Annotated in this window: 49 protein-coding genes (2 of these 49 running past the window's edge); 19 read left to right on the top strand and 30 right to left on the bottom strand. The window is 68.1% G+C overall.

Annotated elements, in window-relative coordinates; genetic code table 11:
• Window positions 1-499 carry the 5' portion of an ABC transporter permease gene (locus ACWDV4_RS12845; protein WP_449977612.1) on the bottom strand. 296 nt of this gene lie to the left of the window's left edge, so the window shows 499 of its 795 coding nt (coding positions 1-499); it begins with the start codon at window positions 497-499; the stop codon falls past the left edge of the window.
• Window positions 496-1434, bottom strand: a complete 939-nt coding sequence (locus ACWDV4_RS12850; RefSeq protein ID WP_449977614.1) for an ABC transporter ATP-binding protein — start codon at window positions 1432-1434, stop codon at window positions 496-498. Before ACWDV4_RS12850 ends, ACWDV4_RS12845 begins: the two co-directional genes overlap by 4 nt.
• A gap of 165 nt (window positions 1435-1599) precedes the next feature.
• Between ACWDV4_RS12850 and ACWDV4_RS12855 the strand changes: the two genes are divergently transcribed.
• Window positions 1600-2727 carry a sensor histidine kinase gene (locus ACWDV4_RS12855; RefSeq protein WP_449977617.1) on the top strand — a complete coding sequence of 376 codons (1128 nt, stop codon included), beginning with the start codon at window positions 1600-1602 and terminating at the stop codon, window positions 2725-2727.
• Complete coding sequence (locus ACWDV4_RS12860) at window positions 2724-3521, top strand: response regulator (protein WP_449977620.1); 798 nt, start codon at window positions 2724-2726, stop codon at window positions 3519-3521. The genes ACWDV4_RS12855 and ACWDV4_RS12860 overlap by 4 nt, the downstream gene beginning before the upstream one ends.
• A gap of 55 nt (window positions 3522-3576) precedes the next feature.
• Here ACWDV4_RS12860 and ACWDV4_RS12865 read toward each other — a convergent pair whose 3' ends face one another.
• The 10 genes from ACWDV4_RS12865 to ACWDV4_RS12910 all read right to left on the bottom strand — a co-directional run bounded on the left by ACWDV4_RS12865 (window position 3577) and on the right by ACWDV4_RS12910 (window position 14634).
• Window positions 3577-5775 carry an MMPL family transporter gene (locus ACWDV4_RS12865; RefSeq protein ID WP_449977623.1) on the bottom strand — a complete coding sequence of 733 codons (2199 nt, stop codon included), beginning with the start codon at window positions 5773-5775 and terminating at the stop codon, window positions 3577-3579.
• Window positions 5775-6497, bottom strand: a complete 723-nt coding sequence (locus ACWDV4_RS12870; RefSeq protein WP_449977626.1) for a TetR/AcrR family transcriptional regulator — start codon at window positions 6495-6497, stop codon at window positions 5775-5777. Before ACWDV4_RS12870 ends, ACWDV4_RS12865 begins: the two co-directional genes overlap by 1 nt.
• A 59-nt stretch (window positions 6498-6556) precedes the next feature.
• The gene (locus ACWDV4_RS12875) at window positions 6557-7273 is read right to left on the bottom strand and encodes an ABC transporter ATP-binding protein (protein ID WP_449977628.1); all 717 of its coding nucleotides are present in this window, start codon (window positions 7271-7273) and stop codon (window positions 6557-6559) included.
• A 1-nt stretch (window position 7274) separates the two neighbouring features.
• The gene (locus ACWDV4_RS12880) at window positions 7275-8279 is read right to left on the bottom strand and encodes an ABC transporter ATP-binding protein (protein WP_449977630.1); all 1005 of its coding nucleotides are present in this window, start codon (window positions 8277-8279) and stop codon (window positions 7275-7277) included.
• Entirely contained in the window at window positions 8276-9160 is an 885-nt protein-coding gene (locus ACWDV4_RS12885; RefSeq protein WP_449977632.1) for an ABC transporter permease, read from the bottom strand. Before ACWDV4_RS12885 ends, ACWDV4_RS12880 begins: the two co-directional genes overlap by 4 nt.
• Window positions 9157-10137 (bottom strand): ABC transporter permease, encoded by a 981-nt coding sequence (locus tag ACWDV4_RS12890; protein WP_449977635.1) that lies wholly within the window; start codon window positions 10135-10137, stop codon window positions 9157-9159. The genes ACWDV4_RS12885 and ACWDV4_RS12890 overlap by 4 nt, the downstream gene beginning before the upstream one ends.
• Window positions 10134-11714, bottom strand: coding sequence for an ABC transporter substrate-binding protein (locus ACWDV4_RS12895; RefSeq protein WP_449977637.1), 1581 nt, complete (start codon window positions 11712-11714; stop codon window positions 10134-10136). Before ACWDV4_RS12895 ends, ACWDV4_RS12890 begins: the two co-directional genes overlap by 4 nt.
• 99 nt (window positions 11715-11813) lie before the next feature.
• Window positions 11814-12590, bottom strand: coding sequence for a DedA family protein (locus ACWDV4_RS12900; RefSeq protein ID WP_449977640.1), 777 nt, complete (start codon window positions 12588-12590; stop codon window positions 11814-11816).
• Between the two features lie 191 nt (window positions 12591-12781).
• Complete coding sequence (locus ACWDV4_RS12905; protein ID WP_449977642.1) at window positions 12782-13348, bottom strand: YdeI/OmpD-associated family protein; 567 nt, start codon at window positions 13346-13348, stop codon at window positions 12782-12784.
• 185 nt (window positions 13349-13533) lie between these two features.
• Window positions 13534-14634: an epoxide hydrolase family protein gene (locus ACWDV4_RS12910; protein WP_449977645.1), complete on the bottom strand. Its 1101-nt coding sequence runs from the start codon at window positions 14632-14634 to the stop codon at window positions 13534-13536.
• A 63-nt stretch (window positions 14635-14697) separates the two neighbouring features.
• Between ACWDV4_RS12910 and ACWDV4_RS12915 the strand changes: the two genes are divergently transcribed.
• The 5 genes from ACWDV4_RS12915 (at window position 14698) to ACWDV4_RS12935 (ending at window position 20096) form a co-directional block, all read left to right on the top strand.
• Window positions 14698-15642: a helix-turn-helix transcriptional regulator gene (locus ACWDV4_RS12915; RefSeq protein WP_449977766.1), complete on the top strand. Its 945-nt coding sequence runs from the start codon at window positions 14698-14700 to the stop codon at window positions 15640-15642.
• A 139-nt stretch (window positions 15643-15781) separates the two neighbouring features.
• Window positions 15782-16150, top strand: a complete 369-nt coding sequence (locus tag ACWDV4_RS12920) for a VOC family protein (RefSeq protein WP_449977648.1) — start codon at window positions 15782-15784, stop codon at window positions 16148-16150.
• Between the two features lie 101 nt (window positions 16151-16251).
• Window positions 16252-16800: a YciI family protein gene (locus tag ACWDV4_RS12925; RefSeq protein WP_449977651.1), complete on the top strand. Its 549-nt coding sequence runs from the start codon at window positions 16252-16254 to the stop codon at window positions 16798-16800.
• A gap of 132 nt (window positions 16801-16932) precedes the next feature.
• On the top strand, window positions 16933-18225 hold the full coding sequence (locus tag ACWDV4_RS12930; RefSeq protein WP_449977654.1) for an MFS transporter: 1293 nt from the start codon (window positions 16933-16935) through the stop codon (window positions 18223-18225).
• The gene (locus ACWDV4_RS12935) at window positions 18222-20096 is read left to right on the top strand and encodes a glycoside hydrolase family 2 protein (protein ID WP_449977657.1); all 1875 of its coding nucleotides are present in this window, start codon (window positions 18222-18224) and stop codon (window positions 20094-20096) included. Before ACWDV4_RS12930 ends, ACWDV4_RS12935 begins: the two co-directional genes overlap by 4 nt.
• A gap of 80 nt (window positions 20097-20176) precedes the next feature.
• Here the strand turns inward: ACWDV4_RS12935 and ACWDV4_RS12940 are convergent, their stop codons facing one another.
• The 6 genes from ACWDV4_RS12940 to ACWDV4_RS12965 all read right to left on the bottom strand — a co-directional run bounded on the left by ACWDV4_RS12940 (window position 20177) and on the right by ACWDV4_RS12965 (window position 25447).
• Window positions 20177-21163, bottom strand: a complete 987-nt coding sequence (locus ACWDV4_RS12940; protein WP_449977660.1) for a DUF2804 domain-containing protein — start codon at window positions 21161-21163, stop codon at window positions 20177-20179.
• A gap of 80 nt (window positions 21164-21243) precedes the next feature.
• The gene (locus ACWDV4_RS12945; RefSeq protein ID WP_449977662.1) at window positions 21244-21882 is read right to left on the bottom strand and encodes a SanA/YdcF family protein; all 639 of its coding nucleotides are present in this window, start codon (window positions 21880-21882) and stop codon (window positions 21244-21246) included.
• Window positions 21883-22010: 128 nt separating this feature from the next.
• Window positions 22011-22544 (bottom strand): hypothetical protein, encoded by a 534-nt coding sequence (locus ACWDV4_RS12950; RefSeq protein WP_449977665.1) that lies wholly within the window; start codon window positions 22542-22544, stop codon window positions 22011-22013.
• 120 nt (window positions 22545-22664) lie between these two features.
• Window positions 22665-23396 (bottom strand): dienelactone hydrolase family protein, encoded by a 732-nt coding sequence (locus ACWDV4_RS12955; RefSeq protein WP_449977668.1) that lies wholly within the window; start codon window positions 23394-23396, stop codon window positions 22665-22667.
• A 184-nt stretch (window positions 23397-23580) separates the two neighbouring features.
• On the bottom strand, window positions 23581-24294 hold the full coding sequence (locus ACWDV4_RS12960; RefSeq protein ID WP_449977671.1) for a carbon-nitrogen hydrolase family protein: 714 nt from the start codon (window positions 24292-24294) through the stop codon (window positions 23581-23583).
• A 46-nt stretch (window positions 24295-24340) separates the two neighbouring features.
• Window positions 24341-25447 carry a serine hydrolase domain-containing protein gene (locus tag ACWDV4_RS12965; RefSeq protein ID WP_449977674.1) on the bottom strand — a complete coding sequence of 369 codons (1107 nt, stop codon included), beginning with the start codon at window positions 25445-25447 and terminating at the stop codon, window positions 24341-24343.
• 115 nt (window positions 25448-25562) lie between these two features.
• Between ACWDV4_RS12965 and ACWDV4_RS12970 the strand changes: the two genes are divergently transcribed.
• Window positions 25563-26207, top strand: a complete 645-nt coding sequence (locus ACWDV4_RS12970) for a TetR/AcrR family transcriptional regulator C-terminal domain-containing protein (RefSeq protein ID WP_449977677.1) — start codon at window positions 25563-25565, stop codon at window positions 26205-26207.
• A gap of 28 nt (window positions 26208-26235) precedes the next feature.
• On the opposite strand, the gene ACWDV4_RS12975 is transcribed toward ACWDV4_RS12970, so the two are convergent.
• From ACWDV4_RS12975 to ACWDV4_RS13005, 7 genes are all read right to left on the bottom strand, one after another.
• Window positions 26236-27726 (bottom strand): hypothetical protein, encoded by a 1491-nt coding sequence (locus ACWDV4_RS12975; RefSeq protein WP_449977680.1) that lies wholly within the window; start codon window positions 27724-27726, stop codon window positions 26236-26238.
• A 65-nt stretch (window positions 27727-27791) separates the two neighbouring features.
• Entirely contained in the window at window positions 27792-28349 is a 558-nt protein-coding gene (locus tag ACWDV4_RS12980; protein ID WP_449977683.1) for a hypothetical protein, read from the bottom strand.
• Window positions 28350-28387: 38 nt separating this feature from the next.
• Window positions 28388-28984, bottom strand: a complete 597-nt coding sequence (locus ACWDV4_RS12985) for a hypothetical protein (RefSeq protein ID WP_449977686.1) — start codon at window positions 28982-28984, stop codon at window positions 28388-28390.
• Window positions 28941-29255 (bottom strand): hypothetical protein, encoded by a 315-nt coding sequence (locus ACWDV4_RS12990; RefSeq protein ID WP_449977689.1) that lies wholly within the window; start codon window positions 29253-29255, stop codon window positions 28941-28943. The genes ACWDV4_RS12985 and ACWDV4_RS12990 overlap by 44 nt, the downstream gene beginning before the upstream one ends.
• A gap of 46 nt (window positions 29256-29301) precedes the next feature.
• The gene (locus ACWDV4_RS12995; protein WP_449977692.1) at window positions 29302-32049 is read right to left on the bottom strand and encodes an ATP-binding protein; all 2748 of its coding nucleotides are present in this window, start codon (window positions 32047-32049) and stop codon (window positions 29302-29304) included.
• 86 nt (window positions 32050-32135) lie between these two features.
• Window positions 32136-32792 (bottom strand): hypothetical protein, encoded by a 657-nt coding sequence (locus tag ACWDV4_RS13000; RefSeq protein WP_449977694.1) that lies wholly within the window; start codon window positions 32790-32792, stop codon window positions 32136-32138.
• 128 nt (window positions 32793-32920) lie between these two features.
• A complete protein-coding gene (locus ACWDV4_RS13005; protein ID WP_449977697.1) occupies window positions 32921-33112 on the bottom strand; it encodes a hypothetical protein in 192 nt (63 codons plus the stop codon).
• A 500-nt stretch (window positions 33113-33612) separates the two neighbouring features.
• Between ACWDV4_RS13005 and ACWDV4_RS13010 the strand changes: the two genes are divergently transcribed.
• Both ACWDV4_RS13010 and ACWDV4_RS13015 read left to right on the top strand, forming a co-directional pair.
• Complete coding sequence (locus tag ACWDV4_RS13010) at window positions 33613-35673, top strand: DNA gyrase/topoisomerase IV subunit B (protein WP_449977700.1); 2061 nt, start codon at window positions 33613-33615, stop codon at window positions 35671-35673.
• 49 nt (window positions 35674-35722) lie between these two features.
• Window positions 35723-38248, top strand: coding sequence for a DNA gyrase/topoisomerase IV subunit A (locus tag ACWDV4_RS13015; protein WP_449977769.1), 2526 nt, complete (start codon window positions 35723-35725; stop codon window positions 38246-38248).
• A gap of 138 nt (window positions 38249-38386) precedes the next feature.
• Here the strand turns inward: ACWDV4_RS13015 and ACWDV4_RS13020 are convergent, their stop codons facing one another.
• Entirely contained in the window at window positions 38387-40081 is a 1695-nt protein-coding gene (locus ACWDV4_RS13020) for a glycoside hydrolase domain-containing protein (RefSeq protein ID WP_449977703.1), read from the bottom strand.
• A gap of 183 nt (window positions 40082-40264) precedes the next feature.
• On the opposite strand from ACWDV4_RS13020, the gene ACWDV4_RS13025 reads away from it, so the two are divergent.
• Window positions 40265-41461, top strand: a complete 1197-nt coding sequence (locus tag ACWDV4_RS13025; protein ID WP_449977706.1) for an endonuclease — start codon at window positions 40265-40267, stop codon at window positions 41459-41461.
• Window positions 41462-41537: 76 nt separating this feature from the next.
• Here ACWDV4_RS13025 and ACWDV4_RS13030 read toward each other — a convergent pair whose 3' ends face one another.
• Both ACWDV4_RS13030 and ACWDV4_RS13035 read right to left on the bottom strand, forming a co-directional pair.
• Window positions 41538-41798 (bottom strand): hypothetical protein, encoded by a 261-nt coding sequence (locus ACWDV4_RS13030; protein ID WP_449977709.1) that lies wholly within the window; start codon window positions 41796-41798, stop codon window positions 41538-41540.
• A gap of 151 nt (window positions 41799-41949) precedes the next feature.
• Complete coding sequence (locus tag ACWDV4_RS13035) at window positions 41950-42546, bottom strand: TetR/AcrR family transcriptional regulator (RefSeq protein WP_449977712.1); 597 nt, start codon at window positions 42544-42546, stop codon at window positions 41950-41952.
• 94 nt (window positions 42547-42640) lie between these two features.
• On the opposite strand from ACWDV4_RS13035, the gene ACWDV4_RS13040 reads away from it, so the two are divergent.
• Together ACWDV4_RS13040 and ACWDV4_RS13045 are read left to right on the top strand one after the other, a co-directional pair.
• Window positions 42641-43609 carry an NADP-dependent oxidoreductase gene (locus tag ACWDV4_RS13040; protein ID WP_449977715.1) on the top strand — a complete coding sequence of 323 codons (969 nt, stop codon included), beginning with the start codon at window positions 42641-42643 and terminating at the stop codon, window positions 43607-43609.
• A gap of 69 nt (window positions 43610-43678) precedes the next feature.
• The gene (locus ACWDV4_RS13045) at window positions 43679-44233 is read left to right on the top strand and encodes a nuclear transport factor 2 family protein (RefSeq protein ID WP_449977718.1); all 555 of its coding nucleotides are present in this window, start codon (window positions 43679-43681) and stop codon (window positions 44231-44233) included.
• Here ACWDV4_RS13045 and ACWDV4_RS13050 read toward each other — a convergent pair.
• A complete protein-coding gene (locus tag ACWDV4_RS13050; RefSeq protein WP_449977721.1) occupies window positions 44161-44634 on the bottom strand; it encodes a winged helix-turn-helix transcriptional regulator in 474 nt (157 codons plus the stop codon). The genes ACWDV4_RS13045 and ACWDV4_RS13050 overlap by 73 nt on opposite strands.
• A gap of 47 nt (window positions 44635-44681) precedes the next feature.
• Here ACWDV4_RS13050 and ACWDV4_RS13055 point away from each other — a divergent pair, with 47 nt between their 5' ends.
• Window positions 44682-45581, top strand: coding sequence for an SDR family NAD(P)-dependent oxidoreductase (locus ACWDV4_RS13055; RefSeq protein WP_449977724.1), 900 nt, complete (start codon window positions 44682-44684; stop codon window positions 45579-45581).
• A 73-nt stretch (window positions 45582-45654) separates the two neighbouring features.
• On the opposite strand, the gene ACWDV4_RS13060 is transcribed toward ACWDV4_RS13055, so the two are convergent.
• Window positions 45655-45846: a hypothetical protein gene (locus tag ACWDV4_RS13060; protein WP_449977727.1), complete on the bottom strand. Its 192-nt coding sequence runs from the start codon at window positions 45844-45846 to the stop codon at window positions 45655-45657.
• Between the two features lie 613 nt (window positions 45847-46459).
• Here ACWDV4_RS13060 and ACWDV4_RS13065 point away from each other — a divergent pair.
• From ACWDV4_RS13065 to ACWDV4_RS13085, 5 genes are all read left to right on the top strand, one after another.
• The gene (locus ACWDV4_RS13065) at window positions 46460-47605 is read left to right on the top strand and encodes a hypothetical protein (RefSeq protein WP_449977729.1); all 1146 of its coding nucleotides are present in this window, start codon (window positions 46460-46462) and stop codon (window positions 47603-47605) included.
• A gap of 2 nt (window positions 47606-47607) precedes the next feature.
• Window positions 47608-48153, top strand: coding sequence for a flavoprotein (locus ACWDV4_RS13070; protein WP_449977732.1), 546 nt, complete (start codon window positions 47608-47610; stop codon window positions 48151-48153).
• Window positions 48154-48659: 506 nt separating this feature from the next.
• On the top strand, window positions 48660-51818 hold the full coding sequence (locus tag ACWDV4_RS13075; protein ID WP_449977735.1) for a non-ribosomal peptide synthetase: 3159 nt from the start codon (window positions 48660-48662) through the stop codon (window positions 51816-51818).
• A 6-nt stretch (window positions 51819-51824) separates the two neighbouring features.
• Window positions 51825-57479 carry an amino acid adenylation domain-containing protein gene (locus tag ACWDV4_RS13080; protein ID WP_449977737.1) on the top strand — a complete coding sequence of 1885 codons (5655 nt, stop codon included), beginning with the start codon at window positions 51825-51827 and terminating at the stop codon, window positions 57477-57479.
• Window positions 57476-57671: the 5' end (the start) of a phosphotransferase family protein gene (locus ACWDV4_RS13085; protein WP_449977740.1), read on the top strand. The gene runs 1094 nt beyond the window's last position; 196 of the gene's 1290 nt are visible here — the first part of the coding sequence; its start codon is at window positions 57476-57478; its stop codon lies off the right edge, out of view. The genes ACWDV4_RS13080 and ACWDV4_RS13085 overlap by 4 nt, the downstream gene beginning before the upstream one ends.

Here is a 57671-nt window from a genome sequence, read left to right on the forward strand (position 1 = left end):
CGGCGGTGGTAAGGGCGAGCGTGCCGAGCGCGCCGGCAAGGTTGCGGGGCGGCACGATGTCGAACATGAGCCGGGCCACCACCAGGGCGAAGATGATGCCCGCCACGGCCTGGGCGAGGCTGACCACCAACTGGGCGGCGAGGACCATCCACGGTCGAGCAGGGGTCACCGCGAGCCGTCGCAACACCCCGTAGGTCCGGTACGCCGCCAGGAACGACGGCATGTTGACCATGCCCAGCATCGCCACGACCATCACCAACACCATTGGTACGACGTAGGCGTCCAGTGCCGGCAGCCCGCCGAACTGGGGCACCCCGGCACCGTCCGAGCCAAGACCGTTCATCACCATGAGCAGGACGGGCAGCCCGAACGGCACGACCAGGCCGGCCGTGTCCCGCCAGGTGAGCCGGGCCTCGGTGAGCACCATCTGCGCCCAGGCGTGTCGCCCGAGTCGACGCGGTACGGCCCGCGCCGAGACGGCCGCGGAGATCTCACTCATCGCTTGTCCTCCAGAGTGGAGTCGTCAGTCGGGCCCAGCGCCCGGCCGGTCAGGGCAAGGAAGGCATCGTCGAGCTGTGCCTGTCGCAGGCGGGTCTCGGTAACAACCACGCCGACATTGATCAACGCGGAGGTCACCGCGTACAGCAGGTTTCCGGTGCCGGTGACCATGACTTCCGCACCATCGGCGACCACCCGCGTCACCTCGGGCAATGCGGCCAGTACGGCGTGGTCGAACGGCTGGGCCGCTCGGAACGTGAGCTGCTGGTCGACCGGCGCGTGGGCGATCAGGCCAGCCGGGGTGTCCAGGGCGACGAGCCGACCCCGATCGATGACCGCGATCCGGTCGCAGAGCCGTTCCGCCTCCTCCATCAGGTGCGTGACGAGCAGTACGGTCACCCCGGACTCGCGGATCTCCTCGATGAGCTGCCAGGTGTCGCGTCGCGCCCTCGGGTCCAAGCCGGTGGTGAGTTCGTCCAGGACCGCGATCAGGGGCTTACCGACCAGGGCCAGGGCGATCGCCAGCCGCTGCTGTTGGCCACCGGAAAGGTCGCCGAACGCGGTCCGCCGCTTGCCGTCGAGGCCCAGGTCGGTCAGCAGCCGGTTCGGGTCGGTCCCCTCGCTGTAGAACGAGCGGTAGAGCTTCACCGCCTCGCCCACCCGAAGCTTCTCGGGCAGCATCCCCTGCTGCAACTGCACCCCCACGAGCTGCCGTAGGCGGTTGCGGTCCCGGCGCGGATCCAGACCGAGCACGCTGATCCGCCCGGCATCCGGGGTACGGAGTCCGATCAGGCATTCGACCGTGGTGGTCTTACCCGCGCCGTTGGGACCGAGGATGCCGAAAATCTCGCCCCGCTCGACGGTGAAGCTGACATCATCGACAGCCACTGTCGTCCCGTATCGCTTACGCAGCCCTTCGACCTCGATGACGGCCACGACGTACCCCCTGCCTCAACTACCGCTGACGCGTTGTCACCGGCACAGTGGACGTTAGGGAGATCTGCGCCGCTGGTCGCGTGCCATCGGTCATCGCCGGCAACCATGACTTCCGGCACGGGCCGGCCGGCTGGCTCGGAACGTAGAGTCGTCTTGGGGATCTTGATGAGCGATCAGAGTCTGGAACGGTGGACGGGCGTCGGCGTCGTAGCCGCATGCCTGATGATCGGGCTGCCCGTGCTGATCGACCAGATCTTCGGAGCCGGGGATGCCATCGCCGGCCCGGTCTGGCTCTGGTGGTGCTGCTACCTCGGTTTCCTTGCCGCGTTCTTCGGTAGCTGGTTCATCCCGCCGAGCGCCAAGTGGCTGACCAGTCAGCGGGTCCTGGTCGGGCAGGCCATACTTGGGAGCGCCACCGTCCTGGTCTCGGGGTCCGCCGGATGGACCCCCATCCTGCTGGTCTTCAACGCCGCCGCAGCCACCTACCTTCTCTCCGGGCGCGGCATCGCAATCCTGATCGGAGTGCAGAGCACCGTCGTGGCGACCACCGGCTGGCTCGATGGCAACGACCTGTTCGGGGTCCTCCTGCTCTTCATCATCTACTCGGTGTTGCAGACCTGCGGGGCGCTGTCCGTCATGGGCCTGCGCCGGGAGACTGCCGCCCGCACCGAACTGGCCGCGGCGAACGTCCAGCTCCGCGCCGCCACCGCCCTGCTCGCCGAGTCGAGCCGGTCCGGGGAGCGGCTACGAATCGCCCGAGAGCTGCATGACCTCGTCGGCCACCAGCTCACCGCCCTGGTGCTGGAGTTGGAGGTCGCCACCCATCGCGAGGGCACCCAGGCCCGCGAGCACGTGGTCCGGGCCCGTGGGCTGGCCAAGGACCTGCTGGCCGACGTCCGGGTCGCGGTCGGCGAACTGCGTAACCGCCCCCCGGAACTGCACGCCGCGATCACCGCGATCACCGCCGACCTGCCCCGCCCCCAGGTGCACCTCCAAGTCGACGAGAGCATCGAAGTGGACGAGGACCGCACCCGTACGCTGATCCGCTGCGTACAGGAGATCGTCACCAACACCATCCGGCACGCCGACGCCACGAACCTGTGGATCGAGATCGTCCGTACCGACGAGGGGCGGATCGTCCTGTGCACTCGGGACGATGGGCAGGGCGCGCCGGTGCTGCGACTCGGCCACGGGCTGACCGGGCTGCGGGAACGGGTCCAGCAGCTGGGTGGCTCGGTCTCCTTCACCTCGCAGCACGGATTCCACGTCGTCGCCGAAATGCCGACGCCATGACCGCCGACAGCATGGACGAGAACGCGGCCCTCGTCGCCGACAGCAGGAACGGAAACGCGGCCCTCGTCGCGGACAGCGGGAACGGAAACACGGCCCCGGTCGCCGATGCGGCGATCCGGGTCTGCATCGTCGATGACCAGACCCTGGTCCGGCAGGGCATCCGGCACCTGCTGGAGTTGTCGCCGGACGTGGTGGTGGTCGGCGAGGCGGCCGACGGTGACGACGCTCTTGAAATCATCCCCCAGGTACGCCCCGACGTCGTCCTGCTCGACCTGCGGATGCCCCGACGCGACGGCATCGCCACCCTGACCGCCCTACGCGAACGGCACATCGAGGTCCCGACCCTGGTGCTGACCACGTTCGACGACGACGAACTGGTGTTGCGGGCGCTGCGCGCGGGCGCCCGGGGCTACCTACTCAAGGACGTCACCCTCGAACAACTCGTCGGGGCGGTACGCACTCTGGCCGCCGGTGGCAGCCTGGTGCAGCCGGCGTTGACCGATCGGCTGCTTCGGGCCGTACCGGAGCTACCCGCGCCGAACCTCATCGACGACCTACCGCCACCGCAGTCGATCACCGCCCGGGAGCGGGAGATCCTGCGGCTGCTGGCGGGCGGCTACAGCAACCGGGAGATCGCCGCCGCGCTGCACCTGGCCGAGGGCACTGTGAAGAACCACGTCTCCCACCTGCTGATGAAACTCGGGGTACGGGACCGCACGCGCGCCGTACTGCGCGCGCTGCATCTCGGCCTGCTCGATCCATCGCGACGCGGAACGGACAGCCCCCCGCGCTGAGGTGTTAGGAAGGGCCCCTTCCTATACAGAAAACGATAGGAAGGGGCCCTTCCTTTCACTTGAGGCGGGCGCCTTCGATGTCCAGGTCGGGCAGAAGCCGGTCCAGCCAGCGGGGCAGCCACCAGGACGACCTGCCGAGCAGGGCAAGTACGGCCGGCACCAGGGTCATCCGTACGACGAACGCGTCGAGCAGCACGCCGGTGGCGAGGCCGAAGGCGATCGCCTTGACGATTACGTCGTCGACGGTGACGAAGCTGGCGAAGACCGAGAACATGATCAGTGCGGCGGCTACGACCACCCGGGAGGCGTGCTGGGCTCCGACCACCACGGATTCGCGGGGGCGGCCGGTGTGCACGTACTCCTCCCGCATCCGGGAGACCAGGAAGACCTCGTAGTCCATGGCCAGTCCGAAGAGCACCGCCATCAGGATGATCGGCATGAAGCTGATCACCGGCCCGGTGACCGAGACGCCGAACAGGTCCTTGAGCCAGCCCCACTGGAAGACCGCGACGACGGCACCGAACGAGGCGGCCACCGACAACAGGAACCCGACCGCAGCCTTGATCGGCACCAGGATCGACCGGAAGACCAGCAGGAGCAGCAGCAACGCAAGACCGACGACGATCAGCGCGAACGGCAGCAGTGCCCCGGCCAGCCGATCGGAGACGTCGATCGCCACGGCGGTGTGCCCGGTGACCGAGATCTGGCTACCGCTCTGCTGCCCCAACTCGTCGGCCCGGTCACGGAGGTCGGTGACGAGTTCGCTGGTCTGCTCGTCCTCGGGTCCGGTTTCCGGCACCACCTGGATGACCGCGGCGGTGCCCCCGGGCAGCGGCTTCGGTACGGCGTACGCGACGTTGTCGACCCCGCCGGTGAACTGACCTGGCGTGGCGGTCGGGGTGCCGCCGATGGCGACGGCCAACTGTTCGGCGGTCTGCTCGACGGTGGCCGGCTCCAAGCCGGTGGCCAGGACCAGCAGCGGGCCGTTGAACCCAGGCCCGAAGTGCTCGCTGACCAGGTCGTACGCCTGGCGCTGGGTGGTTTCCGGCGCGGCGGTGCCGTTGTCGGGCAGGGCCAGGCGCAGTTGCAGCGCCGGCACGGCCAGGGTCAGCAGCCCGAGCACGGTCACCACGATGGTGATCAGCGGGCGTCGGGTGACGAACGCCGCCCAGCGGGCACCACCGGTGCGGGCCGGGGTGTCGGCGTGTTCGGCCAGGGCCTGTTCCCGCCGGTAGGCGCGGGAGCCGGGCTTGGGTGCCAGGCGGGCACCGACGAAGCCCATCAGGGCGGGCAGTAGGGTCAGCGCGACCAGGACCGCCACCAGCACGGTGCCGGCGGCGCCGAGTCCCATCACGGTCAGGAACGGAATCCGTACGACGGAGAGCCCGACCAGCGCGATGATCACGGTCAGGCCGGCGAAGACGACAGCGGAACCGGCGGTGCCGGCGGCCCGTCCGGCCGACTCCTCCGGGCTGGTGCCGGTGGCCAGCAGGGACCGGTGCCGGGACAGGATGAACAGCGCGTAGTCGATGCCTACGGCCAGGCCGATCATCAGCGCCAGGGTGGGCGCGGTGGAGGAGAGCGTGATGGTGCCGGAGAAGGCGAGCAGGCCACCGAGGCCGACACCGATACCGACGATCGCGGTCAGCAGGTTCATCCCGGCGGCCAGCAGCGACCCGAAGGTGATCATCAGTACGACCACCGCCACGGCGACTCCGATGAATTCGGTAGGACCGATCCGTACCCCGGTGGTGGTGAACGCGTCACCGCCCACCTGCACTTCGAGGCCGGCGGCCCGGGCCGGGGCGACGGTGTCCTCGAGCGCGTCGAGGGTGCCCTCCGCCAGGTCGGCGGTGGGTACGTCGTACTGCACGGCGGCGAGCGCGGCCCGACCGTCCGGGCTGATCACCTTCCCGGCGAACGGGTCGACGACCAGCCCGACCTGGGGCGCCTGCTGCGCCTCGGTCAGCGTCTGATTGATCGCGGCGACGTACCGGGGGTCGGTGATCGTCGTCCCTTCCGGCGCGACGAAGACCAGTTGCGCGTTCGCGCCAGCGGCCGCCGGGGAGATCTCCCGGAGTTCGTCGAGCGCCTGCTGGGACTCGGAACCCGGGATGGTGAACTGGTCGTCGAACTCGCCGCCGAAGGTGACAAAGAGTCCGATCACGGCGGCCAGGATCAACGTCCAGGCGCCGACCACGATGCCGCGTCGGCGGAAGCAGGCGCGACCGAGTCGGTAGAGCAGGGAAGCCATCAAGAAAGCCCTTCGGCGTTGTGCGGTGGTGCTGGTGGTGCCAGTGCAGCTGGCGGTGCAGGTGGTGCCAGTGGTGCTGGCGGTGCAGGTGGCGCGGAGGTGACGGCCCGAAGCATGAGCAGCAGTGCGGGACGGTGCAGTCCGGCGACCTCTCCGTTGCCTTCGGTGGAGATCTCCTGCAACGCGAGGCCGTCCATCATCGCGATCACGGTCCGGGCGAGCTGGGCGGCCGGGATGGTCAAACTGACCCCGGTCCGCTGCACGACGTTCTCGATCAAACTGGTGAGGCGGTCGATTACCCGGCGCATGTGGCGACGTAACGCGGCTACGGCTTCCGGATGCCGGCTGGCGTGCAGGGCGTACTCCATGTAGACGACAGCCCAGGCCCGGTCCTGCCGGTAGGTCGCCAGGCCGCGTTCGACGGCCGCCGCGACCGGGTCGTCCTCCTCCTCCACCCCGGTGAGTTGCTCTTCCAGTAGCGCCATCCGGGCGGTCATCTCCCGCTCGAAGAGCGCGGCGAGAAGCTCGTCCTTGGTACGGAAGCTGGAGTAGAACGCCCCTCGGGTGAACCCGCCCCGGCTACAGATGTCCTCCACCCGGGCTGCCTGGAAGCCCAGCTCGGCGAAGGTGCTCAGGGCCGCGTCCAGCAGGCGTTCGACCGTCACCTCGCGGCGACGTTTGTACGGCTCGGGGCCGTCGACCGATGCCACGTCTCGACTCACGATGCACGAGTGTACTCAGTACATCTGCGTATCGAACCAGCTTTCTAAGGAGTGCCCGGTCACACTAGGCCCGCGCCGACCAGCCACGACGCGGCGGCGACGGCGTCCCAACTGAGGGTCTGGGTGGCCCAGCGGTCGAGCAAAACCTGATCGTGGCTGATCGCGAGCACACCCGCACCGCTCTCCCGGCGATACTCCTCGACCGTGTGTACGAGGTGCGCCTGGGTGCTCGCGTCGAGCATGGTGGTCATCTCGTCGCAGATGAGATAGCTCGGCCGTAGGGCCAGTGCCCGGGCCAGGCAGGCCCGCTGGAGCTGCCCATCGGAGACCTCGTGCGGGCGGCGGCCGAGCAACTCCGGGGTAAGCCCGACCGGATCGGCCAGGGCCGACAACGCGCCGTCGGCGTCCCGGCCCCGACCGGTGGCCCGCAGCGGTTCGAGGATGATGTCCCGCAGCCGGAGCCGAGGGTCAACGGCCAACCGGGGCTGCTGGAAGACGATGGCGACCCGGGTACGCATCGCCCGGGGGGCCCGGTGTCGCCAGCCAGGCACCGAATCGCCGTCGATGGTGAGCGTCCCGGTGGCAGGACGGCGCAGCATGGCCAGGACCAGGCCGAGGGTGGACTTGCCGCAACCACTGGGCCCGGCCAGACCGGTGGTAACGCCCGCCGGCAGGGTGAAGTCGACCCGGTCGAGGACGGTGTTCCGGCCGTACCGGACGGTGACCTGACGCGCGGTCAACCCCCGGCCACCAGGCACAGGTGCGGACTCGGTCATCTCAGGCTCCTCGCGGGTGGTGGCAGGCGACCTCGCCGCCGTCAACGGTCACCAGCGGCGGCTGGTCCGCACAGTACTGGTCGGGCCGGGGGCAGCGGGCAGCGAAGGCGCAGCCGGTCGGCAGCCGGGTCAGCTCGGGCGGAAACCCGGGCAACGGCCGGAACGCCCGCTCGGGCAGGGCGTCCAGCAACGCGGCGGTGTACGGGTGCCGGGGCTGATCGAACAACTCAGCGGTAGGTGCGGTCTCCACGATCCGGCTGGCGTACATCACCGCCACCCGGTCGGCGACCTGCCGTGCGGCGGTCAGATCATGGGTGATCAGCAGAATGGCGTGACCGGCGTCGCGCAGCCGGGCCAACTCGTCCATGGTCGCCTCGACCAGCGGGCGGTCCAGTCCGGTGGTGGGCTCGTCGGCCAGCAGCAGCCACGGATCGCCGGCCAGCGCCAACGCGGTGGCCGCCCGCTGGGCCAACCCACCGGAGAGCTGGTGCGGATAGCGGTCGAGGTGCTGCTCACCAAGCCGGGCCCGACCGGCGTAGCGGCGGGCGGCGGCCCGGGCATCCCGGCCGGCGGTGCCCAGCACCGAGGTCGCCTCCCGCAGTTGCGATCCGACGGTACGCACCGGCGTGAGGTGCGCGGCCGGACTCTGCGGCACCAGTCCGATCCGGTGACCCCGGATCCGGCTGGCGAGCACCCGCTCGCCACAGCTGAGCAGGTCAAGATCGTCGAGCAGGGCCCGGCCCCGGATCTCCGCGTTGCCGGGCAGCAGGCCGAGCAACGCCGAGGCGAGTACGGACTTGCCGCAGCCGCTCTCTCCGACCAGCGCCAGACACTCCCCCGCGCCCAGGGTGAACGTGGCGTCGGTGACCGCGCTGACGGTGGCGTCGGGCAGCCGGAACCGCACCGACAGCCGATCGACCCGCAGGCTGTGGTCGGCCCGGTCGCTGTGGTCGGCCCGGTCGGGCGACTTCGGCGCACGGGTGCGGTTCTCGGCAGCGGCGCTCACAGTTGCAACTCCGTACGGCGGCGGGGGTTGAGCCGGTCCCGCCACCAGCCGGAGAAGACGGCGATGGCCAGGGTCGGCACGATGATGAACAGGCCGGGCACCAGGCTGGGCCACCACGCTCCCGCGAACAGTTCCCCCCGCCCGTCATTGATCATGTTGCCCAGCGAGGCGAGGTGCGGCGGCAACCCGAGGCCGAGGAAACTCAACGAGGATTCGTGCCACACCGCATGCGGCACCATCAGCACGGCGGCCAGCCCCAACTGCGGGACCACCGCCGGCAGCAGGTGCCGTACCAGGATCCGCCACCGGGTCGCCCCACCGGAGATGGCCGCGTCGATGAAGGTCCGCGAGCGCAGGGACAGCACCTCCGCGCGCACGATCCGGGCGGTGGTCAGCCAGTGGGTCACCCCGATGGAGACGATCACCGCGCCGACCCCGGGGGCGAACATGGCGACGATGAAAATGCCGAGCAGCAGGTGCGGCAGCGACCCGAAGCCGTCCACCAGCCGCATCAGCAGCCAGTCGACCCAACCGCCGGCCACCCCGGCGATCAGCCCGACCAGCCCACCGATGACGGTGGCGACCGCCGCCGCGACCACTCCGACGGTGAGCGAGACGCGCAGCCCGTACAGCGACCGGACGAGCAGGTCCCGACCCAGCTTGTCGGTGCCCAACGGGTGCTCGCCGGAGGGTGCCTGACTGGCCGCGTCCAGGTCGACCAAGCGCTGGTCGCCCGGAAAGAGCAGCGGGGCGAGCAGCGCCACGCCGACCAGCAGGGCCAGCACCGCCAACGCGGTCCAGACCCCGATCCGGCGGCGTCGGCCGGTGGTGGGGCTGCCGATCCGGGTACGCCCCGCCGGGCGCCAGACGAGTTCGCTCATCGCAGCCGTACCCGGGGGTCGGCCAGCGTGTAGCCCACGTCGGCGGCGAGGTTGCCGAGCAGCACGGTGATCGTGGCCAGCAGGGTGAGCGCGGCCAGCAGCGGAAAGTCCACAGCCAGCGCGGCCTGTACGGTGGCTCCGGCCACGCCCGGCCAGGAGAAGACGGCTTCCACCAGGGTCACTCCAGTGATGAGTTCCGGGATGCGCGCCCCGGCGAGGGTGATCAACGGCAGCAGGCCGGAGCGCAGCGCATGCCGGACCAGCACCATCCGTTCCGGCAGTCCCCGGGCGCGGGCCCCGGTCACGAAGTCCTCGGCCAAGGTGTGCGTGACGGTTTCCCGGACGTAGAGGATGAACCACGGCGACTGGGAGATTGCCAGCACCGAGGCAGGCAGCACCAGATGCCGGGCCACGTCCCCGGCCTGAACCGTGCTGGCGCCGGCGTCGGTCAACCCGCCGCTGGGCAGCGCCCCCAGGGTCAGGGCGAAGACCGCGATCGCGGCCAACGCCAGCCAGAAGGTGGGGATCGCCTCCAGGACGTACCCGGTCCAGGTGACCGCCCGGTCGACCAGGCCACCCGGACGGCGGGCGGCCAGCGTACCGAGCGGGATGCTGATCAGCATCGCGCCGACCAGGCCAACGGTGGTGAGCAGCACGGTCCAGCCGAGCCGCTCGCCGATGAGTTCGCCGACCGGGCGGCCACCCATGCTGCGGGCGTTGCCGAGGTCTCCGGAGAGCAGGTTGGTCACCCACTCCCAGTACTGCACCAGCAGCGGCCGGTCCAGGCCCCAGTTGGCCCGCATCCGGTCAAGATCCTCGGTGGTGACCCGGGCGGCACCGGCGTCCCCCACGTACTGCAACACCGGGTCGAACGGGGACGCCTTACCGATCAGGAAGAGGCCGAACGACACCAGCACGAGCAGCGGTACGGCGGCGGCCAGGCGCAACCCGACGGTACGGGCGATCGCTGTGGTCACCGTGGCGTCCAGTCCTCAAGGTTCCACCAGATGCCGTTGAAACCGTGGTCGTGCGGCTCGGTCCGCTGGAGTTGCCCGGTCCAGGCGTCCCGCACGATGAAGGTGTGGCGCAGGAAGACCAGCCCGACGTTGGGTACGTCGGCGGCGACCTTGCGCTGGACCTCGTGGTAGAGGCTTACCCGCTCGTTCGTGTCCGCAGTGGCCCGGGCCCGGTCGAGCAGCTCGTCCACGGCCGGGTTGTCGTACCGGCCGGGGTTGGCGTAGCCCTTACCGCCGAGCTCGGAGTACAGCGAGTCGTACAGGTCGAAGTCCGGGTCGTACGGCGTTCCGCCGCCGAAGAGTACGGCGTCCTTGCCGAGTCGGGGGTCGATGGCGGTCCAGTCCAACCCGACCAGTTCCACGTCGATGCCGACCTTGCGGGCATCGGAGGCGGCTGCGGTGGCCAGGTCCTTACGCAGGCTGTCGCTGGCTGGGTACATCAGGGTGAAGGCGGCGCGCTGCCCGTCCTTGGTGCGGATGCCGTCCCCGCCGACTGTCCAGCCGGCCCCGTCCAGGACCCGGGTGGCCGCCGCTACATCCGCCGTACCGGGTCGGGTCTGGGATGACTCGAACCACTGCCCGGCGTCGGGGGAGATCAGGCCGAACGCCGGCTTGCCCTGCCCGTTGAGCAGCGTCCGCACCATGGCGTCCCGGTCGACGGCCAGGTCGACGGCCTTACGGATGGCCACGTCGCCGGTGACCGGATGGTTCATCGGCATCGAGATCATCCGGTAGTCGGAGGTGGGGTTGTCCCATCGGCGGTGGCCGGCCAACTGGCCCAGCCCGTCGGCGATCTTCGCCGGCAGCACCGCACCGTCCAGTTCACCGTTGCGCAACCGGGCGGCCCGTACGTTGTCGTCGGCAACGAAGGCCATGGTCACCCGCTTGATCGCCGGTGCGCCACCCCAGTACGACTCGTTGGCGACCAACACCAACTTCTCCCCCGCCGTCCAGGACTCGACCTTGTACGGCCCGGTGCCGATCGGCCGCTGGTTGAAGGCGGCGGTGTTGACGTCCTGTCCGGTCAGCGCCTTCGCCGGCACGATGCCCAGCGTGGTCCGCTTCACGAACGGCGCGTACGGGTACTTCAGGTTGAACACCACGGTCTGTTGGTCGGGCGCGGTGACCTCGTTGATCGCGGCATAGGCCGGACGCAGCGTCGAGTCGGTCTTCTCGTCAAGCACCGCCTGGTAGGTGAAGACCACGTCGTCGGCGGTGAGCGGCGTGCCGTCGTGGAAGGTCACTCCGGAGCGGAGCGTGAACGTGACGGTGAGGCCATTCGGGCTGACCTGCGGCAGCTTCTCGGCCAGCGCGGGCACCAGCTCCAGCTTGTCGTCGTACGCGACCAGCCCGTCGTAGATCTTGCTGGCCCCATCGACGGCGTAGCCAAGGACGGGGTTGAGCGTGTCCGGCTCGGACTGCACCCCGAGGACGATCGAGTCCGTCGATCTCGTGCCGCTCTCGGGGTTGCTGCCACACCCAGCCAGCAACACACCCACCAGGGCCGCCGCACCGATCCTCACCAACGCCCGCCGCATACCGCAGCTCCTCTGCTATTGCGAATAACTAGCAACAAGCTACGTGGCCACGATGCGCCGGTAAAGCCCGTAGTAGCCCGGATCACCTGTACCCACGGATCAACGCAACGGCTTCGCGCTGCGATAGACCGTCCCGCGGTGGGCCCCGCCCGAGGACAGGTCGCGCGGATCGACCACTTGCGGTGGGGTGATCCCGGCCTCGACCACAGCGCCTCCCCCGGTTCGGCTCCGTCGAGCCCGGAGCAGACGCACGGTCACGAACCAGCCGGCGGCCACGCCACACACCACGATGACCACCTTCTGGAGCACCCCGGCGTAGCCCTCGACCAGGTGCCAGCTCTCGCCGAGCAGATAGCCGGAGAGCACGAACACCGTGTTCCAGATCAGGCTGCCCAGCGTCGTGTAGAGCAGAAACGTCGTCACCCGCATCCGCTCGACACCGGCCGGGATCGAGATGAGGCTCCGGAAGATCGGAATCATCCGCCCGAAGAACACCGCCTTCACCCCGTGCCGGACGAACCACGCCTCGGTCCGGTCGATGTCCGACACCTTGATCAGGGGAAGCTTCGCGGCGATGGCCCGTACCCGCTCCCGGCCCAGTAGCGCACCGACGTAGTACAACGCCAACGCACCCAGCACCGAACCCAGCGTCGTCCACCCGATCGCCCCGACCAGGCTCATCTCACCCTGACTGGCGGTGAACCCGGCCAGCGGCAGAATCACCTCGCTGGGGATCGGCGGAAAGAGGTTCTCCAGCGCGACGGCCAACCCGGCACCGGGTCCGCCGAGGCGTTCCATCAGCTCCGTGACCCAGCCGGCCACTCCCCCCGAGGGCTCCGAAAGCTCCGACGCGGCGATCACCCTCGCAAATTCCATGGCTACGACGCTAAAACCTGGCACTCTGCGTCACCATGTGGCGCAGCACCCAGTTGACGTGCCCCGACCACAGCGAACAACTGTGGAAAACCGCAACGTGCCGGAATCAGCCCGGCAGGATGTGGTCTCGCCCCCCGCCAACCGCCACGCCGACTCGACACACCGTTACCTTCCTGTGTGTTCTAGACGATCTATTCCAAGGACACGGCTTTGCCGTAGAACTGGTGGCCATCTCGTAACTGCTGTAGCAACTTGGCCCGGGTCCCGGGCCGCTTGGCCTGACTGAAGCGGTGTATGTAGGCGTACCGGTTTCGGCTGTCCATCGCCTGTAGCTGTTTGGCGGCCACCTCGTCCGCAGTGATCTCATCGGGGATCGCGGCGGAGGCTGGCCCGTGATAAGCCGCAGCCCAGCGTCCATCAGCCTTTGCGCGTTCCACCTCGACCAGGCCGGCAGGGCGCATCCTTTTTGCTGCAATTAGCGCCTCGGCCTTGTCCGTGTTTATCTTTGACCACATACTGCGTCTGCGTCGGGGCGTAAACCGTTGCAAATAGTAGGTGTCGTCGAGGCGGTCGGCCCGGCCATCGATCCAGCCGAAACAGAGTGCCACCTCGAGCGCTTCGGAATAGTTGATGCTGGGCACGGCTGTGCCTTTCTTGGCGAACTTCAGCAGGATGCCATCGGTACGCTGGTGGTGCTCCTCCATCCAACGCTCAAAATCCGCCTGTGTTTCGAAGCTCAGAATGGGCAGCTCGCTCATGCCACGCTACCTCGCCACAATCCATATCACCGCGATCAACGAATGGTACACACACTTCGAGACACTGCCTGGTGCTCGCTCGCCGGGTTCGGGCCACACGGTCCCGGGCAACTTTCCCCAACGCCACCTAGCAACGCGGCGGCGCACTCACGACGTGGAGTGCGCCGCCCCGGGTGCTGCGATTATTACAGGGACCTGACGAAGGTGCGAATGTCACCGACGAGCAGTTCGGGCTGTTCCAAGGCGGCAAAATGGCCGCCGCGGTCGAATTCGGTCCAGTGCACGATCTTGTTGCCGTATTCGGCAAGTTTGCGGATCGGCAGGACGAGGTCCTTGGGGAAGACCGCGACGCCCATCGGCGTGGTCGACTCCTGCGGCTGCGACCACGAGTGCGAGAATTCGTAGTAGATCTGAGCCGAGGAACTGGCCGTGTTGGTCAGCCAGTAGATCATCGCGGTGGTGAGCAGATAGTCGCGGTCGACCGGCTCGTCGCTCCATTCCTTGAACTTCTCGGCGATCCAGGCGAGCTGGCCTACGGGAGAATCGGCCAGGCCATAGGCGAGAGTCTGTGGCCGCGACGACTGGATAGCCATATAGCCACCCAGATCTCCTTGAAAGGCCTCGAGCCGGTCCAACCGCGCCTTGTCCTGCTCGTCGAAGTCGTGCTCGCCGAACGGGAAGGTCATCAGGTAGTTCACATGCACCCCGAGGACATGCTCGGCATCAACGACACCGAGTTCACGTGAAATTCCTGAGCCCCAGTCGGTTCCCTGCGCGACGTAACGCTGGTAACCCAGTTGCGCCATCAGCGCCGCCCACGCCCGGGCGATGCGGTTGAGGTCCCAGCCTGGCTGCAGATCCGGCCCGGAGAACGCGAACCCGGGCAGCGACGGGATAACCAGGTGGACCGCGTCAGCTGGATCACCGCCGTGGGCGCGCGGGTCAGACAGTGGGCCGGCTATCTCCAGGAACTCGACCACCGAGCTCGGCCAGCCATGGGTGAGGATCATCGGGGTGGCATCCGGCTCTGGGGAGCGCACATGCAGGAAGTGAATCTGGTGGCCGTCGATCTCGGTGACAAATTGCGGGTACGCATTGAGCCGCGCTTCATATTCGCGCCAGTCGTAGGTGCTGACCCAATAGTCGGCCAACTCCCTGAGGTAGGCGACCGGCACGCCGCGTGACCACTCGGCCCCGGGAACCTCGGACGGGTATCGGGTGCGGGTGATGCGTTCGTGCAGGTCGTCGATCTGCGACTGGGCGATGTCAATCTTGAAGGGCTTCATGAAAGCCACGCTAGAGAGCATTGCGGCAAACTTCTTGCCGCAATGCCAACTAATCTCAAAAACATGCTGGAGACCTCTGCCAGGTTGCTGCGCCTACTGACGTTATTGCAGGCCAAACCGGACTGGACCGGTGCCGAACTGGCCGCCCGCCTCGACGTCAGCCCTCGCACAATCAGGTACGACGTGGACAAGTTACGCAACTTGGGCTATCCCGTGCACGCGGCTCCCGGGATCGCCGGCGGATATCGTCTCGGCGCAGGTGCAAAGCTTCCGCCCCTGCTGCTCGACGACGACGAAGCGGTCGCCGTGGCGGTGGGCTTGCGCACGGCCGCCATCGGGTCTGTCACCGGGATCGAAGAAAGCGCCGTGAACGCACTGGCGAAGTTGGAGCAGGTCCTCCCCCCTCGCCTGCGCCAGCGGGTAACCGACCTGCACACCTACACCACCCCGCTCATCAAACACGGTGATGCTGTTGCTGCCGAAACCTTGACCCGGCTGGCCGCAGCCTGCCGGGATCACCATCGCGTGCGCTTCACCTACACCACACACGAGGGCTCGACCGATGAACGTGACACCGAGCCACACCGCCTCGTGCACACCGGACGACGCTGGTATCTGATCGCCTGGGACACCGCCCGGCACGACTGGCGCACATACCGCGTCGACCGGATCACGCCCCTGCAACCCACCGGCATGCGCTTTGTCCCCCGGCCGCATCCCCCGGACCCCGCTGGTGTGATCCGAGGCGTCGACACCGCCCTGTCGACGCACCGCGCCAAAGTCACCGTGCTCGCACCAGCCTCAGCCATCATCGGCTATCTGCCCGACTCCGTGGCGGTGCAACCAATCGACGACACGACCTGCATCGTGCACGCCGGAGCGGACACCCCGTACCAGCTTGCCCTGCACATCCTCATGCTGAACAAGGACTTTCACGTCTGCGGCCCACCAGAACTGCTGGACGCTCTTGCTGTCATCCGGGACCGGTTAAATGCCATCACCCACTGAAGGCAGCCACCCACACACGGCGTCAGCCGCGTCGGGAAACGAGGCGCCGCCCAGTCCGCGGCCAACCGGTCTCGCGGCGACCGGCACGCCTTAGCTCAGCCGATCCGCATTGCTCAGCTGATCCGCGTTAGCCTTGCTGATGTCTCCGAAGCTGACCATCACGGCGATAGCACTCGACTGCCCGGATCCCATGGCGCTGGCCCGCTTCTACCAGCAGGCCACCGGACTCGAAATCGCTGACAACTCCACCGCCGATTTCGCCGGATTCATCGGTAGGGGCGGGCTCTTCATCGGCTTCCAGCGGGTCGCTGACTACCAGCCGCCGAGCTGGCCTGACCAGCGGGTCCCGCAGCAGTTCCATCTCGACTTTGCGGTCGACGACCTTGACGGGGCCGAAGCCATGGTGCTGGAGCTGGGCGCCACCAAGCCCGCCTTCCAGCCGGGCGGGGACCGGTGGCGGGTCTACACCGATCCGGCCGGGCACCCGTTCTGCCTGACCAGAAGCTGACCAGAAGCTGACCAGCGGCTGACCACCGGCAAGCCACCATAGGTACGCCGCAGGTTACCCCCCGTCCGCGTCGACGGATGGCCTGGTGCGGAGACTGGGGCATGGAGTTTCTCTGCTACCACTACGACCGGCCCGGCTCACTGCCGCTGCGTCATGAACTACTGGAAGAGCACTGGTCCTACATGGATCGGTACGCGGCAGAGATGATCGCCCGTGGTCCGACCTTCGGTGACGACGGTGAGACGCCCACCGGCAGCCTGCACATCGTCGACCTGCCCGACCCTGCCGCCGCCCGGGCGTTCGCCTTCGACGAACCCAACTACCAGGCCGGCGCGTACCGGGACGTGCTGCTCCGCAGGTGGCGCAACCTGCTGGGGCACACGATGTGGGACTTTCCCGGCGGCCGGACCGGCGGCAACCGGTATCTGGTGCTCGGCCTCGGCACGGGGCAGGCCGCCGACCTCACCGTGCCGGCCGACCAGGACGAACTGATCGCGTACGGGCCGTTGCTTTCCGACGACGGCAGCGCCTGGCTGGGCACCGCACTGCTGGTCCAAGCATCGGACCCGGACGCGGCGCGGGCCATCCTGACCGCCGACCGGTACGCCGGCATCGAGGTACACCCGTGGGAGTTCGGCGGGCGCCGGTAACAACCCGTTCGCGAAGCGTTCGGACGGCCCTGGCGTAACCCGATAGGACTCGGAGCACAACGGCTGGCAGGGCGGATCCGCTGCCGGATCGGGCCAGGTCGGACGCTGGATGGATCTTGTAGTGTCGCGCGGGTGACGACGACCCGCGCGGGCAGCGGACTGAGCCCCCGACTCTGGACGGCGCTGGTCGTCCTGGGGTTCGTGGGCCAGCTGGCCTGGACCGTGGAGAACCTCTACCTCAACGTGTTCGTCTACGACACGATCAGCGACGACCCGAACGTCATCGCCACCATGGTCGCCGCCAGCGCGGTCACCGCCACCCTGACGACCCTGCTGATCGGGGCACTGTCGGACCGGATCGGCCGCCGCCGGATCTTCATCGCCGGCGGCTATCTGCTCTGGGGACTGGCCACCGCCACCTTCGGCTTCCTCACCGTGGACGCGGTCGAGAACATCGCTCCGGCGGCCAACGTCGTACTGGTCACCGCGATCGCCGTCATCGCGCTGGACTGCCTGATGTCACTGCTCGGCGCAAGCGCCAACGACGCCGCCTTCCAGGCCTGGGTCACCGACGTGACCAAGCCCCACAACCGGGGCCGGGTCGAATCGGTGCTGGCCATCATGCCGCTGGTGTCGATGCTGGCCATCTTCGCCGGCTTCGACGGGATGACCCGCGCCGGACACTGGCAGCAGTTCTTCGTCATCATCGGGCTGATCATCGCGGCGGTCGGGGTAGCCGCCTGGTTCCTGGTGGACGACCATCCGGCCCTGACCAAGCAGGGTGGCGGCTACCTTCGAGCCGCTTTGCACGGTCTCCGCCCCCGGGCGGTACGGGAGAATCCCAGCCTCTACGTGGCCCTGGCTGCCTGGGCGATCTGGGGCAGTTCCACACAGGTATTCCTGCCGTATCTGATCATCTATGTCCAGCGGTACCTGAAGATCGAGGGGTACGCGATCGTCCTCGGTGTCGTACTCACCGGGGCCTCGATCGTCAGCGTCCTCGGTGGTCGGCTCATCGACCGGATCGGCAAGGTGCGGTTCCTGCTCCCGGCCGTCGCCATCTACGGCACCGGCCTGCTGCTGATGACCATCGCCCGGGGCATGGTCCCGGTGATCCTCGCCGGACTGGTGATGATGTCCGGCTTCATGCTCGTCGCGGCCCCGATCGGTGCCCTGGTCCGTGACCACACGCCGCCGGAACGGGCCGGCCACATCCAGGGACTGCGGATGGTCTTCGCCATCCTCATCCCGATGATCGTCGGCCCCTACCTGGGTGCCGCTGTGATCAAGGGTGCCAACGAACACTACGAGGAACTCGGCGTGGTCAAACAGGTGCCGACCCCCGCCATCTTCCTCGCCGCGACAGCCGTGCTGCTGCTGATCGTCGTACCGGCCGTGGTGCTGCGCAGGAGGGAAGCGAAGTGACCCAGGATCCGCTCACGCCATGGGGCGAGACACTGGACCCCGACAACGTCCTGCCCGAATACCCGCGACCACAACTGGTTCGGGACAGCTATCTCAACCTCAACGGCCGGTGGGCGTACGCCATCACCCCGGCCAGCAACGAGGACGAACCAGGCAGCAGGGAAAACGAACCTGGCAGCTACGAGAACGAGCCGGGCACGTACGACGGGGAGATCCTGGTGCCGTTCTCCCCCGAGTCGGTGCTCTCCGGCGTCGGGCGGCAGCTACAGCCGGACCAGACCCTCTGGTATCGCCGTACCCTCGCCCTGCCCGCCGACTTCGTACCCACCGACACACCGTCCCGGGTGCTGCTGCACTTCGGCGCGGTGGACCAGACCTGCCGGGTGTTCCTCAACGGCATCGAGGTCGGCAGGCACACCGGCGGCTACCTGCCGTTCCACTGCGACCTCACCGACGCCCTGCGCGACGGGGAGAACACCCTGGTCGTGGCGGTCCGCGACGTCAGCGACACCAGCCACCACTCCCGGGGCAAGCAGAAACTGCGCCGGGGCGGCATCTGGTACACCGCCCAGTCAGGCATCTGGCAGACCGTCTGGGTCGAGTGCGTGCCGGTCGTACACGTCGAACGACTCACCCTGACCCCGGCGCTGGCTGACGGGTACCTCGAGGTCACCGTACACGCGGCGCAGCCGGCGGCGGACGGTACGACCGACGCGGCGCACGGGACCGACGCGGCGGACGCCGGGCTGGCCGGGACCGACGCGGCACACGCGCGGGTCGAGGTCCTCGCCGACGGCGTTGTGGTCGGTGCGACCACCGCGCCCGCCGGGCAGCCGGTGCGCATCCCGATCCCGGACGTACGGCCGTGGAGCCCCGAGGACCCCTACCTGTACGACGTCACCGTCACCCTCGGCACCGACCGGGTACGCGGCTACGTCGGGATGCGGTCGTTCGGCGTCGGGCCCGACGCGGCCGGGGTGCCCCGGTTGCTGCTCAACGGTCAGCCCTACTTCCACGCCGGTATCCTGGACCAGGGCTACTGGTCCGACGGGCTGTACACCGCCCCGTCGGATGCGGCGATGGTGCACGACATCGAAACCATGAAGCGGCTCGGCTTCACCATGCTGCGCAAACACATCAAGATCGAGCCACTGCGCTGGTACTACCACTGCGACCGGCTGGGCATCCTGGTCTGGCAGGACATGGTCAACGGCGGCAGCAGCTATCACCCGCTGGTCGTCACCGCCCCGGTGCTGACCCCACTGCGGCTCGACGACCGACGACACGGCTGGTTCAGCCGGGGTGACGCCGAAGGCCGAGCCCAGTTCCGCACCGAACTGCGGGACACCATCGAGCATCTGCGCAACGCGGTCAGCCTGGCGGTCTGGGTGCCGTTCAACGAGGGCTGGGGGCAGTTCGACGCGGTACGCATCGCCGAGGAGGTCGCCGCGCTCGACCCGACCCGTACGGTGGACCACGCCAGCGGCTGGCACGACCAGGGCGGCGGTGACCTGCACAGCCTGCACGTCTACTTCCGTCCGTTCCGGGTACCCCGACGGCGGCCCGGCGACAACCGGGTCCTCGTCCTCTCCGAGTACGGCGGCTACAACCTGCGGGTGGCCGGTCACGCCTTCACCGACCGGGAGTTTGGCTACAAGCGCTTCGCCAGCGTCGGCGCGCTCGGGGCCGCCTTCAGTCGGCTGCACACCGAACAGATCGTCCCGGCCATCGCACGTGGCCTGAGCGCGACCGTCTACACCCAACTCTCCGACGTCGAGGACGAGCTGAACGGACTGCTCAGCTACGACCGGAAGGTCGTCAAGCTCCCCGAGGATCTGGTCCGCGAGGTCAACGCCACGCTCCGCATATAAGGGTGCACGCAAGAGTGTTAGGAAGGGCCCCTTCTTATGCAAAAAGCGATAAGAAGGGGCCCTTCCTAACACCAAAGCGGTTACCAGCGGTTGCGGGCCTCCTCGGCCCAGCCGACCAGCCCGTCCAAGTCGACGCGCTGACCGTCGTCGGTCTGCGCCCACCCGGAGAAGTGCCCGAAGCACTGGTGCGTCTCGCTGGCCACCACACCGAGGCTGGTCCGGGCGATCTTCTCGTGGAACGGGTGGAACTGCACGTCGGCCTGCTCGCCGCTGATCCGCCACGGCCGCAACCAGTCGCTGCGGTCGTACGTCCACCGCAACTCCTCACCGATCTTGTGCAACCGGCCGTCGACGAAGACCGCGTTCTCCGTCGTACCGGTGCCATCGGTCCACTTGCCGCCAAGCTGGATCGCCCTACCGCCGGGGCCGCTGCCCGCCGCCCAGTTCCAGGCGATCGAGTACGGCCACTTGCCCCGACCATGGTCCAGCACCGCGAACGAGTCGTCGGCGCTGATGGCGTACTCGCCGGAGGCCAGGCGTAGCCGGCCGCTGCACGGGCGGCCCACATCCTTGACCGTGTACTGGAACCGGTTCTGCCCCCACGGCACCACCACCCCGAGGGACTCGTGCCCCTCGGGCAGCGGGATCACCAGGTCCAGTTCGACGCCGGGGGCGACCGCCCGCAACGTGGAGCCGTCGGAACGCTGGTCGATGTCGATCCGCACCCCACCCCCGCGTACGACCACCGCACCAACCCCGCTGCGCTCGGGCAGTACGGCACCTCGCCCGAACGGAGCCACCACGTCCTTCTTGATCTCCGTACCGGAACTGCGGTCCAGCACGTAGACGCCGTGCAGCCCGGCGTAGTCCAGCGACGAGGCCACCAGCCCGATGATGTGGGTGGGCGTGACGATTCCCCAGTACTCCCAGCGCTTGGCTCGGCCCCAGCCGCGCAGGTTCGCCCGGTGCATCGGCTGCCGGGTCCAGCCGACCGCCTGGGGGTTGAGTCGCCCGTCGGGCAGGCAGAGGTCGACAGGCTCGGTGATCTCACGCTCATGTGTCGGCATGGCGAGAGGTTAGCCGCCCCACCAACCCCCTGGTCAGCAGGGAAGCACCGGGACGTGACTCAGCCTCGCGGGGACGTACGTCAGCCCCGCAGGGCGTCGTCGATCCCCGGCTCACGAGGGCCAAGGTGCACTGGGTCGCGACGGCTCAACACGTCGAAGGCGGCCTTGACGGCGGCCCCGTACTCCCGGAGGCTCCCCCACCGCCAGGCCCGGTCGAACCGGCTCACCGAGTCGTCGCCGACCCCGACGGCGGCCAGCCCCAGCTGCCGGCACACCGTCACCGCCCGACGGACGTGGAAACTCTGCGTCACCACGATCAGCTCCTGGACCCCGAAGATCTGCTGTGCGCGTACGCACGAGTCGTAGGTGTCGAACCCGGCATGATCCATCACCACCTTCGACTCCGGCACACCGTGCTCGACCAGCCAGCGGCGCATCGCCCCGGGCTCGTCGTACTCCCAACTGCCGTGGTCACCGGAGACCAGCAGGGCACGCACCTTGCCCTCGTCATAGAGGCGCTTGGCCAGCGCGAGCCGGGCCTCCAGGAACGACGACGGCGTACCGTCGTCGTACACCTGGGCGCCGAGCACCAACGCGACCGGGGCCGGCGGTACCGACTCGGCCGAGTAGACCCGACCCTCGGCCTCGGACCGGATCCACAGCGTGCTGGCGACGACCGCCCCGGACACCACCAGCAGGCCGGGGACGAGGACAAACACCAGACGGCGACCCCACCGCCTTAGGCCGGACGGACGTGTTGGGGTGGCCGGGCGACTGCCGGGTGCAGAATCCATCCGCTGATTCTTCCAGTACGGTCCACGTTCGGAGACCGGATGTGGAGGGCCGGTCAGGTGTCGTATTCCCCGTTCCACGGCGGATAGAACCCGAGCTGGTTCGGATAGAGCTCCACGTGCTCACCGCGCTCGCCGCCGAAGCAACACTCACCGTCGGAGCAACGCTCGCCGCCGGAGCAACGCTCGCCGTCAGAGCCACGCTCGGCGTCGGATTCGTCGACCAGGCCGAAGACGACGCCGTCGACCTCAACCGAGAAGAGCCGCACCGCGATGTCACCGAAGATCGGCTCCGGCAGTACGGCCAGCCAACCGGCCAGCACCTGCTCGGCCCGGTCGATGACGTCCTGCTCGCCCTGGGCGGTGGTGCCGGCGTACCAGATCTCCGACCCTCGGTGGTGACCGTCGTGGTCGAACCGGTGCAGCACCGCATACCAGCGCTTGTGCTCCGGCCAGTCGTCACCGATCCGCAGCCCCTCGGGGAAGGCGGCGGTGACACAGGCGAAGAACTGGCCGTCGGCGTACCGACCGATCTGGTCGGTGTGATAGCCGGGCTCGTGCATGATCGGAATCAGGTCAGGTACCGCCACGACGGTGGATCGTAGGCCCCGCCCCTGACACTCCGAACACTTCGGCGTGCCAGGGGCTCCTGGTCAGGGTCTCTGCGCGCCGTCTTCGGTCAAGACCTCACCCGAAGACGGCGGACGGTATCAGCCGAGGTGCCGGGCGAAGAACCGTACCGTGCTGTCCAGCTCGAATGCCGGGATCTCCGCATGTTTGCCGGGGTTCGCGTGCAGCGTCTTCTCCGCTGAGGCCAGAGCGTCGAAAAGCGCCAGGCCCTGGGCCCGCGGCACCCGCTCGTCGTCCCACTGCAACAGAAACTCGACCGGTACGGTGATCCGCGCGGCGGCCTCGGCAGCCCCCAGCGCCCCACCCAAGCCAAGCACCGCCGCGCGGACCCTGGGCTCGGCGGCAACGAACGGAACACCGAGCCCGCAGCCCAGCGACACTCCCCAGTAGCCCACCGGGCCAGCGCCGACGTGTTCGAGTTGCTGGACCGCGTCGAGGACCGCCTGCCATTCCGGAACGGTCTGGCGGGCTACCAGCGCCTGGAAACCAGCGATCAGTGGAGCCAACTCTGCTCCGGCTTCCACTCGCGCCTGGTTTTCAGTCGCGATCCGGTCGTACTCCGCGTTTTTCGGCCGGTCGCCATGGCCGGGTACGTCGGCCGCCACCACCGCGAAGCCACACTCGAGCACGAAGCGGCGGGCACGGAACACGACGCCAGGGGCCTTCTTGTGTTGACCACCGCCGTGTCCCATCAGGATGAGGGGACGAGTACCGACGGCACCTTCTGGCGTCCAGAGCACACCGGGGATCTCGCCAAGGGTGAAGAGCTGTTCAGAGACTCCGTCGGACGACGTCTCAGAGGTGAAACGCATAGCGCTCAAGCCTTTCGGGATGCCTTCTGCGGCACTCCCTAGGCCATGCGAGGGAGGAAGTGCCGACCTGTCATAGCGTTGATCGGTCTCACCTCCTCAGTTCGCAGCGGCGCACGGCGGCGCCGAACCTATCACACAGAACTTCACCCACGGCTGGACGATGATGTCGCCCGCTGATGCGGTGCTAGTCGCGCAGGGTGGCCCGTACGACTTTCCCGGGCTCCGGCCCGGCATGCGTGAGCATCCCACCGTCGGGGGCCCAGATCGCTGAACCGCCCGCTGCCTGGTCGAAACCGCCGCCGGTGGAGCCAGCGAAGCTCGCCACAGCGACCCACACCCCGTGATCGGCGATGACCCGCTGGGCCCGCTCGGCGGCCACGTGAGCGTCGCGGGCGTGATCGAGGACAGCGGCGACGTAGACATCCATGCCGAGCGCGGCGGTGGCCGCATCGTGCTCGGCGAATCGGGTGTCGCGGCAGATCGCCAGGCCCAGCCGCCAGCCGTCCACTTCGAGCACTGCTGGTCCGGTGCCGGCGCTGAACCGCGCCTCGGACTCGTGCACGTACACCTTCCGGTAGGCCATGCGCACGCCGGCTCCGTCGACGGCCAGCAGCGCGATGTACGCACGACCTGCCTCGTCAGCGACCGGGGCGCCCACCAGCGTCGTCGCCCCTGTCTCGGCGCACGCCTCGACGATCGGTGCCAGTCTCGGGTCGTCGACGGTGATCGCGGGCGCGTCCAGTTCGTACCCGGTCAGGGAGAGCTCGGGAAAGACCACCACCCGCGCGTGCGCCGCCCGGACCGCGTCGGCGTGCTGGGTCGCGTTCGCAATGACGTCGTACGCCACGGTCCGGGGTTGGGCAACGGCGATGACGAGCGGTTGTCGTGGCACGAGCACTCCTGCGGCTATCGAGAACCTGTCAAGCGTATTGGTCGAGTGATCTCTACGCGACGATACCCAGGGCAGATCGGACTTCGTTGGCGACCTGAGCGGCGAAATCGGCAGGTGGCGCGGCCATCCGGTTGTGCATGAAGGCAAATGCGAAGTCGTTCCTCGGATCTGCCAGGGCGATGCTGCCGCCGCTGCCCTTGCAGCCGAAAGCGGAGCGGCGACCACCCATCTCGGGAAGTCCGAGAAAGTAACCGAGCCCTTTGGGGATGGGCGCACCGAGGACGAGGTCGACCTCGGCGGTGGTGATCTCGGAGATTCGCGCGGTGCGTTGCGGTGAGATCAGGCGTACGTCCTCGACGTCACCCGTGAGGGCGGCGTACATGCGAGCGGCAGCGTGGGCGGTCATCGTGCCCGCGCAGGGAAGGTCAACGGCCAGGTAGTCGGCACGGTTACCCAGTTCGGCGCTGGGCTGGATCGAGTGCGGAGCCGCCTTGAAGAACAGCGAGTCCGCCGGCCGTCGAGCCATGGTCGTCACCCAGTTGCCGTCTTCCAGACGCGCCACCCGGTCGTGCTGCGTGGCGGGGACTCCGAAGAAGAGGTCATCGGCGATGCCGAGTGGACCGGTGACGTGCTCGTACAACACCTGGGCGATAGGTCGTCCAGTGACTCGCCGGACGACCTCGCCGAGGATGTAGCCGTACGTCAGAGCGTGATACCCGGTGGCGGTGCCGGGTTCCCACAACAGCGGCAGCTCGGCGATCCGGGCACACATGCCAGCCCAGTCGCCGAGGTCGTCGACCGTGATTTCCGCCGGTGCCTGCGGTATGCCGGCCGAGTGCGTGAGGACATGGGCGATGGTCACTCGGTGCTTGCCGCCAACGCCGAATTGCGGCCAGTACTCGGCGACCGGGGCCTTGTAGCGCAGCAGTCCTCGATCGGCCAGGACGTGCACCAGCGTGGAGGTCGTCCCCTTTCCGGTTGACCAGCTATTGAACAGAGTGTGGTGATCGACCAAGCGCCCGGTCGCGGGATCGGCCTGACCAGCATGGGCATCCACCACTGGTGCGCCCCGTAGATAGGCGGCGACTTGCACCCCGGTCTCCTGGCCGGTCTCGACCAGATGGTCGAGCAGCTTCTGCACCCTCGCCTGTGCGTCCATCGCCAAGGTTCTCCGTCCCCGTAGCAACGCACCGCAACCAGCACTGGCGCTGGCGCACGTTACGGTCGTTATCGGAAATGTTAATGGTGATAACTCGGGAGTGTACGATGCTCACGTGGCAACGCGAAAGCTTGATCCGCCGACCGTGGTCGACACCGCCCTGAAGCTACTCAACGAGGTTGGCCTCGATGGCCTGTCGCTGCGTCGACTGGCGCAGGAACTCGGCGTTCAGGGACCAGCTCTCTACCGGCACTTCGCCAGCAAGCAAGACCTGCTCCGGGCCATGGCTGATGCGATGTTCACCCCGGAAATGGCCATCCTTGAGCGGCCCCCGCCCCGGGCAGACTGGGCCGACTGGCTCATCGCTCGTTCCCGCGCGGTACGCCGGATCATGCTCTCCTACCGCGACGGCGGACGCCTCAAGGAGCATCTGCACAACCCGTCCGACCAGTGGCCAGGACTGGAACTGCTACTGCAGATGATGGAGGAGGCCGGCTTCGCCGTCGAGTCGGCGCTCTACGGCATCTACACGATCGGTAACCACATCCTCGGCTCAGTCATCGCCGAGCAGGAGATGCAGGCTCGACAGGAGCTACCGGCCGACCGTGCACAGATCGATCCCACCCGCTTCCCCCGAATCGCGTACGGGGCAGCCCTGCGCAGCCAAGGCCGGGACTTCGATCGGGAGTTCGAGTACGGCCTGCACCTCATCATTTCCGGGCTTCGCGCAGGCCTTGACCCCAGCAGCACGGAAGACTGACAGCCCAGGTCGGCGCAGCCGTACGCGATCACTTCCGGCACAGCGGTACGTCCGGTATCACCTCGTTGCGGTTGAGCACGTTGGCCGTCCCGCCAATGCCGCCCTCCGCCTCGATGGGTTTCGCGTCGAACACCCGGAGGAAGACGTTGATCACCTTGACCACGGCAGTGGGGAGTCGATAGCCCACGCCGTAGTCGGTGAAAAGGTTGAGCGTCGCCCCCCGGCATACCGTGATCGGGGCGCCCAGCGCCGAACCGATCGTCACCCCGACCGAGGCGGTCAGCCCGACGTACAAACCGGTGCTGAACCCGAATGCGCCGATCCCGACATGCATCCGCGCCTGGTACGCGAAGAGCAGGCCGTTGACGCCGACCGAGATGCCGGTGATCGAGTTGGTGAGGCTGTCCTTGACCTGGAATCCCGCTGGTTTCCAGGCGTCGAACGAACCGTTCTCGTAGCCGAAGCCAAGCTTCCCGCCGAAGGCGTACGTGGCCTTGGCCTGGATGTTGCCGTTCTTGGCGGAGAACGCTGTCTGGATGGTCAGCGACTGGTTCACCGTGGCCGAGAAGGGCACCCCGAGGAACGTGCCCAGGGGTACGGCGAAGTCGACCGGGATCGTGATCCGACGGTTGATGTTGTGGCCCGCTCCGAGCGCACTACCGCCCTCGACCTCGAGCCGCAGCCCAGTACCACCGGTTATCTCGAACTTCGCCTTCTTGATCGAGCCGTTGTCGATGACCAGGTCGAAGGTGCCGGATGGCCTCTCGAACATCAATTCGAGCGTGCCGACCAGCCGAATGCCGTCACTGTCGTAGGTGAAGTGCAGGCCGATGCCGGTCGCACAGCAGGTCGGGGTCACGTTGAACTTCCCGGCGGGGATCTGGGCCGATTTCGACTGGCCGGGCAGCCGGCCGCCACCACCACTACCACCGCTGCCATCACCACTACCGCCACCGCTGCTGCCGGGCCCCGGCTCGCTCTGCTCGGTCTCCTCGGTTTCCGCCCAAAACGGCTCACCAGCCGGGTTGGCAACCACCGGATCACCGGCCGGGTTGGCGACCATCCGATCGAACGGGATAGGCCGGTCACTGGTGAACCGGCCGTCCCGGATCACCTCGGTGATTTCCACCGGTCCGATGGTCACCGCCAGGTCGTCGCCGTCGGGTCGTACATCGATCACCCGCCCCACCCCGCGACCGGTGATGAACATGACCTTGCCCTGGGCGAGTTCTCCAGCCCGTTTGGCGCGCGGATCGATCCGCCAGGTCAGCCCGTCGGCGGTCACCGAACGGACCGACCGGCCACCGCCGCCCACGATGACCACGTCCGGTTGGTACGTCACCTCCCGATGCGCTGCCGGCGCCTGCCCATAACGCCGATCGGCCTCGGTGACCGGGGCGTCGCCACCGGCCCGGTCCTCCGACCGGTCGTCGCCGCAGGCCGTCGCGCCGAGCAGCACGGCGACCGAGGTCGCCGCTGCCAGCAGGCGTCGACGGGTCAGAAACTGGGGCTTGACCATGGCACCTCACGACCGAGTCTCGTGACACTGAAGTAGCACTTGAGTGACGTTGGGCTGGCGCTGGATCAGATTCGGCTGACGACCTTGCGGGCCAGATCCTCGAGCGGCTTACGGTTTTCCGCCGGGTCGTTCAGCCGGACCAGGCGGATCGACACCCACTGGCCGGACTTGTTGATCCACACCGCTTCAAAACTGGCGTACGCCTCGTCCCCGACCCCGGCCAGCGGACGCAGTTCGTGCCCGAGGTCCCGCTCGATGTCGAGGTACTTCTTCGCCCCGTCGCCGACGAAGACCTCCACCTGGGCGGTCGGCCCGGTCACCGGACCGGTGTAGGTGCAGGTTTCTCTGACCCGTACGGCTTCCTGAAGTGGAGTGCCGGCCAGGTGTTCCGCCTCCTGCTTGGACACCAGGGCGCACGGATCGATTTCGGACTGGGCCGCCGCCTCGGTGGGCTCGGCATCAGCCGTGGCACCCGCGTCAGCCGTGACAGCGACGGTCGGCTTGGGTGCATCACCGCCTGTCAGACCGCTCCCGTCCGGACTGCCGCAGGCGATCAGCCCGACAATCACCGGCCCGGTCAGTCCCGCCAGCATCGCAGCCGACCGGATGCGTACTCGCCTCATGGGTTGGGTCCTTTCCTGGATGGTCCCGGGCTGTGCGGTCAGATTCGGCTGCGGACCAGGCCGACCAGTCGGACAGCGGCCGGTCGGTCGGAGTTGCTGGTGACGCTGGTGACCACCTGGATCTCGCAGGCCCGGTTTCCCACCACGAACTCAGCGACATTGCCGGGGGCGAATCGGATACCGTCCGGCCCCGGCTCGGTGGTGCCGTAGGCGGAGACCTCGGGCAGTTGACCGTCGGCGGCGGTGCCGGCGGAACCGATGCTTACCGTGATCGAGTGGTAGTTCTCCGCGTTCTCCCACGTGCAGACGCTTTCACCAACGCCGTCACCCGGCCCACCCCCGTCGTTGGACCCGATGATCGCGGTGACTTCGGCTGCGGTAAGCAACGTGCAGGCATCCACCTTCTTCCCGCCACTGGGTGTCCCATCGGACACCCCGCCGGGTGCCCCGGCAGAAGCACCTGCCCCGTCGGCACCGCCGCTGCGGGTCTGAACGACCGGCTTCGTCGTACAACCTGTCGCGACGAGCGCCACGGCCAGCATCATGACAGCGATCCGGCGGCGAACGCCCGCCCGACCACGATCGTCTGGTTCACTCGTCGACATCGGATCCACCACGATCGGGGTGTTCGTCATCTCCAGCCTCCGAAGTCGTGCCACGGTCAGGGTCGTACGGAAAAAGCAAGATCGCCGGGCCGAGCCGGTCGACCCGCCAGCCTGCGGTGCTGGCCACGGCGGCAACCGCCTCCTGGTCCGCGCCCTCCACCAGGGCCAACACCACTTCGTCGGCGGGCAGCCGCACCGCGCAGACCAGCCGGGTGTGTGCTGTGGTCAGTGACGACAGCAGCGCCATCGGTGCCTCGCCAAGGCCGTCGTAACGCTCAAGGGCGAACAACCGGCCGGTCATACCTCGAAGCTAGGGGCGAATCCACCGCGACGAATCGGGGGTTTCCCTATCCGTCGACCTCGGGCAGGCTGGCCATCACCGCGCCCAGTTCGGCCCGGCTGGAGATGCCCAGCTTCCGATAGACCCGGGCCAGGTTGGCCTCCACGGTCTTCGGGCTGATGAACAACTCGTCCGCGATGACCCGGTTGGTACGCCCCAGCGCGGCCAGCCGGGCCACCCGGGCCTCGGTGGCGGTCAGTTCCAGCGGGGCGGAGGTCCGCGCACCAACCCGCGTCAACTCCGTACGGGCACGCTCCTCGAAGGCCGTCGCGCCGAGCGCGGCGAACTCGGCAGCGGCGACGGTGAACGCCTCGCGGGCCTGGCGTTTGCGGCGAGCTCGACGGTGGACCAGCCCGGCGACCAGCAGACAGCGGGCCCGGTCCAGCGGCAGCACATCCACCGGCAGCTCGGCCCGAGCCGCCGCCAACTCGTCGAGTGCTGTCGCCGGGTCGACGCCTGTGGCGCTGGCCAGCAGTGCCCGGCTGCGGGCCAACCCCAGCCTGGTCCACGGGCGGGGCAGCCGTTGGTGGCGCTCGACAAGCCGGTCCAGTACGACCGCCGCGGTGTCCAGGTCGCCTGCACCGACACAGGCCTCGATCCAGTCCGGTTCGAAGCGCAGCGCCAGCGGCTCGACCAGTCCCAGGGTGTCCGCTGTCGCGGCCAGCCGGCCGTACCCAGCTGCCGCTTCGCCGAGCCTGCCGGCGCAGAGCGCGACGAAGGCGGCCAACTGCTGGTTGATCCGCCGGCACCAGGCGTCGTCCAGTTCGTCTGCCCGCCGCAGACCGGCCTCGGCCAGCTGCCCGGCCTGCGTCAACCGACCCCGGTAGGCGTCCAGCAGCCCGGCCAGCCACGTCTCACCGACCAGGCCGGTGCCCAACTGCTCACCCAGCTCGCGGGCTGCGGCTATGTGCCCCTCGGCGGCGGCCCATCGACCGGCCAGTAGCTCGGTCTCGCCGAGATGCATGATGAACTCGTGCTGCGATGGCTCATCGCCTCGGGCGGTCGCCTGGTGCAGCATCCGGTGCAGCCGTACCCGCGACCGCTCGTGCTCGTCGATCGACCGCCACCAGATCGCCGGAATCGTCCCGGCCAGCCAGGAGGGTTCGTCACCTTCCAGCGCCAACGCCCGGTCCAGCAATTCGGTACGGGCCGGACGGCCGGTGCGTACCTCGTTGAACATGAGCAGCAGCAGCGCGTCGGCCAGCAGTGCCCGGTCGTCGTCGCTGGTGGAGAGCAGCCGGACAGCGGACTCGGCATCGCGTCGGGCCGGCTCCGGAGCATCCTGGAACAGACTCAGGTGGGCATGAAGTCGCCCGGCCAACGCCGTACCGTCGGGTGCCGCCGCCAATCCGCGGGCCGCAGCCGACACGGCCATCTCGGTATCGTCGGCGCACCAGGCCACGATCGCCCGCAGCAGCAGCGCCTCGGCGCGCAGTGCACCGGTCGTCTCGTTGGCCACGGCGTCGGCGGCTCGGCCCGCAGTGGAATAGTCGCCACTGTCGAACTGGCACCGGGCAGCGGCCAGCCGGCGACGTCTGCGCTGCTCCACCTCCGCCACCGGGGTCAGCTCGGCAGACCGTTCGTGCAGCTCAGCGGCGAATTCGGGAGCGCCCCGGGCGCGTTGCCGGTCGGCTGCCTCGGCCAACTCGCGGGCGACAACGGCGTCGGGTTCGACCGTGCAACGGGCGAGGTGCCGGACCCGCTCATCCGGTTCGGCAACCGCATCCGCCAGTTCGCGGTGCAGCCGACGGCGTACCCCGGGCGGTATGCCGGTCCGCACCGCGGCCGCGTACACCGGGTGGGTGAACTCGACCGTCGTCGGCGTCACAGCCAGCAGACCGGCTTCCTCGGCCGGGTCGAAGGCGACCGGGGAGACTCCGGCCGCAGTGAGGTCGCGCAGGGTCGGGCTGGTGCACAGGGCCGCCAGCCGGACAGCGTGCCGGCTGGCTGGCGGCAGCGCCGTCAAGGCGTCGGCCAGCAGTTGCTGCATCGACGACGCGACCGGCAGGTCCTCACCCGGCAACGGCAGCCGAGGTAGCCGCAGAATGGCCCGTCCCAACTCGATCGCCAGCAGCGGATTGCCGCGTGAGTGGTGGGCGATCCGGGCCAGCAACGGGCGGCTCAGCGTGGTACCGAGTCGGGCACGCAGAACATGGTGCAATGCTCCGACGCCCAGCGGCGCCAGGGTGATCCGGGTGAGTGGACGACCATCCGGGTGCTGGTCGAGACCGAGCGGCGCCGCCGGCAGGGCCGGTTCGGTCGTTCGGCTGGCCAGCAGAATAGTGACCTGCGACGCTACCCGTCGTAGCGCGAACCGCAGGGCCCGCTCACTGGGCGGGTCGAGCCAGGGGGCGTCGTCCACCGCGATCAGCACCGGTGGGCCATCGGCTGCGCTTTCCAGCAGCGACCGTACGGCCGCACCGATCGTCCGGTCGTCGACGACGACGTCCGGGGTGTCCGAGGCCAGCAGCACCGCCTCTGCCGCCACCTGCTGCGGCCGGGGTAGGTCGGCGGTCCGCGCTGCCAGCGGGCGCAGCAGATCGGCGAGTGCCGCGAACGGCATGACCATCTCGGATTCCGTTGGTGCGCAGGTCAACACCGTCCAGCCTCGACGGGTGGCGTCAGCCACCAGCGCCTGCCAGACCGCTGTCTTCCCGATACCGGCTGGCCCGTCGAGCAACACCGCCTGGCGGGCGAGGAGTGCCTGCCAAGCTTCATCGAGTACGGCGTCCCGGCCGGCAATCGTGCCGTCCACCCCGTCATCATGGCGAACCCCGTCGACATGGAGCTCGACGGGGCTGATTGCCGAACTTCAGAGCCGCGCGCAGGCCACGTCAGTCATCAGGTATCCGCCCCGGGTTCTGCCGCGACGCGCTGGTCCACACTGGTCCAGATCCGTGCTGAGGCTGTCGCCCGCCGACGGCTCGTATACACCAGATGGATGAACATCGCGCCCACCATGCCGGCCACCCCGGCGGCCACGACGATCCACCAGGCCACCCCGATCTGCCGTACGGCCAGCCCGACGCCGAGACCGACGAGCGCACTGTTGACCAGGCTGACCGTGCCGGAGAGGCTGGTCAGGTCACGGGTCCACCGTCCGCCCGGCGGCCGGCCCGGGAAGGCACCGGGATCATCGAGTGTCCGCAGGATCAGGTACGGCCCGACGTCGGGGGCCCGCCGCACCAGGTACGTGCGGACCGTGTCGATCGCCACCGAATAGAGCCGGGTGCGGTTGGCGAATTCCACCTGACGTACGAAGACGGTCAGTCCGAGCAGCAGCACCAGCGCGCCGAGGCCGATGACGGCGCTGGTGTTCGCCGCGCCCGCACCGCCGCTGGTGATCAGGCCACCGGAGACCGCGGTGGCCGCCGAGGCCACCACCAGAAAGAAGTTGAATCGGGCGGTGGCCTGTTCGGTGTTGGCCCGAAGCGCCTCGCGTAGGTGCTCGTACTCGGCCAGCGCCACGGTCAGTGCGACATCTGGCTCGTCGGCCACGGCCCCTCCCCGCTCTCGCCAGTCGTCGCGAGCGTAGTGAGGCCGTGCCACGTTACCCGTCGCTGTCCCGCCTCATCAGCCACTATCCAGACGAACAAGTAGATAGGTTCAGGAAAGCGACAAAGACCTCAGATGTCGTTGTTCCACCCTCGCTTGATCGCCGTAGCCGTCGTCGGTGCCCCGACGGCGCGTACCGTCCACAGCCGGGTGGGCTCCGGGTGATCCCGGAGCGAAATCGCGGTGCCCACCCCGAGCCGGCGATCGTCACGTACCCAGGCCACCAGATGCCGGTTGCCACTGACCAATTCGAGTTGCACCATCAACCGATCCTGGACCACGCCAGCCATGGCAACCCCTTCCGCCTCACGATCGTGACCGGTGGGCGTATCGCACCCGGACCAGTCATCGGACCCGGCAAGAATGCGGGCCGCAAAACCCGAACGCAACGCATTTCAATTTCCCGAGAGACAGGACAGGCGTTGGAAAATATGCGCGACAGGCGCGTCTGATTGGGGCGGACGCAGGGGCTACCCGACAATCAGGCACGGGGCTACCTGGGGGTTGAGCACGTACGGGCCACTGGGAATCAGGCACGTACAGGCATGGTTGAACAGGCTGGCGTCGACCACCGGCACCCGGTGCCGAACTGGGCTGCCGGGTTCAGCGATCGGTTCGGCAGAGCCGGAGCACGACAGAGTTGCGAGGTCGATGACATCGTGTCTGACCCGCCGACTACGCTCGCCGGAGCGTCCTGTGGGTCGTTTAATGACAGATCCGCCGGAGTCGCACCGTACCGGCCAAGACGTGGGAGTACGACCAGGTGACTGCACAGCCCGAGACCCTGTACGGGGCCGACGACCTCACCCATCTGGAGGGTCTCGACGCCGTCCGGAAACGACCCGGAATGTATATCGGGTCCACCGACAGTCGGGGCATCAACCACCTCGTCAACGAGATCCTGGACAACGCCACCGACGAAGGGGTGGCCGGGCACGCGACCCGGGTGGAGGTAACCCTGCATGCCGACGGCTCGGTGCAGGTGGACGACGACGGGCGGGGTATCCCCACCGACGTCAACGCCAAGTCCGGGCTCTCCGGCGTCGAACTGGTCCTGACCCGGCTGCACGCCGGCGGCAAGTTCGGCGGTTCCGGCTACAAGACCTCGGGCGGCCTGCACGGCGTGGGTGCCTCCGCGGTCAACGCCCTCTCCCGGCGCTTCGACGTCACCGTCCGACGGGACGGCAAGATCTACCAGATGTCCTTCCGGCACGGCGTGCCGGGCGTGTTCGACGGGCCTGAGCCGGATGCCGACTTCACCCCGGAATCCGGGCTACGGGTCATCGGGAAGACCGGCCGTGGCCAGGCAAGTGGCACCTCGATCCGCTACTGGTACGACGCCCGCTACTTCGAGACCGGCGCTGCCCTGGACGTCGAGGCGGTCCGGGCGAAGCTACGCAACACGGCGTTCCTGGTGCCCGGGGTCAGCTACCGGCTCGTCGACGCCAACTCCGACGAGGCGGCCGAGTCGGAGGTCTTCCACTTTCCCAACGGGCTGACCGACATGGTGGACTTCCTGGCCCCGTCCGGGGAGAAGTCCGTCAGCGGCACCCTGCTGGTCACCGGCGAGGGCACCTACAAGGAGAACGCCGCCGACGCCAACGGTGTGATGCAGGCCAACGTGGTCCGCCGCGCCGAGGTGGAGATCGCCTTTCGCTGGGGCACCGGCTACGAACGCACCGTCGAGTGCTTTACCAACACCGTCCGCAACGCGCATGGCGGCACTCACCGACGCGGGTTCGAGCGGGCCGCCGTACGGACCCTGACCGAGGCGATCAAGAACACCCGTGGACTACTCAAACCCAAGGACGAGCCGCCGACCCTGGAGGACGTCCTGGAGGGGATGAGCGTGGTGATCCACGTACGGATCCCGGAACCGCAGTTCACCTCGCAGACCAAGGACGAGCTCTCCACCGCCGGCATCACCAAGGTCGTGCAGAACCTGGTCGAGCAGCACCTCAAGGCGTGGCTGGACGACCGGCGTTCCCGGGCCGAGGCCCGTACCGTCCTACAGAAGATCGTCGACGCCGCCAAGGTGCGGCTGACCCAGAAGCAGCAGAAGGACGCCGCCCGGCGCAAGACCGCGCTGGAGGGCGCGTCGATGCCGGCGAAACTGGTGGACTGCCGCGCCACCGGCATCGACCGCAGCGAACTGTTCATCGTCGAGGGCGACAGCGCGTTGGGCTCGGCCCGACTGGCGCGGGTCTCGGAGTACCAGGCACTGCTGCCGATCCGGGGCAAGATCCTCAACGTGCAGAAGGCCAACCTCCAGCAGGTCCTGGACAACGCCGAGTGCGCGGCGATCGTGCAGGTCATCGGGGCGGGCTCGGGGCGTACCTTCGATCTGTCGGCGATGCGGTACGGCCGCATCCTGATCATGGCGGACGCCGACGTGGACGGCGCGCACATCCGTACCCTGTTGATCACCCTGTTCGCCAAGTACCTGCGTCCGGTGATCGAGTCGGGTCGGCTGTACGCGGCCATGCCGCCGCTACACAAAATCACGACCAAGGGCCGCAACGCGCAGACCATCTACACCTACACCCAGGCCGAGATGGTCAGCACGGTCGCCCGCCTGGAGCGCTCCGGCAAGCAGATCGTGACGCCGATCCCCCGGTTCAAGGGCCTTGGTGAAATGGACGCCGACGAGTTGTGGGAGACCACGATGAACCCGTCCACCCGGGCCGTCCGGCGGATCACCATGGCCGACGTCGAGGCGGCGGAGCAGGTCCTCGAACTGCTCATGGGCGAGAAGGTCGAACCCCGCAAGAACTGGCTGATCGAGTCGGCGGGCCGGGTCGACCAGGAGACCCTGGACGCCTGATGAGCATTCCTCCCGCATTCCCCGCTCCCGTCGTAGAAAGCGCTGAGTGATGGCACGCCGCAAGGGCACGCAGTCCCGGGTCGACCTGTCCGCCTTCGACAAGGCGGGGGCCCAGGTCTTCGACAACCCGCTGACCACCGAGGTCGAGGACTCCTACCTGGAGTACGCCTTCTCGGTCATCCATTCGCGGGCCCTGCCGGACGCCCGGGACGGGCTGAAGCCGGTACACCGCCGCATCCTCTACTCGATGAACGAGCAGGGACACCGGCCCGACCGGGGCTACGTGAAGTCGGCCCGGGTCGTCGGTGACGTCATGGGTAAGTACCACCCGCACGGGGACACGGCGATCTACGACGCCATGGTCCGGCTTGCCCAGGACTTCTCCCTGAACGTGCCACTCATCGACGGGCACGGCAACTTCGGCTCACCGGACGACGGGCCGGCCGCGGCGCGGTACACCGAGGCGCGGATGTCGAAGGAGGCGATGCTGCTCGTCGGCGAGCTGGGCGAGGGCACCGTCGACTTCCGCCCCAACTACGACGGTTCGCTCACCGAACCCGCCGTACTGCCCGCCGCCTTCCCGAACCTGCTGGTCAACGGCACCTCGGGCATCGCGGTCGGGATGGCCACCAACATGATCCCGCACAACCTCGGCGAGGTGGTCGCGGCGGCCCGGTGGCTGATCAACCACCCGGACGCCACCCTGGACAAGCTCATGGAGTTCGTCCCCGGTCCCGACCTGCCCACCGGCGGGATGCTGCTCGGCCTCGACGAGGTACGCAAGGCGTACGAGACCGGTCGGGGCGTGGTGCGGATGCGGGCCCGGGTCGAGACCGGACCGCTCGAGGGCGGCCGGGGCCGACAGGCCATCACCGTCACCGAACTGCCCTACGGGGTGGGCGCGGAGAAGGTGATCGAGGCAATCACCGACGAGGTACGCGGCAAGCTGATCACCTCCGGTCCGCGCAAGGGTCAACGCCAGCCGGCCCGGTTGCAGGGCATCGCCGACGTCAAGGACCTCACCGACCGGGAGAACGGCACCCGGCTGGTCATCGAGTGCAAGGTCGGCGTCAACCCGCAGGCGCTGCTCGCCGACCTCTACCGGCTCACCCCGTTGGAGCAGTCGTTCGGGGTCAACAACCTGGTGCTGGTGGACGGTCAGCCGCGGACCCTGGGCCTCAAGGCGCTGCTGGAGGTCTTCCTCCGGCACCGCTACGAGGTGGTGACCCGGCGTACGGAGTTCCGCCGCAGCAAGCGCCAGGAGCGCCTGCACCTGGTGGACGGTCTGCTGATCGCCCTGCTCGACATCGACCGGGTGGTCCGGCTGATCCGGGAGAGCGAGAACGTGCAGGCCGCCAAGGACGGCCTGATGAGCCGGTTCAAGCTCTCCGACATCCAGGCCACCTACATCCTGGACACCCCCCTGCGCCGGTTGACCAAGTTCGACCGGCTGGAGTTGGAGACCGAGCAGGAGCGGCTACGCAACGAGATCGCCGAGTTGACGACGATCCTGGACGACGAGCGCGTCCTGCGTAAGGTCGTCTCCAGCGAACTGGCGGCGGTCGGCAAGCAGTTCGCGGCGGAACGCCGTACCACCCTGATCGACGGTGACCTGAAGGAGGTGCTGGCCGCCTCCGCGCCGGCCGGGCCGCTGGAGGTCGCCGACGACCCGTGCCAGGTGATCCTTTCGGCCACCGGGCTGGTCGCCCGGACCGCCGCCGAGTCCGAGGAGTCGACCGAGGGGCGGCGGCGCAACGGCCGGGTCAAGCACGACACCGTACGGGCGATCGTCCACGCCACCGCCCGGGGCCAGGTGCTGCTGGTGACCAACCAGGGACGAGCCTTCAAGACCGACGTGCTGCCGCTGCCGGTCCTGCCCGAGCAGGCCGGGACCGTGTCGCTGCGGGGCGGAATGTCCACGGCCGAGCTGCTGCCGCTGCAACCGGGCGAGCACGTCGTCGGCTTGGCCCCGCTGGGCGGTACGGATACACCGTCGCCCGGCTTGGCCCTGGGTACCCGGCTCGGCGCGGTGAAGGTCTGCGCGCCGGAGTGGCCGGTACGCGCCGACGAGTTCGAGGTCATCGGCCTGAAGGAGGGTGACGAGGTGGTCGGGGCGACCTGGCTCACCGACGGCACCGAGAGCCTCGTCTTCGTCAGCTCCGACGCCTCGCTGCTCCGGTTCGCCGCCTCGATAGTCCGGCCGCAGGGCCTCAAGGGCGGCGGGATGGCGGGGATCAACCTCGGCTCCGACGCGGAGGCGGTGTTCTTCGGCGCGATCCGTACCGACGATCCGCAACACGGTGAGCCGATGCTGGTGACTTCCAGCGGGCGCAGCGTCAAGGTGACCCCCTTCGCCGCCTATCCAGCCAAGGGCCGGGCGACCGGCGGCGTGCGGTCGCAGCGGTTCCTCAAGGGTGAGGACCGGCTGGAGGTGGCCTGGATCGGGCCGCGTCCGGTGGCGGCGACCCGCACCGGTGAGCCGATCGACCTGCCGGAGGAGGACCCGCGCCGGGACGGTTCCGGGGTGGCCACGGTCGTGCCGGACATCGTCGGTCACCTGATCGAACGGGACTGACCCAGCTGGTAGGCCGGTAGTCGTCGCGCGCTGCGAAAACGGCCGAAGGGTGTTGAAGTCGGTTTATGTCGACCGACTTCAACACCCTTCCGGCATTCCGGGACAGTCACCGTCACCGGGGACGGTCGCCGGGCCTGGTCAGACGCGGGTGATGCGTACCGCGTCCGCGACGACGTAGCCGGTGCCAGTGGTCCACCGGCTCACCCCCACCTTGTCGCCGGTACCGGCGGCCAGGGTGAACACGCCGAGCGAGACCCATTGACCACCGTTGACCCGCTGGTTGACGCGTACGGTCTGGTTGCCGCTGGTGGTGGCGACGACGTACGGGGTCGAGTCGTTGTAGCCCGAGTCGGCGGGATACCAGACCGAGACCTCGTACGAGCCGGTCTCGGGCAGGGTCGCCTTGTACCAGGCGGCGTCGCTGGCGGAGACCGGCGTGGCGTAGCGGTAGTCGACGCCCATCCGCTGACTTGAGTAGGCCGACGTGCCCCAGTTGGCGCTTGCCGTGAATGCGCCGCTGGTGGTGTTGTCGACCGTCACGGTGAACTGCTGCGGCGGAGTGGTCGTGCTGGTCGAGACGTCGAGGTAGTCACGGTCGATGTAGATCTGCACGCCGCCCCAGGTCTCGTAGCTGTCCCCGGTGTACTGGTGGATGCGCTGGTGGTTGGCGTAGTACCCGCTCGGGCAGTAGTTTCCGGTGTTGGTGTCGGCCACGCCGTTCCACCAGCCGAAGAAGATGTGGTCGACCCGGGTGTACCGAGAGTCGTTGTAGGCGTTGCACAGGTCCAGGACTCCGGAGGAGCCACTGGAGTACATGCCGGAGAGGTAGCCGAGCGCGTGCAGCCGCTCGGTCCAGCCGGAGAGGTACGACAGCACGGCCGCCTTGCACGACTCGGTCGAGGGGTAGTGCTCGATGTCGTTGTAGATCGCGCTTCCGGCGACGATGCCCAGCGCCTTCGCCGCGTTCACCGCAGCGGTCGCCCGCGTCGCGCCCTGGGACCGGGCGGTGGCCGTGTCGTACGACATCTTCGGGGTACGCGTGCCGCACGGCGCCTGGTTGTCCAACTCGATGGGGATCAGGTGCCAGCCGTTGTTGATCTGGTTGGTCACCCAGGTCGCGGTCAGGTTGGCCTGCGTGCAGGAGCGGCTGCCACCACTGATGTAGATGCCGACCGCCCGGTACGGCGAGCTGTTGCGCCAGGTGTTCATGGTGGACTGCGAGGGCGCGGTGCAGGTGTCGAAGCCCTTACCCGTGTAGGTACCCGGTTGGGGACTGGCTGCCGCTGCTGCTGCTGCCAGTGAGACGGGCTTCGTGGCGGTACGGACGGTGTCCAGGGAAACCGGTGTGGCGTCCCGGCCGAGGCTGGCGGCCGCCAGGATCCGGCGCACCGTCTCCGCCGTACCCTGGGTGTGCTCGGCGGTAACGAGCACACCTGCGTCGGGTACGGCGACCTGGATGGTTCCGTCGCGGGAGACCAGCGATTCGGCAGTGGCCCCGCCTTCGGCGGCTACCGCGGTCTCCGCCGTCAGTCGATCGGCGGTGACCCCGTCAAGCGGCTCGATGACCAGTCCCGCCGTCCGCCCGACGAGGTTCGTCGGACACCAGGGCTCGGCACTGGGATGGCCAAGGTAGACCGCCGGTTGGTCGAACCGGACGCACGCGTGTGGATCGCTCGACAGATCGACGATCCGCCAGTCGGCGGGTACCGCCACGCGGTAGCCGCGGTAGTCGACGGTCTGTTGATCGGACGGGGCTGACCAGGCTGGGGTCACCGCCGCCGCCGTACCGACGATGGCCGCCGCCAGGCTGGCCATGAGCCTTCTTGTTCTCACTCGCTACCTCACTTGGGGGAAAGTTTTGCATGAGGGTGCCACAGTGCAAGTTTTTTACCATCGACGAGCAGCCGATAGCCAGAGAAAGGGTTCAATTCGGCAGGACGGCGTCCGCGCCCACGCCGAAGGTGCGATGGACGAACTTCTGTCTTGTTTCCGACAGTTAGACTACGATCGCCATCCATGAACAGGAAAAAGGCCGCCTGGTTCGGCCCCCGGCAACTGGCGATAGCCCTCACCGTTGCCCTCGGAGTGGGCCTCTCGACGGTGGCGGTGACGGCGTCGGCGGCGACCAGCCTGACCGTGGCGCAGGCGATCAGCACCCAGAACGGCAGCTCGGCCACAGTGGCCGGCTACGTCGTCGGGCAACCGACGGCCACGAACACCGTCCTCAAGACCGGTTTCACCGGGGACACGGCGATCGCCATCGCCGACGTGGCGACCGAGACCAGCACAGCAAAGATGCTGTACGTCCAGATCACCTCCGCCTACCGGAGCACCTTCGGACTGCTGTCCAACCCCGACCTGATGGGCCAGCAGGTCACCGTCACCGGCACGCTGACGGCGTACTTCTCCCATGCCGGGCAGAAGAACCCGACGGCGATGAACCTGGGCTCCCCCACGCCGACGCCCACCACGCCGGCACCCACGCCAACTTCGACGCCGACCACTCCCCCGGACGGTGGGTACGACTCGACCTACTACCGCAACGCGATCGGCAAGACCGGGACGGACCTCCGCACCGCGCTGAACGGCATCATCAAGGTGCAGACGAAGCTCTCCTACGCCCAGGTCTGGGATGCGTTGAAGAGCACGGACGAAGACCCGAACAACTCGAGCAACGTCATCCTGCTCTACACCGGACGCTCACAGAGCAAGACGAGCAACGGCGGCAACCCCAACGACTGGAACCGCGAGCACGTCTGGGCCAAGTCGCACGGTGACTTCGGCACCGCCACCGGCCCCGGCACCGACGTCCACCACCTGCGGCCGACCGACGTCTCGGTCAACGCCGAACGCGGCAACAAGGACTTCGACAACGGCGGCTCCCCGGTCTCCGAGGCACCCGGCAACTACACGGACAGCGACTCGTGGGAACCACGCGACGCGGTCAAGGGCGACGTCGCCCGCATGATCATGTATATGACGATCCGGTACGAAGGCAACGACGGCTGGCCGAACCTGGAGATGAACCAGCTCGTCAACAACGGCAGCGCGCCGTACCACGGCCGGCAGTCGGTGCTGATGCAGTGGCACCAGATGGACCCGCCGGACACCTTCGAGAAGCGCCGCAACCAGGTCATCTACGACCAGTGGCAGCACAACCGCAACCCGTTCATCGACCACCCGGAGTGGGCCACCGCCATCTGGGGCAGCTGAGGCGTATCCGTTCTGCGGGTCGGTGCTGCCCACCTGGCACTCCGGCCCGCCGTACCCGATCAACGTCGCCGCCGTATCACGCCTCGATGTCGGCCGACCCCGCGCCGGGGCCTACACCACGAGCCCACGACTCGGTGTAGCAGTTCGACTCATATCTGAGAATCGCGTACGCCTGGAAGTCTTCGGCCGAGTCGCGGGTGTACAGGTCGAAGGTGTGCTCTTCGCCGTCTGCGGTCCGCAGGTCGAGCAGGCCACCGGTGTAGCCACGATGGAAGTGCGCCGCGACAATATCCTCAAGATCGAACTCGACGCCCTGGATCGTGAACTTCCGTCCCATTGGGCACCACGCTCCGCAGCCTCGATCCGCCCAGTGCTGGCGCTCATTCTGTCAGGCGCCGAGCGCTCGCCGTGACCGTGCCGCATGCCTGCTCTGGCGTTCAGTCGAGTGCCCTCCAGAGGCATGGACGGTCAGACACTGTTTCGTGACATCAAGGAGCCGCCGGCGGTGGGTGGGGCAGCGGGTGGGCACCTTCTGGGCGTAGGCCGTCGAAGATGATGGCGAGGTAGCGCCGCCACAGGTCGGGCGAGGCGTCTGGGACGTAGCTGGTGACATAGTTCGGCGCACACATCAGCAGGATGAGGTCCGCGCCGGTGACGTCGGCCCGGACAGCGCCGTGCTCACGGGCTCGGTCGACCAGCGCATGCACGGTCTGGAACATCTGGGTGCGAACCCTGGTGACCTCCGCGGTCTCGCCGGCCCCCTGCAGGAACGACAGGTCGCGTTGCTGCCGCTGATGCGCTGCGACGGTGAGAAACTCCAGCATCGCGGCGCCGGGATCCGCCGCTTTGAGCAGTCTTTCGCCGACCGCGTTGAGTTCGTCGATCCGGTCGAGAACGATCGCGGCGATCAGGTCGTCCTTCGTGGCGAAATGACGAAACACGGTGCCCTTCCCGACACCAGCCCGGCGGGCGATGTCGGCGACCGAGGCATCCAGCCCCCGCTCTGCGAACTCGTCCGCAGCCGCCGCCAGCAGCAGCCGCCGGTTGCGGGCGGCGTCGGCACGCAACGGACGGGTCGAGGTCATGTCCCCCACCCTAGCAAGTTGACCGCCCGGTCCGCTTATTGCTAGCTTGCCGTCGAGAACATGACCGCGCGGTCCGCTTAATGGAGGAAACGCAATGAAGGCAGTTGTCGTAACCGGCTATGGACCACCCGAGGAGTACACGGTGACCGACGTGCCGGTGCCCCGGCCCGGGCCGGGACAGATCCAGGTCCGGATCGCCGCCGCCTCGATCAACCCGGCGGACGTCCGACTGCCCAGCGGCGACTTCCGCGACACCGTACCGCTGGGGTTTCCGCACGTTCCCGGCAACGACTTCGCTGGCACCGTCAGCGAAATCGGCGCTGGCGTGACGGCCTATCAGGTGGGCGACGAGATCTTCGGCCAGGCCGTGCCGCGGGCGCTACATGTAATGGCCGGTACGACCCGGCCGTCGCTGAGCACCGGTTCGCTGGCCGAGTACGCGGTTTTCGAGGCTGACACCCCGTTTCTGGCGCACCGCCCAGCCGGACTCGACATCGAGCAGGCAGCGGCCCTGCCCACCATCGGCCTGACCGCACGGGCGCTGATGGCCACCGCCAAGGTGCAGCCGGGTGAAACTGTCTTGGTCGTCGGCGCTACCGGCGGCGTCGGCACCACCGTGGTTCCGCTGCTCGCCAGCGCAAAGGCGCGGGTGATTGCCACCACGACCGCCGCTGATGCCGACCTCCTGCGAGCTCTCGGTGCCGACAAGACCATCGGGTACGCGGAATCCGAGTATCCCTCCGACGTGGACGTCGCGTTGAACCTGACCCTGCCGAGTGACCGCCTCGCCGGAGTTGCCAGCGCGATCCGCCCAGGCGGACGCGTCCTCACGATCACCTACCCGGTACCGCAGCAGAAGTGGATCGGGCGCTATGACGTCAGCTTGCAGTTCGTGCTGGACATGGACGGTGCCTTCGGTGGGATGCGCGAGGTCGGTGAACTGGCGGTCCGTGGCGAACTGCCCGCCACGATCGGCCGCCGCTACACCCTCGACGAGGGTGCTCAAGCATGCGTCGACTTCGTCCGCCTACACACGACCGGCAAGCTGGTCGTCACGATGTGAAACACACTGCCATCGGCATTTTCTTTGAAAGTCACCCGTCCGGCGACGCCACTGTGCCAGGGGAACTACATGACAACCGACATCCGCGCACTCCAGCAGGCTTTCGATGATGCTGAGTTGCACGCCGATACCGACTGCTTGAACACCCTGCTGGCGGATGACTTCACGTCTATCGGCGAGCGCGGCTACCTGCTGGACAAGCGGCAGTGGATCGACCGACACACTGAATTCGCCTACCTCTCACTGGAGACAACCGAGGTCGATGTCCGCTGCTACGACCGCGCCGCGATCGTGCGCTGCGTCCAGCGCAGCCGGGCGGCCTGGCGGGGGGGAGGAGGAGGCCATGGCGCTGACAGTCCGACTGAGTCAGACATGGATCAAACTGCCCGACGGGTGGCGTTCTGCGGCGCCAAGGTGCGTAGGACGCAGAACTTGTTGCCCTCGGGGTCTGCCATGACCACCCAATTTCGGTATGAGCCTTGGCCCACATCCGTCTTGGTGGCACCGAGGCCAAGCAGTCTGGTCACCTCGGCCTCGGTGCTGCCTCTGCGCTACGGCCCGATGTCACTGGAGGACTCCGTTGGCTGGGCCAAGCCGAGCTGTTCCGACGGCGGCGACGAGTGAGCGCCAAAGCGGTCGCGTGCGGTGGCGATCTCTGCGCCGTGGTCTACCGCCCAGGCGGCAAGCGCGGATAACGGATTAAGGAGAGTGCGGCCGAGTGGCGTCAGGTCGTACTCGACGCTCGGTGGAATGGTCGGATACACCGTGCGGGCGGCCAGTCCGTCACGTTCCAGCGCGCGCAGCGTGCGGGTAAGCATCCGTTGGCTGATGCCTTCGACGGAACGGTGCAGTTCGTTGAAGCGGTGCGGTCTGCGGCCCAGCAAGATCAGGATCAGCAGGGTCCACCTGTCGCCGACGCGGCGCAGTACGTCGGTGACGGGACAGGCGTCGTACTCCTTGGATGGCACCGGGATGGGAAGTGGCGCGCCCACGACCGAGGGCACATGGGTGTTCGTACCGAACATCAAACTGCCTCCTTCCCGGCCGTCCCAAGGTTACAGATGATTGGCGCATGATCACGCAACGACCGGAAGAGCACATGCGCGGCCAGCAGCCAAAGACGATTGTCATTACCGGGGGAACGGACGGGATGGGCCGGGCCACCGCGCTGGCCCGGCTCAGACGCGGTGACACGGTGGTCGTCATCGGCAGTAACAAGGCCAAGGGCCGCGCGCTTGCCGAGGAGGCGGGCCGGACGGGGGCGGTTGGCCAACTGCGGTTCCTGCGGGCCGATCTCAGCTCCATCGCCGAGGTCGAACGGGTCGCCGCCGACATCGCACACCACCATCCAGTCATCGACGCGTTGGTGTTCTGCGCCAACCGACAGAGCCCGAAACGACAGGAGACGGTCGACGGGCTGGAGTACACCTTCGGCCTGTACTACCTGAGCCGTTACCTGCTCAGCCGGCGACTGCGCACGCCGATGGACGCCAGCACAGCTCCAGTGATTATCAGCGTGGCCGGCGTTGGTAACACCGCTGGCGCGATCCACTGGGACGACCTGCAACTCGAACGCCGGTACAGCACCGTCCGCGCGCAGCTTCAGGCCGGACGGGCGAACGATCTACTCGGTGTCGCGTTCGCTCAGCGAGCAGCAGGTAAGGCCGCGTATGTCATGTACCACCCCGGCTTTACCCGCAGCGGTGACCTCTCCGTCCTCAGCCCGCTGCAACGCGGAATCATCCGGCTGCTCGCCCGGTTTGCCGCACGACCGGTGGAGACCTCGATCCGGCCCATCGTCGAGTTCATCGACCATCCCCCGCGCGCCGCACTTACCGCGATCGACCGGGGCAAGCCCGTCAACCCATCATTGAAGACCCTCGACCCGGGCGACGCCGATCGGCTGGCCACCTTGACCGAGCAGTTGTTGTCCCCACACACCGCGGCAACGCCGCCGCCGCACGGAAACTAGGTCAGGCCAGCGTAGTCGCAAGATCATTGGTGATGATCAGAGCACCTTGAAATCCAGGACCTCGCACCAGGGTTCAGTCGCCGACCACCCGCCGGGACCGGCGCGCCTCGATCTCGTCCACCGCCGGCCCCTGATACCGGCGTCGTCCCGCTGGCCGGACCGACGGTTCTTCGACACCGAACAGCGCTTCGAGCGGCGCGGCGTGCTCCTGGCAGCGCTCGGTCTCAGTACTGCGCCCATCGGACACGACCCGATAGCTGCGCACCGGCTGACCCGGGTCCTGACAGATATCACAAACAGTAATTGTGATTTTCACTCACAGACCCTTCGTACGCTAGCTCGCCGTGCCCGGTATGCACCCTACCTGGCAATCCTGAACGGACGAAGACTGCCTCCACCTGGCCTACTACACCCGGACGGCACACCAGCACTTACCGCACGCCCCTGGTCACCGCCATCACCGTACGCATGCACGGCATGCGCAACGCGTATAACGATCTTCAGCACAGCGTGTTGAATGGATAGGTTCATTGGCTGACCACAACGGACGGAGCCGCCCCACCATGGCGAGGACGCCGGCACGACAAAACACCTGCCCCCGCTGCGGAGCCCGCCTGGCCCGCGACAACGACAGCGGACGCTGCGCACCCTGCCACACCGCCGAACGCGACCGGCTCACCAAGCCACCCGCACTACCAGCGACCTTCTGGGACCACGAACCCGTCCGCCAAGCCCTACACGAACGCCACCTCGGCAAAGTCGTCCGCGCCTACCGCTACCACCCATACCACGGTCGACTCGCCCTACCCCAAGACCTCGTCGCCCGCTGGCTCGGCATCACCCAAGCCCAACTCAGCCGAGCCGAAAACAGCCCACCCATGATTCACCTCGACCGCCTCATCCACTGGGCCCAACTCCTCCACATCCCCGCCCACCTACTCTGGTTCAAACTCCCCGAGGAGCAGCATCGCGAGGTAAAGAGCGGACATACCGAGGTAACGCATCGGTCGCTCCCAACGACGACAACTCCTCTGACACCCAACGCCGACGCCGGAGCGCTGGCGGGCTTGCGCGCATTCCTCTCGAACTACCTGCCGGAGCGCCTAGCTCTGACTGAAGCTTCGATCGTCGTTGCGGAGCGGGAGGCAGCACGAATACATGACCTCTACCAGCGGGCAAGCTATCAAACTGCGGCAGAGCAAGTGCCAGAGGTTCTTGCCGGCGCGACCGTTCTCGCCGAAGGAGGACCACGATCGCAACAGGTCGCCGCTCTTAAGATCCTCGCCACCGCCTACCTCGCTGCCTCCAAGCTCGCCTGCAAGGCCGGTGACGGGGAGACCGCTCTTCTCACCGCCGATCGGGCTGCCACCGTCGCCCGACTCGTAGATGACCAGGCACTGAACGCGATGGCTGCGTACCAAGCAGCATGCGCCCTCTTACGGCTCCCAGGAAGAATCGGCCAGGCTGAGCAAGTGGTCCACCTCAGCATCGAAAAGCTCCTACTCAAGGGCCGGGCCAGCAACCCTGACCTCACGTCCGCAACCGGGGCGCTGCTTCTTCTCGCAGCACTCATCGCCGCCCGGCAAGCCCAGACGAAGGAGACAGGAAAACACCTGGTTCACGCAGGCCACCTCGCCTCCGAACTGGGGGCAGATCAAAACCGCCTGTGGACCGGCTTTGGCCCGACCAACGTTGCCATCCATACCTTGTCCGCTGCGGTGCAAGCTGGCGAGCCAGACCAGGCAATCCGTATCGGCGCTAGCCTGGACACCTCTCATCTGCCCGCGGCTCTACTCGGTCGGCGAGCCCAAGTCCATCTCGATCTCGCCACAGCCACCGCCGAGAGGCAAGAAGAAAGCGCGGTCGCGGTGCTGCACCTGATGGAAGCCGAGCGCATCGCCCCAGAGATCCTGAGGTTCAACATTCGCAGCCGGGCCCTACTTGCCGACCTCCTCGGCCGGGAACGTCAAAGCGTCACCCCTGGTCTCCGGCCAATGGCCCAGCGCGCCGGCCTCCTCGGCTAACCATGAGCACTAGTCCCGTACAACCGGTCCTCTACCTCGTGGTTTGCGCCGCTCCTCCAGCACTCCAGGTCGACGAGCTAATCAAACTGATGATGGACGATGGCTGGATCGTATGCGTGATAGCCACACCAACAGCAGCAACGTGGATCGACCGCAAGATTATTGCGGAGCAGACCGGATACCCGGTTCGGTGCGAATTCAGACGCCCCGACGACGTCGATCCCCTGCCGAAGGCAGATGCCGTCGTCGTCGCACCAGCTACCTTCAACACAATCAACAAATGGGCTACCGGCATCAGCGACAGCTTGGCTCTAGGCATCCTCAACGAAGCGCTCGGCCTCGGGCTACCGATCCTGGCCTCCCCCTACGCCAAGTCGACGCTCATCCAGCACCCCGCCTACGCTCGGCATGTCGAGCTGCTTACCGGTGCTGGCGTGACCTTCACCCACCCTGAGGCTATCCGGCCACATACCAGTGACCAACCGTTCCTCTGGCATCTCATTCAAAAAGCACTCGAAGAGATCCTTCGGCCGCCAGTACCTGGATAAGGGCATGTCCGTCATGCTCGATCCCCCACACCACGTCCTACCGGATGAGCGGTCCGCGATGCAATCGATTCGTTCGGCCCGCGAAACGTTCGGAGCACAGTCTTGAACGAAGGCAAACCCGGGCCACGGCTGACCGTATGGGAGATCTTGGAGCCAGATGGCCCTCGGAACGGCCGTTATCCTCCAAGGTCTTTCAGTTATCCCAGTTGTTGGAACGCAAGTCCTACAATATGGACAGCCACGGGCGGGCGGGGCGAGGACAGGGGCGGCGCCCGCAATTCGTCCTAATTAGACACATCTGGGTTGGCAGTCCTCTTAGGAGGGAAAACCGAGACGGTGGACAGACTGGTCAGCTGGCCCATGCTGGAGACCCGGGCCGCCACCGGACATGGTCAACTAGACATTTATATATAGAGGTTCAACCGAGGGGCGCCGGTAGATGCGCGACTAGCATCAACCCGCTACCGACACCCGCGACAGCGGTGTCTGCACCATGGGGAGGAAACGTGGCGCCAGGGTCCGGCGAGTACACATTCCCGGCGTCCTCCGCCCAGGAGTGGATCTGGCTGGCCAGCCAGATGGGCACCGAAGCCGCCGCCTACAACCTGCGCAGCATCGTCCATCTTCCTGGCGACCTCGATCCGGAGATCGTCCGCTCGGCCCTGGCCGAACTCGTCCACCGACACGAGCCGCTACGCACCACCATCCGTACGCACGACGGGGCCCTGACCCAGGTCGTACACACCGAGGTACCGGTCGAACTGCCGATACTGGACCTGTCCGCCCTGCCGGATGCGGATCGGAGCCACGAGTTCATCACGGTGGAAACCGCCGAACTGGCCGAGCCGTTCGTCCTCGACCGGGCTCCCCTGTGGCGAGCCCGGCTGATCCGCTGGCGAGATCGGCAGACGCTGCTGTTCGTCGCCCACCACACCATCTTCGACGGCAACTCGCATTCCATCCTCGTCGCGGAGATCACGGAGCTGTGCCAGGCGGCCGTCGAGAGACGCGCCGCAGTACTGCCCCCGCTGGAAATCCAGTACGCCGACTTCGCAGCTTGGCAGCAGCAGCAGATTCAGAGTGGGGCGCTCGACGCCGATTTCACCTACTGGCGGGATCGGCTCGCCGGGGCACCATCGGTGCACGGCGTACCCACTGATCGTCCGCGCACCGCGGACCCACACCGACCTGGCACGGATCTACCCTTTCCCATGCCCGACGGGCTACAGGACAGGATCGCCCCATTCGGCGCGCAGCACCGGGCAAGCCCAGCGATGGTGCTGCTTGCCGGCTACACAGCGCTGCTGCACCGGCTCTCCGGCGATCCGACGATCCTGGTGGGACTCCCGGTCAGCGGACGGGAGCGGCCCGAACTCAACCCGATGATCGGCATGTTCGTCAACACCGTCGTACTCCGGATCGACCTGGCCGGCGACCCCACCTTCGGTCAACTCGTCGAACGGGTCCGGGACACCATGCTGGCCGCCCTGGAACACCAGGCGCTTCCCCTGCCCCTCCTGGTGGAGGCGATGGCCCCGCCCCGGACCGCCGGGGTGCAACCGCTCTACCAGCTCGGCTTCAACTATTTGGGCAATGTCGGTCTGAGCACCAGCAACGGAGTGGCGCACGAGGAACTCCTGCTGGAGCTGACCGAAGACAGGGGACGGCTGGAATACCGCCGCGACCTGTTCGACGCCCGTAGCGCCGAGCTTCTCGTGCAGCGCTATCTGCACCTGCTCGACGGCGCGCTCGCCAGCCCGGACACTGTGTTGTCCGCGCTGCCGGTGCTGACCGGGGCGGAACGACAACTGGTGGCAACGGAGTGGGCCACCGGCCCGACCGGGACATCCGGTCCCGACATCGTCGAACTGTTCCGCAGCCAGGCCGCACGGCGTCCGGAGGCGGTCGCCATCCGCGACGGCGGGGCCTCGATCACGTACGCCGAGTTGGACCGGCGCACCGACCAACTGGCGCAGCGTCTTCGTAGCCTCGGTGCCGGGGCGGAACAGCTCGTCGGCATCGCCCTGCCCCGCTCGGCCGAGGTGGTGGTCGCGATGCTCGCGGTGCTCAAGGCCGGTGCGGCGTACGTGCCACTGGACCCCGCCCAGCCCGCGCAGCGACTGACCTACCTGATGTCCGATGCTGCCACGTCGGTGGTGGTTACCACGGAGCGACTCCGGGGCACCCTGCCCTCAAGTACGCACACCATCGTCTGCACGGACCAGGCCGATCCGTACACCGACGGCGAATCCGAGGAGGCCCAGGAACCGGTTCGCCCCCATCCGCTCGGGCTGGCCTACGTCATCCACACCTCCGGCTCGACCGGCCAGCCCAAGGGGGCGATGGTCGCGCACCGCGCACTCGCCGCGCACGCCACCTGGTTCGTCGACCAGGTGGGTGTCACCGCCGAAGACCGACTCCTGGTGCTGACCTCCCCCAACTTCGACGTCTTCGGGCAGGAGGTCTACCCCGGCCTGATCGCCGGGGCGACCCTGGTGATCGCGCCGCCCGAGGGGGCGCTGAACCCGACCCAACTGTTCGAGACCGCCCGCCGGGAAGAGGTCACGCTGCTCTCCTGCGTACCCACCGTGCTCCGGCACCTGGTGGCGCACCCTGGCCTGGCCAACTGCCGGCACATCCGCAACGTGACCTGCATCGGCGAGCAGCTCACCGGGGATCTGGCGGTTGCGCTGCACGCCGTACTGCCGGTGCCGCTGCACAACCTGTACGGGCCGACCGAGGCCACCATCGCCGTGTCGGCGTACACCGTGGCACCCGAGACCCGGGTGGCCGGGGCGGTGCCGCTCGGCGGCCCGATGGTCGACGCCACGTTCCACGTCCTCGACGACGACGGCGAGCACACCCCGGTCGGGGTGCCCGGACACCTGCACATCGGTGGTGTCCCGCTCGGCCGGGGCTACCTGCGGCGGGCGGCGCACACGGCAGCCTCCTTCGTCCCCAACCCGTACGGCCCGCCCGGCTCCCGGCTCTACCGCACCGGGGACCGCTGCCGCTGGCGTCCCGACGGCACCTTGGAGTTCCTCGAACGCGTCGACCGGCAGGTGAAGGTCAACGGTGTCCGGGTCGAACTCGGCGAGATCGAAGCGGCCCTGCACGCCCAACCAGGCGTACGCGAGGCCGCGGTCGTGGCCCAGCCGGACCGTACCGGTGACAAGCGCCTGGTGGCTTACGTCGTCGGTAGTGCCGAGCCGGCCGAACTGCGATCGGCCCTGCGCACGGTACTACCGGCGGCCATCGTGCCGGCCGCCATCATCGGGCTGGCCGCCCTGCCGATGCTGCCCAGCGGCAAGCTGGACACCGCCGCGCTGCCCACCCCGACCGAGGCGAACGGGCCAGCCGCCGCCCCCACCACCGCCCGGACCACCGCCGAGGAGCTGGTGGCCGACGCCTGGGCGGCGGTGCTCGGCATCGACACCGTCGACGTCCACACCAGCTTCTTCGACCTGGGCGGACACTCCCTGTTGGCCGGTCGGGTGATGGCCCGGCTGGCCGACACCCTCGACCTCGACCTGCCGATTCACCTGCTCTTCGTCCACCCCACAGTGGCCGAACTGGCCGCCGAGGTCGAACAGCTACTCATCGCCCAGCTCGACCAGCTTTCCGAGGACGAGGCTGCCGCACTACTCGCCGCCCAGGAAAGGTAACCACGAATGTCCGTAGCCCCGGATTCGGGCACCCAGGACGTCCGGCTATCCGCGACCAAGCAGGCTCTCCTCGACCGGCTGCTACGGCCCCGGGCCGAATCCGCGTCCCGGATCGGTCCCCGGCCAGTGGACGTCCCCCGGACGCTGTCGTACGCCCAGGAGCGCCTCTGGTTCGTGGAGCAGCTGGGCACCGGTGGGGCCGCCTACCACATATCGGTCGCGGTCTGGCTCGACGGCCCGGTCGACCCCGCCGTGCTCCAAAAAGCCCTCGACGACCTGGCCGCCCGACACGAGAGCCTGCGGATGAGCTTTCCGCCGGTCGAGGACGGCCAACCGGCCGTGGTGGTGACCGAGACGCTCTCCGTACCGCTGCGGCTGGCCAGCGTGACCGCCGACGATCCCGCCGACGGTCGACAGCAGGCGCTGGACCTGGCCCGGATCGAGGCGGGCAGCCCGTTCGACCTCGCCGCCGGGCCGCTGGTCCGAGCCCAGCTCGTCAACTACGGCGAGCAGGCCCACCTGCTGTCACTGGAGACCCATCACATCGTCAGTGACGGCTGGTCCATCGACGTGCTGGTCGGTGACCTGCTGACTGCGTACCGAGCCCGGCAGGCGGAGGCCGAGCCGACCTGGTCTCCACTTTCGGTGCAGTACAGCGACTATGCCCACTGGCAGCGTGACCAGCCGAGTGTCGAGCGCGGGCTGAGGTACTGGACCGATCAACTCGTCGGGGTGCCCGCCCTGGAACTGCCCACCGATCGACCCCGGCCGCCGACCCAGCGCTTCGACGGCGCGACCCACCGGTTCGAGATCGACGCCCCGCTCGCCGCCGCCGTGACCGAACTGGCCCGGCGGCACGACGCGACGCGCTACATGACCCTGCTGGCGGCGTACCAGCTGCTGTTGGGCCGCTACAGCGACCAGACCGACTTCGCGGTCGGTTCGCCGGTGGCCGGCCGGGACCATCCGGAGCTGGAGGGGCTGGTCGGCATGTTCGTCAACATGCTGCCGATGCGGGCCCAACTGGACGACGACAAGGACTCCTTCGGCCAACTACTCGGCCGGACCCGGCAGACGGTCCTCGACGGCCTCAGCCACCAGCGGGTCCAGTTCGAGCAGCTGGTGGCGGAGCTGGGCGTCGCCCGGGACGTCAGCCGGTCGCCGCTGTTCCAGGCCACCTTCGCGCTACAGAACTACCAGATGCGCGATCACGCCGCCGGTGCCGATCCGGACGGACTGGCCGCCCGCTGGGAGATCCTCGACCTGTCGGCCACCCGGTTCGACCTGGAACTGCTCGTCGTCGAGACCAGCTCCGGCCAGTTCTACTGCGAGTTCATCTACAACACGGCCCTCTTCGACGGCGCGACCGTCGAGCGGATGAGCCGGCACCTCACACACCTGCTGCAGACCGTGACCGCCCGCCCCGACGCACCGCTGCGCGACCTCGGTCTGCTCACCGACTCCGACCGGTCGACGGTGCTGGAGCAGTGGGCTGGGGGCACGGCACGGTTCCCGGTCGAGCAGACCCTGCCCGAGTTGTTCGAGGCGCAGGCGCGCCGCCGGCCGGATGCCGTCGCGCTGGTCTTCGGCGACACGGAGGTCAGCTACGCCGAACTCGACCGGCGCGCCGACCGGTTGGCCCACCGGCTGCGGCGGCTCGGCGTGGGACCGGACACGCTGGTCGCCCTGCACCTGCAACCGAGCGTGGCGACCGTCGAAGCGATCCTCGGCGTACTCAAGGCCGGTGGGGCGTACGTCCCGCTGAACCTGGCCTATCCCCGGGAGCGGTTGGAGTTCATCCTCACCGACACCGGGGCACCGGTCCTGATCACCGACCGGGAGTTGCGGGACCGGCTGCCCGCCTACACCGGGCAGGTCGTCTGCCTGGACGACGAGGAGCCGGACGAGCCGACCGGGCCAGCCGAGCCGACCGCCGCTGCACCACCAGCCGCGACCGGCCCGACGGTCACCCCGGAGAACCTGGCCTACGTCATCTACACGTCGGGTTCCACCGGCACCCCGAAGGGAGTGCTGGTCGAACACCGGCAGGTGGTACGGCTACTCACCGCCACCGAGGCGCACTTCGACTTCGACGAGAACGACGTCTGGGCGATGCTGCACTCGTACGCCTTCGACTTCTCCGTCTGGGAGATCTGGGGTGCCCTGGCGTACGGCGGGCGACTCGTCATCGTGCCCACCGACGCGATCCGGGACCAGGAGCGGCTGCTGGACGTGCTGCGCGAGCAGCGGGTGACCGTGCTCAACCAGACCCCGGCGGCGTTCCGGGGGCTGCGGGCCACCCTCACCGAAACCGATCGCTCCTTCGCCGACCTCGACGTGCGGACCGTTGTCTTCGGCGGCGACGCGCTGCACCTGCGCGACCTGCGGCACTGGATGAGCCAGTACGGCGACCAGAAGCCGGCCCTGGTCAACATGTACGGCATCACCGAGACGACGGTGCACGTCACCGCCGGGCGGATCCGCCGCCGCGACGTACGCCGGAATGTCTCCTCGCCGATCGGCCGGCCCCTGGACGACCTGCGGGCCTACGTGCTGGACCGGCACCTCAACCCGGTGCCGGCCGGGGTGCCCGGCGAGTTGTACGTGGCCGGGGCCGGGCTCGCCCGGGGCTACCTCAACCGGTCGGCGTTGACTGCGGAGCGGTTCCTGCCGGAGCCGTTCAGTGGGATCCCCGGGGCCCGGATGTACCGCACCGGCGACCGGGTGCGCTGGTCTGCCGACGGAACCCTGGAATACCTGGGCCGGGTGGACCGGCAGGTGAAGATCCGTGGCTACCGGATCGAACTCGGCGAGATCGAGGCGGCCCTGCACCGCAGCCCCGAGGTACGGTCCGCGGCGGTGCTGGTCAACGAGGACGCCAGCGGCGACCGTCGGCTGGTCGCCTACGTCGTACCGGCCGACCCCGGTGCCCGACTGACCCCGGCCCGGCTGCGGGAGCAGGTCGGGCAGAGCCTGGCAGACTACATGGTGCCGGCCGCGTTCGTGGTGCTCGACGCGTTCCCGCTCACCCCGAACGGCAAGCTGGACCATCGGGCCCTGCCGGACCCGGACGTGACCCAGCAGTCGGAGCAGGAGTTCACCGAGCCGCGTACCGAGCGCGAACGGTTGATCGCTGGGATCTGGGCCGAGCTGCTGAACCTCGACCGGGTCGGCATCGACGACGACTTCTTCGACATCGGCGGGCACTCGCTGCTCGCCACCCGGGTCGTCACCCGCATCCGGGCCAGTCTGGAGGCCAGTGGCGCAGGCGGCTCGATCGCCCTGATGGACCTGTTCCGCTGCCGGACGGTCCGGGAACTCGCCCGGCTGCTCGACGAACCGGCCGACGCCGACCGACCGGCCCGACTGCTGCACCAGCTGACCCGGCCGGTACGCGACGACCAGCACGTGCTGTCCCTGGTCTGCGTCCCGTACGGCGGTGGCAGCGCAGCGGTCTACCAGGCCCTGGCCGAGGCGATGCCACCCGGGCACCGGCTCTACTCGGTGGCCATCCACAACGAGGAGGCCGGCGGCTCTCAGGACGCGATGGAGTTCGACGATCTTGTCGCCGGTATCGTCGCCGAGATCCTGCGGGACGTGTCGGGGCCGCTGGCTTTGTACGGCCACTGCGGCATCGGTAGCGCCACCGTCGTCGAGGTGGCCCGACGGCTGGAGCAGGCCGGACGGGAGCTGACGGCCGTGTACATCGGCGGCATCTTCCCGTTCGCCCGGCCCAAGGGGATCCTCAGCGGATTGTCGCGCTTCGCCGAGATGGAGTCGCTGCGCAGCAACCGCACCTTCATCAACCGGCTGATCGGCCGGGGCGTCGACATCGAGGACCTGGGCCTCGACGAGGTCAACCGGATCATCCGCAACATGCGGCACGACACCCGCAGCGCGGAGAGCTACTACGGTGGCCTGCTCGACCGACGGATTCCGAAGATCAGCGCTCCGGTCATCTCGGTCATCGGGGAACAGGACCCGGCCACCGACCACTACGAGGAGCGCTACCGCGAGTGGGACTTCCTCTCCGACACCTGCGCGTTGGTGGTGCTGGACGAGGGCGGCCACTACTTCAACCGCTACCGGGCCACCGAGGTGGCAGAGATCGTCACGAACACCCACCATGCGCTGGCGGAGGACGACGGCGCGGCACTGACCCGAGCCGCCCGGGGCCCGGAGAGTCCCTGGTGGCTGCATGGCGTACACCGAAGTGACCGGGACGAGCCCACGGACCCGCCACCGGGCACCCGGCGGCGACGGGCCGCCGTACCGAGCATGCGCCGGTTCCTCGGAGTCGCCAGTGGCCAGCTTGTTTCCCTGATCGGCTCCACGTTCACCTCGTGGGCGATCCCGATCTGGATCTATCTGACCTACGGCTCGGTGGCACAACTCGCCCTCTTCGTCACCCTGGGCATGTTGCCGGGTCTGGTGGTGGCCCCGCTGGCCGGTGCGGTGGTGGACCGGTCCAACCGGAAGCTGGTGCTGCTGGCGGCCAGCGCCGCCGCGTTCACCATCCAGCTCGGGCTCGGCATCCTGCTGTGGACCGACACCCTGCAACTCTGGCACCTCTACGGCCTGATGGTCGCACTGTCGGTGGCCGCAAGCTTCCAACGCCTGGCGTACGTCGCCTCCGTGCCGCAACTCGTGCCAAAGCACTACCTACGGCACGCCATCGGCGTGGTCGAGCTGGTGAACAGCTTCGGTACGCTGCTCGTGCCGCTGGTCGCCGCGAGCCTGCTGAACAGCATCGGCCTGGACGGCATCCTGATCCTGGACATCGTCAGCTACACCGTCGCCATCGGCGTCACCGCCGTCGTCCGCTGGCCGGCGATGATGGGCTGGCATCGACGGGAAACGATGCTCGCCGAGATCGCCAACGGCTTCCGGTTCTCCTGGGGCCACCGCAACTTCCGGGCAATGCTGATCTTCTTCCTGGTGCTGAACCTCTTCCTCGCCCCGGCCCTGATCCTGACCAACCCGCTGGTGCTGTCGTTCGGAAGCCTGGACCAGGCGGCCACCGTCTCCGTGGTCAGCGGTGTGGGTGCCACCCTCGCCGGGATGCTGGTGGCGATCTGGGGTGGCCCGGCCCGCCGGCCGATGCACGGGGTACTCCTGGCCGTCCTCATGATCGCCCTTTCCGCCATCCTGGTCGGGCTCCGTCCGGACCTGGTCACGGTGGCGATCGGAGCCTGTGGCATCGCGGCCGGCCTGACCCTGACCACCGGCATCTACCGGGCGATCGTGCAGGTGAAGATCCCGCAGCGCTACCACGGTCGGGCCGCCGCGCTCAACCAGATGATCTCGTGGTCCACCCTGCCGTTTGGCTTCGCCGTACTGGCCCCGAGCGCGAGCGCGTTCTTCGAGCCCATGCTGATGCCCGGCGGAGCGCTCGCCGACACCGTCGGCAAGGTGATCGGGGTCGGCGAGGGTCGGGGAATCGCCTTCGTCTACGTGCTCGCCGGGCTGGCCATCGCCGTACTCGTCCTCGTCGCCTCGCGGATTCCCGCGGTGGCCCGGTTCGACACGGCCACCCCGGACGCCCTGCCCGACGACCTCATCGGTGTGCAGGCCCTTCAGGACCGGCACCGGGACACCACCCCGTCGGCCGAATCGCGGACGCTGGTGTCCAGCGGCACAGTTGACGGGCGGCAGGCGTGACCACCCCCGGTGCCGCAGTGGATGGCGGACTGGAACTGGAGGTGATCATCACCGCCGCCGGAAAGGTCCTCGGCAGACCGTACGGATCCGGTGCGGCTCTGCCCCGCATCCGGCTGTCCAGCAGTTGGCCGCCACCGAGCAGCCAGTTACCGGCCGCGGTCGCCGCCGAGACCGGCCTCGTCGTGGCCCTGC

This window comes from Micromonospora sp. NPDC003197 (genome assembly GCF_053590565.1).

Excerpts from the sequence above, each read along its gene's own strand:
- ACWDV4_RS12855 (WP_449977617.1), top strand. The coding sequence starts at position 1,600 with ATGAGCGATCAGAGTCTGGAACGGTGGACGGGCGTCGGCGTCGTAGCC.
- ACWDV4_RS12860 (WP_449977620.1), top strand. The coding sequence starts at position 2,724 with ATGACCGCCGACAGCATGGACGAGAACGCGGCCCTCGTCGCCGACAGC.
- ACWDV4_RS12865 (WP_449977623.1), bottom strand. The coding sequence starts at position 5,775 with ATGGCTTCCCTGCTCTACCGACTCGGTCGCGCCTGCTTCCGCCGACGC.
- ACWDV4_RS12875 (WP_449977628.1), bottom strand. The coding sequence starts at position 7,273 with ATGACCGAGTCCGCACCTGTGCCTGGTGGCCGGGGGTTGACCGCGCGT.
- ACWDV4_RS12885 (WP_449977632.1), bottom strand. The coding sequence starts at position 9,160 with ATGAGCGAACTCGTCTGGCGCCCGGCGGGGCGTACCCGGATCGGCAGC.
- ACWDV4_RS12895 (WP_449977637.1), bottom strand. The coding sequence starts at position 11,714 with ATGCGGCGGGCGTTGGTGAGGATCGGTGCGGCGGCCCTGGTGGGTGTG.
- ACWDV4_RS12900 (WP_449977640.1), bottom strand. The coding sequence starts at position 12,590 with ATGGAATTTGCGAGGGTGATCGCCGCGTCGGAGCTTTCGGAGCCCTCG.
- ACWDV4_RS12905 (WP_449977642.1), bottom strand. The coding sequence starts at position 13,348 with ATGAGCGAGCTGCCCATTCTGAGCTTCGAAACACAGGCGGATTTTGAG.
- ACWDV4_RS12910 (WP_449977645.1), bottom strand. The coding sequence starts at position 14,634 with ATGAAGCCCTTCAAGATTGACATCGCCCAGTCGCAGATCGACGACCTG.
- ACWDV4_RS12915 (WP_449977766.1), top strand. The coding sequence starts at position 14,698 with ATGCTGGAGACCTCTGCCAGGTTGCTGCGCCTACTGACGTTATTGCAG.
- ACWDV4_RS12920 (WP_449977648.1), top strand. The coding sequence starts at position 15,782 with ATGTCTCCGAAGCTGACCATCACGGCGATAGCACTCGACTGCCCGGAT.
- ACWDV4_RS12925 (WP_449977651.1), top strand. The coding sequence starts at position 16,252 with ATGGAGTTTCTCTGCTACCACTACGACCGGCCCGGCTCACTGCCGCTG.
- ACWDV4_RS12940 (WP_449977660.1), bottom strand. The coding sequence starts at position 21,163 with ATGCCGACACATGAGCGTGAGATCACCGAGCCTGTCGACCTCTGCCTG.
- ACWDV4_RS12955 (WP_449977668.1), bottom strand. The coding sequence starts at position 23,396 with ATGCGTTTCACCTCTGAGACGTCGTCCGACGGAGTCTCTGAACAGCTC.
- ACWDV4_RS12965 (WP_449977674.1), bottom strand. The coding sequence starts at position 25,447 with ATGGACGCACAGGCGAGGGTGCAGAAGCTGCTCGACCATCTGGTCGAG.
- ACWDV4_RS12975 (WP_449977680.1), bottom strand. The coding sequence starts at position 27,726 with ATGGTCAAGCCCCAGTTTCTGACCCGTCGACGCCTGCTGGCAGCGGCG.
- ACWDV4_RS12980 (WP_449977683.1), bottom strand. The coding sequence starts at position 28,349 with ATGAGGCGAGTACGCATCCGGTCGGCTGCGATGCTGGCGGGACTGACC.
- ACWDV4_RS12985 (WP_449977686.1), bottom strand. The coding sequence starts at position 28,984 with ATGACGAACACCCCGATCGTGGTGGATCCGATGTCGACGAGTGAACCA.
- ACWDV4_RS12990 (WP_449977689.1), bottom strand. The coding sequence starts at position 29,255 with ATGACCGGCCGGTTGTTCGCCCTTGAGCGTTACGACGGCCTTGGCGAG.
- ACWDV4_RS13005 (WP_449977697.1), bottom strand. The coding sequence starts at position 33,112 with ATGGTGCAACTCGAATTGGTCAGTGGCAACCGGCATCTGGTGGCCTGG.
- ACWDV4_RS13015 (WP_449977769.1), top strand. The coding sequence starts at position 35,723 with ATGGCACGCCGCAAGGGCACGCAGTCCCGGGTCGACCTGTCCGCCTTC.
- ACWDV4_RS13025 (WP_449977706.1), top strand. The coding sequence starts at position 40,265 with ATGAACAGGAAAAAGGCCGCCTGGTTCGGCCCCCGGCAACTGGCGATA.
- ACWDV4_RS13030 (WP_449977709.1), bottom strand. The coding sequence starts at position 41,798 with ATGGGACGGAAGTTCACGATCCAGGGCGTCGAGTTCGATCTTGAGGAT.
- ACWDV4_RS13035 (WP_449977712.1), bottom strand. The coding sequence starts at position 42,546 with ATGACCTCGACCCGTCCGTTGCGTGCCGACGCCGCCCGCAACCGGCGG.
- ACWDV4_RS13040 (WP_449977715.1), top strand. The coding sequence starts at position 42,641 with ATGAAGGCAGTTGTCGTAACCGGCTATGGACCACCCGAGGAGTACACG.
- ACWDV4_RS13045 (WP_449977718.1), top strand. The coding sequence starts at position 43,679 with ATGACAACCGACATCCGCGCACTCCAGCAGGCTTTCGATGATGCTGAG.
- ACWDV4_RS13050 (WP_449977721.1), bottom strand. The coding sequence starts at position 44,634 with ATGTTCGGTACGAACACCCATGTGCCCTCGGTCGTGGGCGCGCCACTT.
- ACWDV4_RS13055 (WP_449977724.1), top strand. The coding sequence starts at position 44,682 with ATGATCACGCAACGACCGGAAGAGCACATGCGCGGCCAGCAGCCAAAG.
- ACWDV4_RS13065 (WP_449977729.1), top strand. The coding sequence starts at position 46,460 with ATGATTCACCTCGACCGCCTCATCCACTGGGCCCAACTCCTCCACATC.
- ACWDV4_RS13070 (WP_449977732.1), top strand. The coding sequence starts at position 47,608 with ATGAGCACTAGTCCCGTACAACCGGTCCTCTACCTCGTGGTTTGCGCC.
- ACWDV4_RS13080 (WP_449977737.1), top strand. The coding sequence starts at position 51,825 with ATGTCCGTAGCCCCGGATTCGGGCACCCAGGACGTCCGGCTATCCGCG.